Raw genomic sequence first — 57,671 nt, 5'->3', positions numbered from 1 at the left:
AAGTAGGTGGACCAGGAGCAATGTTATGGATGTGGTTTGCAGCATTCTTTGGTATAGCTACAAAATATGCGGAAGGTTTACTTGCAGTAAAATATAGAGTAATAGACGAAAATGGCGAGATGTGTGGTGGACCTATGTATTATATACAAAATGGTTTAGGTCTAAAATGGCTTGCAAAATTATTTGCTTTCTTTGGTGTAGGGGTGGCATTTTTTGGAATGGGCACTTTTAGTCAGGTAAATTCAATAGCAGCAGCGGCATCTAACTTTAATATTCCAAAGGTAGCTACAGCAATAGTTATAACTTTACTTGTTGCACTTGTTACTTTAGGTGGAATTAAGAGAATATCAAAGGTTGCAGAAAAGGTAGTACCTTTCATGGCAGTAGCATATGTTATTGGTGCTGTTACAGTACTCATTTGTAATTTTTCTGCAATACCAGCAGCAGTTGCATTAATTATAAAAAGTGCGTTTAATCCAGAAGCTGTAGGTGGAGCACTTGCTGGAACTGCAATAACTGTCGCAATAAGAAATGGTGTGGCAAGAGGAGTGTTTTCAAATGAATCTGGGCTTGGTAGTGCACCAATAGCAGCTGCAGCAGCAAAAACTAATTCAGCAGCTAAACAAGGTTTAATTTCTATGACAGGTACTTTTTTTGATACAATAATTATATGTACTATGACAGGTCTTGTAATAGTTCTTACAAGTGGTACTACAGGTGTATTTGAAGTTGGAGCAGCAATAGAAGGTGCAGGACTTACATCGGCAGCATTTGAAGCAGGACTTCCAATGGCTATAGTGGGTAAATATATAGTTAATATAGGTTTAGTATTTTTTGCATTTACAACAATACTTGGATGGAATTATTATGGTGAAAAGTGTATGCAATATTTATTTGGAACAAAATCTATAATGCCATATAAACTTATATATATAGTACTTGTAGCAATAGGACCTTTCTTATCGTTAGATTTAATATTTACAATAGCAGATATAGTAAATGGGTGTATGGTATTCCCTAACTTAGTAGGTCTTATAGGACTTAGAAAAGTTGTTATAAAGGAAACAGAAGAGTATTTTTCACAGTTAGAAAGTGGAATAAATAATATTGAAGGAGCTATTATAGATTAAAATTATAAAAGATAATATATTTAAATATAGAATATAGTAGTTAAAATTATACGGTAAATAAAAAGTCATTAAGATGTTACTCTTAATGACTTTTAGTATGCAATGCGATATTTTTTTTCATCATCTTTAACAGATAATTCGTTTAAATCCATATTATCAATTCTTGAAAAGTTATTTCCCTTTTTTATTGCACTAATAAAATTAATAAGATTTTCTTTTAATCCCTGAACTTCTATTTGAACTTTTCCGTTATATAAATTTTTGTGCCAACCAGTTAAATTATATTTCATAGCCATCATTTGTGTAAAGTATCTGAATCCAACTCCTTGGACTCTGCCATCAACAATAATCGAATATCTAACCATATTATTATGAACTCCTAAAACAATAAAGTATGAAATTTAGTGTGAATTATATGATTTATAATGTATAAATTTATTATATCATAATGACTACAAATTATTAAGACGATAAAAATTGAATTAAATTTATAAATATATTAAATTATTAAGCATATGATTAAAGAAAGTAAAATAAAAGTTCAAATGATATATACAATTAATCAAATGGAATATAGAAATTACACTTTGAATAGTATATATAAGTATTTATAATTATCAAAAAATTTAGTATAATATCTCATGTAATGGGAATAATACTTAAATATGAAATAATTACATGAAAGTAGGGTGAAAATATGATCGAAAAGAGTATGGCATTAATAAAGCCAGATGGAGTAGAAAGAAATTTAATAGGAAATATCATAAGTGTTTATGAGGATAACGGGCTAAAAGTTAAGGCTCTAAAGCTTATGACTGCAACAAGAGATCTAGCCGAAAAGCATTATTCTCAACACAAAGGAAAAGACTTTTATGAAGAACTTATAACATATATAACAAGAAGTCCTTTATGCGCTATTATTCTTGAAGGAGAAGATGCTATTAAGAGAGTAAGAGCTATCAATGGAGCTACAAGTCCTGATGATGCGGCACCAGGAACTATAAGAAATAAATATGCAAGAAGTAAAACTGAAAATTGTGTGCATGCTTCAGATGACCCTGAAAGTGCAGCAAGAGAAATTGAACTTTGGTTTCCAGAATTTAAATAATAAATAAAGAAAAAAGATAGGCAGATTAATATCTGACCTATCTTTTTTTATCTTGAAGTTTTTACTTTCATCCATGCATCATCATAGAGTCTTAAATCTTTATTAAGATCGACAAAAACTTCACATTTATCAAGAATGCTTTGTGGTGGATAGAATGATTCATCGTTTTTAACTTCATCATCTAACATTTCATAAGCTGCTTCATTTGGAGTAGAGTATTCAATATATTCAACATTTTGAAGCGCATTTTCAGGATCGCATAAAAAGTTTATAAGTTTTTCAGCATTTTCTTTGTGCTTTGCACCTTTAGGAATTGCCATAGCATCAAACCATTTATTTGTACCTTCTTTAGGTAAGACAAATTTTAATTTTGGATTTTCGCTCATTATATATGCTGCATCTCCAGACCATACAGGAGCTATTGCGGCTTCTTCTGTTATCATTTTATCTTTAACTTCATCAACATAGTAAAGAGGATCCATAGTTCTTTTTTGTTCAATCAGAGCTTGTGTTGCAGCTTCTATTTCATTTGGATCTGTAGAATTCATAGAATACCCTAATTTTTTAAGCGCTATACCAAGACTGTCTCTCATAGAATCAAACATTATAACTTGTTTATTGGCATAATTTGTATTCCAAAGTATATCCCAGCTATCAACAGGGTCTGTGACAATATCAGGATTATAAATTATTCCTATTGTTCCCCACATATATGGAACAGAGTATTCATTATCAGGGTCATATTCTAGATTTTTAAATTCTTCACTTATATATTTATAATTTGGAATATTATTAAAATCTAATTTTTCAAGCATATCTTCTTTTATCATTTTTTGAATCATGTAATCTGATGGCACTACCAAGTCATAGGTTCCAGGCGTACTTTTTACTTTTTGATACATGATTTCATTTGTGTCATAAGTAGAGTAATCTACTTTTATTCCAGTTTCTTCAGTAAATTTAGTTAATAAATCTTCGTCTATGTAATCTCCACAATTGTAGAAATAAACTACATCGTCACTAGTTGAAGTTTCTGACTTACCACATCCTGAAAAAAGGCTTAGTGTAAGTAATGATGATAAAGCAAGTGCTCCAAGTGTTTTGAATTTTTTCAATTTATTCACCTCTAGTTTTAAATTAAGCACAGAATGTGAAACATAAATAATCACTTTCTGTGCACAAAATTATTCATCTGCTAATTTTTGCTTTTTATTTACTATTAATAATAATGCAAGTACTGTTATAAACATTAAAGTTGAAAGGGCATTAATTTCAGGTTTAATACCACGTCTTGCCATTGAATATATTTCAATTGAAAGATTTGTTACACCAGGACCTGTAGTAAAGAAGCTGATTACAAAATCATCAATAGACATTGTAAATGCCATTAGGAAACCAGCAAATATACCAGGTTTAATTTGTGGCATTACAACTTTCCAAAATGTATATAGTGGAGTAGCACCTAAATCAGCAGCGGCATCTAATGTATTTTCAGGAAGCTGCCTTATTTTAGGGAGTACTGAAAGTATTACATACGGTATATCGAATGTAATATGAGCTAAAAGCATTGTTGTAAACCCAAAATTAAAGTTTAAAAAGATAAATAAACTCATAAGTGCAATACCAGTAACTATATCAGGATTTAATACAGGTAAATAATTAATATTTAAAATTAAAGCCTTCATTTTGCCGTTCATTTGCGATATTGCAAGAGCACTTATTGTACCTATTATAGTAGCTACTACAGAAGCTAATACTGCAATAAGTACAGTATAGTATAAAGCAGAAATAAGTCTATCATTACTAAATAATTCTTTATACCATTTTAATGAAAATCCAGTCCAATGTCCCATAGTCTTTGATTCATTAAATGAAAAAATTATAAGTATAAATATAGGAATATATAAAAATAAGAAGATTATGAACAAGTAGCATCTTTTTATTAAATTTTCAATTTTATTTACCATAACTGTCCACCGCCTTCAGTTTTAGATGTTCCATCAAATTTAGATGATATTGCCATGAAGATTAATATTATAATCATCATGAATATTGAAATTGCAGAACCGAAGTTCCAATCTCCCATAGTTGTATATTGTTGCTCAATAAGATTTCCTAAAAGCATGTATTGTCCGCCACCAAGAAGTCTTGAAATTACGAATGTTGATACAGCTGGCATAAATACCATTGTTATACCGGAAAATATTCCAGGTATACTAAGTGGTAATATTACTTTTTTAAAGATTTGAAATCTATTTGCTCCTAAATCTGCAGCAGCATTAACTAAATTAATGTCCATTTTAATTAATGTAGTATATAAAGGTAATACCATAAATGGTAGGAAATTATATACCATACCTAAAAGAACTGCAAAATCATTATATAAAAACCATATTGGTTGAATTCCGAATTTGCCAAGGAAAGTATTTACAAGGCCTGTTTTTCCTAGTATTGGAACCCAAGCGTAAGTTCTAAGAAGAAAATTCATCCACATTGGAAGAATAAAAAGCATAATTAAAAAGTTTCTTTTACTAGGTTTCATCTTAGAAATTATATATGCAATTGGATATCCTATTATTAAGCATGCAACAGTTGAAATAAGTGCAAGCCATACTGACCTTAGAAAAATGCTTATATATTGTGAAGCCATTAATCTTTGATAATTTTCTAATGAAAATACATATCCTGAATCAGTTTTAACTGTAAAACTAAAAAACAAAACTATTAATAAGGGAATTACTATGAAAATTGCGCTCCATGCAAAGTATGGATATGCAGCTATTGATGTTTTTTTCTTATTGTTCATTGTTATCACTCTTTTTCATTATATGAATATCTTCTGGATATATATTTAATCCAACATGGCTGTTTACATTAGCTGATTTAGTACTATGAATAATAAATTCAGTACACTCAGTTTTTACAGTTATTTCATAATGAACTCCTTTAAATATAATAGAAGTAACAATACCTTCTATCATTCCCTTATCACTGCTTACAATTGTTACATCTTCAGGTCTTATTACGATATCAACAGGTTCATTTTCTTTAAAGCCTTTATCAACACATTCAAAATCTCTATTACAGAAATTAACTTTAAAATCTTTTATCATTGTACCGCTTATAATATTGCTTTCTCCTATGAAATCAGCAACAAAAGCATTAGCTGGTTCATTGTATATATCTTGAGGTGTTCCCATTTGTTGAATTACACCTTTGTTCATAACTACAATAGTATCAGACATAGTAAGAGCCTCTTCTTGATCATGAGTTACAAATACGAATGTAATACCAACTTCTTTTTGAATTTTTTTAAGTTCTATCTGCATTTCTTTTCTAAGTTTTAAGTCAAGAGCAGCAAGTGGCTCATCAAGAAGTAATATTTCAGGTTTATTTACTAAAGCTCTTGCAATAGCGACTCTTTGTTGTTGACCACCACTAAGAGAATCAACTGATCTATTACCAAAGCCACTTAATGCGACAAGTTTTAGCATTTCTTCAACTTTACTTTTTATTTCGTCTTTAGGTAATTTTTTTAATTTTAAACCGAATGCCACATTGTCAAAAATATTCATGTGAGGAAACAGGGCGTATTTTTGGAATACTGTATTAACCTGTCTTTTATATGGTGGTAATGATGAAATATCTTCATTTTTAGACATTAACTTTCCTGAATCAGCATTTTCAAATCCTGCAATTATTTTTAATGTTGTGGTTTTTCCACATCCACTTGGTCCTAATAGTGTTAAAAATTCATTTTTCTTAATGTTTAAAGATAAATTATCTAATACTATATTATCACCATAAGCTTTAGTAATATTTTTTAGTTCAATAATGTTTTCACTCATAAAAAACACCTCTTTCTACTGTTTAAAATGATGGGGGAGTACTGATCCAAATTACTTTTGCTGGTGTTTTTCCGGCGTTAGCAATATAATGGTTTACTTTAGCTTTATAATAAAAGCTTTCCCCTTTTTTTACTTTATATTTCTTTTTTCCTAAGTGAAGAATTATACTTCCAGATAGAACATAGCCAAATTCTTCACCCTCATGAGGTTCTTCCTCAATATACTGTCCGCCAGGTTGAAGTGTAATCATGATGGGTTCCATTTCATTCTTTTGAGCATTAGGAATAAGCCACATTAAAGAATATTTTAACTCGTCATCATCTTTTTCAAACATGTCATCTTTAGTATATGTTACTTTTTCTTCTTTTGAATCACTGAAGAAATCAGGAAGGTTAGTCCCCAATATTTCAAGGATGTCAATTAGAGTAGCAATGGATGGAGAAGTCAAGTCATTTTCTACTTGAGAAATAAATCCTTTTGATAATTCACATCTATTGGCAAGCTCCTCTTGAGTTAATTGTTTTTCCATTCGGAGTACTCGAATTTTTTCCCCTATTTGCATAATTTCACCTACTAATCAATTTATAATAATCACTTTTACTAAACCATAAGTTTAAGATTACTAAACAAACAAGGATAATTATATATATTTTGTATAGAAAAATCAATATATTTTTTCAATTAAAGAGTACAATATGATAATTATGCTAAAATAATATGATTTTTGCGAGGAATATATTTACAAATAAGTTATAATTATAATTTTATAAATAATTAAAGAAGATATGATATAATAAATAAGGGGAATAAAAAATATAAGGAGCTAGTTTATGAGTGTAAAAAATATTGACTTTAAAGTGACTACATTACTGATTGTATTGTTAGTTGTATCAGGTATATCAGCATATAAATTTTTAGGGCCTGGAGTTGATGATGTTCGAAAATCTAAAGAATTCATTGAAAAATTATATTCAATTAATGCAGTGAATACGGATATTGATTTATCAGATATAAAGTATGAGAAAGTTAAGTCGGCAAATAATAAAACTGAACTTACTTATTCGACAGTAGTAACTCAATATTATGGAATAGATTTAGACAAAGAAAACGATGTAATAGGATTTGCAAAGAAAGATTCTCAGCCTAATATAACAAGGGTTGGAATAGAAGAAGCTCAAGCTATGGCTGAAAAATATCTTCAAAATATTTATGGTGGGGACATAACATTAAAAAGTGTTAAGAATGAGGAAGACCTTCCGTATTATTCATTTGTATTTACCAAAGAGAAGTATGGGTATTCTTTTTATTTTGATGAAATAAAGGTAAATATAAATAAGGAAAGTGGATATATGGATGGATATTCTAATATGGCTATAAGAACAACAGAAAAAGAACCACTAATAAATATAAATGAAGATGAAGCTAAACAAAAAGCATTAGAAACATTTGAGTCATATAATGGAGATGGGATAGTATCTGATAATATTCAACTTGTTTATTGTGCAAATAAGATTGAAAAAGCATCGGATAATGTTCAGGAACTATGCTATATGATTACAGTAGAAGGAAATGATTCTGATGGAAAGAAAATTTCTTGGAAGATATTTGTGAATGCTGACAATGGTACTGTATTTAATATATTAAAAAATGGATTTGAAAAAGAGGTTAAGACAAATTAGGAATTAAATTGTGTGATTGCGTTTAGTATGGGTTTACATAAATGGAGTAATTTTTTGTTGAATTTAAAAGTGGTTATAAAAAGGTGCAGCATTTTGCTGCACCTTTTTATATAAGTTTTATTAGAGAAATTAATCCCATTCAGTTACATTTTCTAAACCTGGTATAGAAGAAGCCTTAAATACTGGATCCTTTATTCCAGCTTTCTTTTGGGCTTTATAATCGTCTAATGCTTTGAATGCAAATTTACCTAAAAGAGCTATTGCAATTAGATTTGTGATTGCCATTAAGGCCATAAAGATATCTGCTAAATTCCAAACGATATCCATGCTTACTGTTGCTCCAAATAAAACCATTAAAGCAACACATACTCTATATAAAGTTAAATAAATTTTCTTATTAGTTAAAAATTCTATATTTGCTTCTCCATAATAATAATTTCCTACTATAGAACTAAAAGCAAATAGTAGTACACATAATGCAATAAATATACTTCCGAAACTTCCAATCTGAGAACTTAAAGCGTTTTGTGTTAATTGAATTCCAGTTAAACCACTTGATAAGTCTATATCTGATAATAAGATTATAAAAGCAGTACAGCTACATATTATTATAGTATCTGTAAATACACCTAAAGTTTGAATTAATCCTTGTTTAACAGGATGTGATACATTTGCAGTTGCAGCTGCATTAGGAGCACTTCCCATACCTGCTTCATTAGAAAATAATCCTCTTTTTATTCCTATAAGAAGGGCACCACCAATTCCACCTCCTATAGCTTGTTTAACACCAAAAGCATTTTCAACTATAGTAAGAATTAAGCCTGGAACATGATTTATGTTTTTGAATACTACGAATAAAGAAATTAATATGTATAAAGTAGCCATAATAGGTACTATAATTTCTGAAACTTTAGCAATTCTATGTATTCCACCGAAAATAATAAATATAGTTATTATTGTAAGTACAGCACCAACTAAAAATTGATTTATACCAAAAGCTTCATTTAATGCTAGAGAAATTGTATTTGATTGTACAGAGTTAAATACTAATCCAAAGCATATTGTTATTAGGATAGAGAATATTACACCCATCCACTTCATATTTAAAGCCTTGTCCATATAATATGCAGGTCCTCCAACATAAGCACCATTTCCATCCGATTGCTTGTAAATTTGAGCTAATGTTGATTCGACGAAGCTTGAAGCAGCACCTATTAATGCCATAAGCCACATCCAGAATATAGCTCCAGGCCCACCTATTGAAATTGCAATTGCAATACCAGCAAGATTACCTGTCCCTACTCTTGAAGCAGTACTTATACAGAATGCTTGGAATGATGAAACAGAGCCTTTTTCTTTTTTGCCAGTTGCTCCATTACCTAATAGTCTGAACATTTCTTTTATAAATCTAAATTGAACAAAACCAGTTTTATAAGAAAAGTATATTCCAAGAATTATTAATGGTGCAATTAATACGTAAGTCCATAAGAAATCATTGAATTTTGTGATTGAACTATTTAAAAATTCCATTAAATTACTCAGTGTTGTCATAACCAATCCTCCTAAAATCTAAGTGAAGCAAAATCTTTTGCCGAAAATTGAATTAATTATATTTTATAATACAAATGTAAAATATGCAAGATTTTAAAAAAAAATATTCATAATTTTGATTGTAGATTTAAATATAAGAGTTATATATCGGCTAAAAATCTTAAAGGAATTATAAGGTGGCTTTAAAAATGCAGGAATAATTGCAGTGTTTATTCAAAAAAGAAGTTTTTGTATTCAGGGTAAAATAAATAAGACGAAGATTACTTCTGTTTAAGAAGCAATTCTTCGTCTTATATCTTAATTTCTATAAGGTGTTATACCTGTATTATTATGATTGTTAGTATCTGGAGCAGGTATAGTACCAGCAATATTGTTTCTATTAGCAGGTGGAGTAGGTGCAGGAGAAGTATTATTAGTAGTGTTAGAATTATTATTATCTGTTCCTCCTACAGAATGACCACTGTTGCTATTATTGTCAGAATTGTTATCTTCTGTATTATTAGAAGAATTAGTATTATGTTGCGAATGATTATATGATGTATTATTAGAAGAATCATATCCAGAAGGTAATACTACATTATAGTCTGCTGTTACAGGATTTGGATGCTCTTTTTCTATAAATACTTGCTTTCTAGTTAAGAAACTAGGAGTATTTCGTGTTGCAAGTTTATGGTTAAATATATTTACATTAGCCCATACATGAGTATTGCATCCTTCTGTAGGTTGAGTACCTTCAGCAAACATCTCTTCAATAACACGGCTTCCTCTTGAATCACTATAACATCCAGGAGTAGGAAGATCACCAGAATCCTGACATACATTAACTTTAACAATTCCACTAGGTTCTTCAATTTCTTTAACTGCTAATTTTTCATGAGCTTTTTTCATGATTATTCCCCAAAGTTTAGCACATCCGCTTGAACCGCCGGATAGTTTTGTTGGAGTATCATAACCAATCCATACAGAACCTGAAAGATAAGGAGTTAATCCAGCAAACCATAAATCTGTAGAATCAGTTGTAGTACCAGTTTTACCTGCTACGGGCATTTCTCCCCATTTAGCAGCACCAGCATTATATGAAATAGGTCCTTTTAACATATCGTACATGATATATGCTGTTTCCTCTGAAAATACGTCAGTTTCCTTTGGATTTGAATTATCTAAAAGTGTTTTTCCAGTTGCATCTACAACTTTTGTATAAAGCATAGGCTTTCTATAAACACCATCGTTACCAAATGTTCCAAAAGCTCCAGCTAAAATATATGTGTTTCCACCATCTCTATCACTTGGATCATTATTAAACTGACCAAGAGCTAAAGAAGCAATGGATGATTTAGAATGAGAATTATATTTTAAGCCAAGCTTTTCACCATATGATACTCCAGTTTCTAATCCAAGTGCATCTTCTATTTGAACAGAAACAGTATTTTTTGAGTATTTTAATGCTTCTCTTGCAGTAAGAAGTCCAGCATATTCATCTGGAGAGTTCTTTGGATTGTAAGTCTTACCATTATCCAATTTGTTATCAACTAATGGTGCATCATCAAATGCAGTAGCTGCTGTTATAACCCCTTCTTCTAATGCAGGGCCATATACAGTAAGTGGTTTTGTTGTAGACCCAATTGGTCGTAAGTCATTGTATGCTCTATTTGTTGACTGAGGCTGTTGATTACCTCTTCCCCCAACCATAGCTAGAACTTTACCATCTCTATAATCTACAATTGTAGCAGAAGCTTGAAGTAAAGGAACACCATCATTATCATAAGTTTCTTTATTGCTTATACTTAAATTCTTGTAGTTATTTAATGTTTCTTGAGTATAATCTTGAAGTTCTCTATCCATAGTAGTATAGATTTTTAAACCACCATTTACCATTAATTTTGAAACTTCATCATCAGAATAGTGATATTTTTCTTTTAAATCTTCTTTTACTTGTGATACAGCTGGGTATACAAACCATTCATAATTCAATTTATAATCCTGTTTGCTTGGTTTAAATACTAAGCCTCCATTTTTTACATCATTAACTGCCTTTGTGTACTCAGCTTCAGTAATATATTGTTCTTCATACATTTTACCAAGTACAGTAAGAGTTCTATTTATATATGGAGTAGGATCTTTTACGTTATTTGTATTATAAGCGCTATAGTAGCTTGGCGCCTGAGTTATACCCGCTAAATATGCACATTCTATTAAAGATAAATCAGATGTACTTTTGCTAAAATATAAAAGGGAAGCAGCTTCAACACCGTAAACATTACCACCCAATGGTATTGTGTTTAAGTAAGCTGTTAAAATTTGATCCTTGGTTAATCGCTTTTCTAAATTTATAGCGAGATACATCTCTTTTACTTTTCTTTCTATAGATACGTCATTTGTTAAGATAGTGTTTTTTAGTAGCTGTTGAGTTAATGTAGATGCACCATGTAGCCCTTTTTTTCCTGTTAAAATTTTCTTTGCATCTAGCAAAGCGGCACCAACTACTCTTTGAACATCAACACCTTTGTGCGAATAAAAACGTTCATCTTCAATTGATACAAATGCATTTTTTAATGTTGCCGGCATCTTACTAGAGTCGATAACATATCTTACTTCATCAGTATGCAGATTATCCATAAATGCTCCATCTTTATCATAGAGACTAGATGGTTGATTAAGTGATAATACAGCATTTACATCAAGTGGAGGTGTAGTTTTTATTATAGCAAAGACATATCCTGCAGCAACTACGAAAATTGCTAGAAAACAAAATAGTAATCCATAGCATATACCCTTAAAAACTTTCTTGCCCTGTTTAGGTTTTGGTTTCTTTTTAACACTATTGCGAGGAACACTATTTGTTTTCCTTCCATTATTAACTGCCATCTTATCCTCCTAACTATAAGGTTTTTGTGTTTTGATAATATTTTATATTATTATAGCATAATTATAGTATGAGTAAATGAATAACTCAATATAAAGGTGTTGTAAATGGAATATTATACAAAGCGTAAAAGCCATAAATATCTGATTTTTATATTAGTTATTATAGTAATATTTTTTATATTTAATATTATCTTAATATTTTTTGATAGGAAGGTTATGCCGGCTGTTATCAAAATTGCAGAAATAATGGCAAATTCACAGACACTTAATATAATTAATGAAGAAAGTATTAAGATTTTAAATGATGACTTTAAATATGATGAAATGGTCAAAATAGAAAAGGATAGTGAAGGAAATATAATTTTGATTCAGGCTGATACATCAAAACTGAATAATATTGCTGCAGAATTATCTACGAATTGTAATAATGCATTTAAAGATATGGATAATGCAACTATAAAAGTTCCGCTTGGGTGGATGAGTGACAGAAGTATATTTTACAATCTAGGCCCAAGTATAAAAGTCAATATTCAACCAGTAGGAAATATAGCAACAAGCTATGAATCAAAATTTGAAAGTGCAGGAATAAATCAAACAAGGCATAAGGTATACTTAAATATTTCTGCAAAAGTAAGGCTTAAGCTTCCTATGAATAATGATGATATAGATGTAACAACTCAAATTCCAGTATCTGATACAATAATTGTTGGAAAAATACCAAACACTACTATTGGATTTGGAGAAAAGTGAGAAATAATTACTATAATAAGGAAACTCGATTTACATTCGTTCACTGAGTAAGCGATTCACACCAAATTAAAATTTGGGTTCTCTGCTTAGGAAACTCGATTCACATTCGTTCACTGAGTACTCACAGAGTAAGTTCGGCTATCTAAATGTGAAATTTAGAGTCTTACTTAAGCGATTCACACCAAATTAAAATTTGGTGTGTCACGTAATTTGACTTATTTATAATTATTACAAGCAAAAAGCTGATTTTAGAATATTGAAAAATACACATCTAAAATCAGCACTTTTTATATTTTATATTTGGTGAAATTAGTTTTCCCAGTTAAATACGTAAGGAACGTTTCTGTAGAAATCACCGTAATTTAATCCGTAGCCTACTACAAATATATCTTCAATTTCAAAACAGCAGTAGTCTGGTTTTATTTCAACCTTTCTTCTTGATGGTTTGTCAAGAAGAACGCAAGTCTTTATTGATGCAGGTTTTAATTTTTGAATATGATTAACAACAAAATCCATAGTTATTCCTGTATCAACAATATCGTCAACAATAAGAACGTCCCATCCTTCAATATTATCTGGAATATCATTTACTACTTTAACAGTTCCTGAAGATGTTTCGCTATGACCGTAACTTGAAGTAGTCATGAATCCAACTTTAACATTTAAATCTATAGCTCTAACTAAATCTGCAGCATATACAAAGCTTCCTCTTAATAATGATAAAACATAAAGGTTTTTTCCTTTATAATCTTCAGCTATAGTTTTTCCTAATTCTTGTATTCTTGAATCAATTTGTTCTTTAGAGAAAAGAATATTACGTTTCTTATCTTCCATATTGTAAAAACTCCTTTTAATTTATTTTAGTATTATTATTTGTTTATTATTAGGTGGTTAAACCACTTAAATTCTGGCTTTTAAATACAAAATTCGTGATTGTATCCAATAAATTGTGCTTCAATTATGTTGTAATTAATGAATTAATAGTATAAAATTATATGAAAGTTGTCAAGATAGCTTATATGAGGTGATTTAATGATACATGGAAATGTCGAAGGGATAAAAAAGTCGATAATTGAAGAATTAGAGGAAATTTATTCAATTAAAACTTTAAAAGATGAAATCTGTAGTATGGAAATTTTAGATATTATTTCGAGAATATCTAGTCTTATAGAAAGAGAAATAAGTGTTGGAATAAACAGAAAGGGAAGTGTTACTTCAGTTGCAATTGGAGATTCTACTTCTGTTGAAGTGCCAGTAATTAATATTGAAGAAAAGAGACTAGCAGGAGTAAGGGTTATTCACACTCATCCAAACGGCTACTGTAACCTTTCAGCATTAGATCTTACTGCATTACTAAAATTAAAACTTGATTCTATAGTATCTGTTGCAGTAATAGACGGAAAAATAATTGATTTTTCTCTAGGAATGCTTACATTATATAATAATAAATTAGAAACTGATGAAAAGAGTAATCTTTCAGTTGAAGAAATAATGTCTATAGACATATTAGATAAAATAAGATTCATTGAAAATTTAATAAAGACTAATGATGTTATTGAAGATTTAGAGGAAAAAGCTATATTAGTAGGTTCTGACACAAAAGAAAGTTTAGAAGAGCTAAAGGAACTTACAGAAGCATGTAATATACCAGTATTAAAAACTGTGTTCCAAAGCAGAAACAAAATAGATGCTGCTTTTTATATAGGAAGAGGAAAAGTTTTAGAAATAGCAAATATGAGACAGGTTGAAAGGGCAAATGTAATTATCTTTGATGATGAACTTTCAGGGTCTCAGGTTAGGAATCTTGAAGCAGCAATAGGTGCAAAAGTAATAGATAGAACAACATTAATTCTTGAAATATTTGCAACAAGAGCAAAAACTAAAGAAGCTAAAATACAAGTAGAACTTGCTCAGTTAAAGTATAGATTGAGCAGACTTCAAGGTCTTGGAACTGTACTTTCTAGGACAGGTGGTGGTATAGGAACAAGAGGTCCAGGAGAAAAGAAGCTTGAAACAGATAGAAGACATATAATGGAGACTATCTATGATTTAAGAAATGAACTTAAAAAGATAAAGAAAACAAGAGAAGTTCAAAGAGAAAAGAGAAGCAAGGAAAATATCCCTAAAGTATCATTAGTAGGATATACTAATGCAGGAAAATCAACACTTAGAAATGCTTTATGTGATTTAGCAGCTAAAAAGGAAAATAAGACTAAAGAAAAAGTTTTTGAAGCAGATATGCTTTTTGCAACATTAGATACTACAACAAGAGCAATAACATTAAAAAATAAAGGGCTAATAACATTAACTGATACAGTTGGATTTGTAAGAAAACTTCCACATGATTTAGTAGAAGCATTTAAATCTACACTAGAAGAAGTTATTTTTTCAGATTTATTGTGTCATGTTATAGATGCATCAAGTGATACTGCAGTAGAACAATACATTGCAGTAAATGAAGTTTTAACAGAACTTGGAGCAATTGATAAAGAAACTATAATAGTGTTAAATAAAATCGATAAGGCTTATGAAGAACAGATTCTAAAAATAAGAGAAGCATTAGATGACAGCCATAGTATAATAGAAGTTTCTGCAAAAGAAGGAACAAATCTTGATGAATTCTTAGAATTAATAGAAGAGAAACTTCCTTATAATTATAAAAAGGTTGAGTATTTAATTCCTTATGAAAAGGGTGATGTTCAATCATTCCTTCATAGAAATGGAAGAGTATTTGAAGAAGAATACAGAGATAATGGAACTTATATGGTAGTTGAAGTTGATGATGAAGCTTACAATAAAACTGTTCAATATATAATAAGTGAAAAATAGATAGGCATACATGACAGGCATCAATTATAAATTGTTGCTTGTCTGTTTTAATGGGGTGAAATTAAAAAAGTGTTAAAGACAATATTAAATTATCAAAAAGCATCAGAGAAGTTACTGAATACACTAAAAAGAAATAAGAAGGTTTTTGCTATTTTTGTATTTGGAAGTATAGTGAATGGGGATATCTGGGAAGGTTCTGATATAGATGCCTTTGTAGTTTATGAAGATGAGTTTGATGAAGTAAGACATATTTATTCAGAAATATTAGATATTCCAGTACATTTGAAAGTTCTAAGTAAAGAAAAATTTTTAGAATCATATGAGACAAATAGTAAAAAAGGATTAATTAGAGATATGCTTATATCATCAAAGCTTATATATTCAAAAGATGAGGAAATTGAAAGAGTTTTTGATGAAGCTAAGTATAGTATGAATAATTATATAGAATTATGGAATCTTCAATACTTAGGCAATTTAATAAAAAGTATAAAAGTAACTAAGAAATATCTTTACAATGATAGAATTTTTACAGCTTATGAAGTATTAATACGGGCATTAGACAATTTTGCGAAATTTTATTTGAATTTAAATTCATATATTGTAAGTAAGGATGCTGTGAAAATGGCTATGAATTTAAATAATGATTTTAATAATGTAGTAGAATCATTATTTCAAAATGGATGTCATTATGAAGAAATTAAAAATACAGTAGATTACATAGAAAAATATATAGACGAAAATATAAGCGTTGGAGCTAAATTACTTCTTAATTATTTAAATGAAAAGAACACTTTTTTAAGTTCACATGAAATTAAAAACGGTGAAATATTTAATGAATTTAATATAAAAATAGAAGATATATTAAAAGAGTTATATAGTCATCAACTTATTAAAAAAGATATAAGAAAAATAGACCTACCTCTAAAGGAAAATATTATAAGTGAAAATGTATATAGTAGATAGGAGTTGTTTATTATTAGTCTTTATGAAAATTTTAAATTTATAGAAGAAACTCCAAAATACATACAGGTTGCTGAATACATTAAGAAATTAATTGATAAAAGAGAGATTAAAGATGGAGATAAGCTTCCATCCATAAGATCACTTGCAAAAGATTTAGGGGTAAATAATGTAACTATAGTAAGTGCTTATAATAAACTTAAAAGAGAAGGATATGCATATCAGAAAATAGGTAGTGGAAGTTATGCTAAAAGAAAAGATGTATCACTTACATTCAGAAAAGAATATAGTATGAGTTTGAAAAGTATAAAAAATGAATCGCTAGATAAAATAATTGATTTTACTGGAGAAACTAATGGAGAAATACTCTTTCCCATAGATGATTTAAAGGACATAATTAATTCAGTATTAGAAAGAGATGGGGCAAAAGCTCTTATTTCAGATAATAGAAATGGATATGCTAAACTTATTACAACAATAAATGATGTGTTTTGGCGTAATAAAATAAATGAAGAAGATATAATTATTGTTTCAGGTGCTCAGCAGGGAATAGATATAACAGCTAAGGGTATACTTGGTGTCAATGATAATGTTATAGTAGAGAAGCCTACGTATGTAGGGGCATTATCAGTTTTTAAATGGAGAAAAGTAAATTTATTTGAAGTACCTATAGAACATGATGGAGTAGATTTAGATAAATTTGAAAAAATACTTCAAAAAAATGATATAAGATGTTTTTATACTATGAGTTATTTTCAATATCCTACAGGAGTGAGCTACAGTATAGAAAAGAAAAAAAGGATATTAGAATTAGCAGAAATTTATGATTTTTATATAATAGAAGATGATTATTTGTCGGAACTTATTTATGAGAATTCAATGGAATATATTCCTTTTAAGTGGCTAGATACAAATGATAGAGTTATTTATATAAAAAGTTTTTCGAAGATATTCCTTCCAGGAATAAGACTTGGATATATGATAGCACCAGAATGCTATAGGGAAAGTATTCAAAGTTCAAAGCATAATACAGATATAACTACATCTAGTCTTATGCAAAGATCTCTTCAAATGTATATTCAAGAGGGAAAGTGGAGAGAGAATATAAAAGTACTTAATGATGAATACAGAAAAAGATATACACTTATGAAAGAAATTCTAGATAATGACTTTAAAGATATTGCTTCATATATGGATCCAAAGGGTGGACTTAATTTTTATGTGATATTAAATGATAAGAATATAAATACTAAAAATTTATTTAGGGCACTTAAGAAAAAAGGAGTATATATAACTCCAGGAGCAATGCTTTTTACAAAAGAGAGTAACGGACAAGATGCATTCAGGCTTGCATTTTATCAAACTAATGATGATAAAATAATAAGAGGAATGAAAATCTTAAAAGAAGAAATATTAAAACAGTCAGTAGTTAGTGAATTGAAATAAGACTAAAATTAATATAATAATGTGGTATAGTTTTAACTATCAACTGAATAAGGGGAGTGTGTTAATGTCATACATTACAATAAGAAATAGAGGCGAGGACAGATTCGAAGAAAAGAAGTCGGAATTTATAGGCTATGCTAAAAGAGTTGAAAATGAAGAGGAAGCAAAAGAATTTGTAAATGAAATTAAGAGTATGCATAAGCAGGCAAGACATAACTGCTGGGCATATGTAATTGGAGAAAAGATGAATATTCAAAGATATTCAGATGATGGAGAGCCACAAGGTACTGCGGGAATTCCGATATTAGAAGTAATGAAGAAAAGTAATATAACAGATTGTGCTGTTGTTGTTACAAGATATTTTGGAGGAATTCTTTTAGGTGCAGGAGGACTTACAAGAGCTTATACAAAGGGGGCAAGTATTGCTCTTAAAGCAGGAGGTATTGTAGAAAAGGTTCAAGGACTTAAACTTAGCTTTGAAATAGATTATGATTTGTTTGGGAAAATACAATATCTTTGTGGACAAAATATGTGGCATATAGAAGACACTGAATATACAGATAAGGTAATTATTCATATATTATGTGAAGAATCTCAGGCTGATACTATTGAAGGAGAAATAGTTGAAGCCACAAGTGGAAAAGTTATTGTTAGAAGAAGCGAAGAGGGAATATATTTTAAGGAAGAACATAGACTGTATAGTTCAGTTTAAATATAATATAAAAAATGAAAAATCAGATAATGGGCATTAATAATAGGTTTCATTGTGATTTAAAACAAAATGTGGTATAATTTTTGTTGAATTTTTGTATCTATGATATTTAAAGATAAAATTAATAATTATATATAAATTACTTCTGTTAAATTAGTTAGATTTATATAGTAATAAGTAAGGAGGAAAACAAATGTCAGGACACTCAAAGTGGCATAATATTCAAGCAAAAAAAGGTAAAGCTGATGCAAAAAGAGGAAAAATCTTTACTAAAATAGGTAAAGAAATGGCTATAGCTATAAAAGAAGGTGGACCAAACCCTGAAAATAATTCAAAACTTAGAGATGTTATAGCAAAAGCAAAGGCTGCAAACATGCCTAATGATAATATAACTAGAGCTATTAAAAAAGCTGAAGGAGATATGAATTCAGTAAACTACGATTCAATAGTATATGAAGGATATGGCCCAAGTGGAGTTGCTGTAATTGTTGAAACACTTACAGATAATAAAAATAGATCAGCAGGTAATGTAAGAAGTGCGTTCACTAAAGGTGGCGGAAACATGGGTACTCAAGGATGCGTAAGCTTCATGTTCCAAGAAAAAGGTGAACTTGTTATAGAAAAAGAAGGTCATGATGAAGACGAAATGATGATGATGGCTTTAGATGCAGGTGCTGAAGACTTCAACAGTGATGAAGAAGAAGTATTTGTAGTAACTACAGCTCCAGAAGATTTTGGAACAGTAAGAGAAGCTTTAGAAGCAAACGGAATAGAATTCTTAGAAGCAGCAGTTAAAATGATTCCAGATACATACACTGCAATAAATGAAGAAGACGCTAAGAAGTTCCAAAAGATGTTAGACTTACTTGACGATGATGATGATGTTCAAGAAGTTTACCACAACGCTGAATTCCCAGAAGGATGGGAAGAATAATCTCATTAGACTGGATAAATCAGTGGATTATAGATCTTAAGGAAATTTGTGAAGAGATAATATTAATAAAGATATACATGCAATTCAGTTGATTTCGATATATGTATATTAAATTTTTAAGAAGTATTTTTTGTATTTTATATAGAAGATACTTCTTATTTTTTATTCTATTTAATTAGTGCATTATTAATATAAAGTTTCTTGTAATTATAGAGTAAATAAAATTGTAATAATTTAATTGAATTTAATCTCTATATGCTAAAAATATACAAATTATAAGTAAAAATATAACATAAATATAATAAAATTAAATATATGGATAAATAAAAATATAGTGATTTTTCTACTTTAATCGATTATTTTTTGATAAAAGATGAGAAAAAATGGATTTTCTACATAGATATTAAATTGAAATGGAATGAAGTGAAAAATAAATAGAATGTATTCTCAAAAAACAAAATTAAACTAGAATTCTGGAGTTAAATTAATAAGGGGAAAGTATATTTTTTCGACAAAAAATGACCAATGGGTTTATTTACTTTTTGATATAATGAACAAATAAAGAGAGCATTATAAAAATTTAACTACATATCAGGGAGGAAACTATGAATAAAACAATTAGGGGATATGTTCAAGAATCAATTGATATACTTAAAGAAGTTATTGTTAATAATGAACTTATAAACGGAGAATATATAAGTTATATTGGAGCTGATGAAACAGGTAAGATAATAATTATAAGAGATATATTAAACCAAGAAATACAATATAGTTTAAGTGAAGTGAGTTATGTATTTTTAGATTATTTAGACTGTATTGGCTGTAGAAATAGAAACATATATGAAACTATTATAAATGCTAAAGATAAAGAGCATTATGAAAAATATAAAAATTCATTCATAAAATCATTAGCAAGATTAAGAGAAATTGAACAAGCTGTATAAATTTTTAATAATAATTCTTGATTGTACTTTAGGGTATGATTGAGAGTTTTTTTATGATTTTAATGATTAAAATTGTATTAAGTATATCTTATGTAAATATGCTTAATTTTCTATAGTATAATTTCTAAGAATATTTTAGTATCACTTATATAAACAATAATTGTGGAATTATATTAATGGGTATCATTAGGTAGTATAGTTGCAATAATTATTATTGTATTAAAGCCTAAAAATCTGAATGAGAAGCGAATTTTGTAAAATATAATTAAAAATAATAATATTTGATATATGAATTTTGTTATTTATATTGATGTGTGTAAAATTTTACAGACACTTTTTATTTTTGGATAAAGATAAAAAGTGTCTTTTTTATCAGTTATGTAAATAATTATTCTTATTAAAAATAATTATTTTCAAATTTTTTACTTAAATTGAAAAAAATCAATAAAATGATGAAAATAATTAAAAAAATATAAAGTTAATATAATAAAAAAATAGAAAAGTATTGAAAAACTCAAAAAAAGTTATTAAAATGGTATTAAAGATAAAAAATGATAATTTATTGAAAAATAAATTTTAATTATATTGAAAGGAACTATAAAGTGGATTATTTGTTTATTGTAATAATAGGGGTCATCATAGGAAGTTTTTTAAATGTTTGTATATTTAGAATACCTGAAGAACAATCTATTTGTTTTCCATCATCACATTGTACAAGCTGTCAACACAAGTTAGGTATTTTAGATTTAGTACCAGTATTGAGTTATATATTTTTAAAAGGCAAGTGTAGATATTGTAAAGAAAAAATATCTATAAGATATCCCTTAATTGAATTATTAAATGCAGCATTTTATTTGATTATTTATTATAAATATGGATTTAGTATTCTTACTTTAAAATATTTTATTCTTGCGTCTTTATTAATTGTGATTTCTATGATTGATTTTGATACACAGGATGTATATACTTCAACAACAATATTTGGAGCAGCAGTAGGAATAGTATTTTTAGTAATACATCAGTTTATCCTTAAAGAAGAAGCTTTAAGTTTTATTTTTGGAGGAATAGCTGGAGCATTAATAATAGGAATAATAGTGTTTGTTACAAGAGGAATGGGTGAAGGAGATATTGAAATAGCTGGAGTTTGTGGCCTGTTTTTAGGGCTTAAAGGGATTTTACTAGCGCTATTTTTAGGAATAATTATAGGAGGAATTGTAGCAATAATAATTCTTTTATTAAAAATAAAAAGTGCTAAAGATAGAATAGCATTTGGACCATTTATAGCTATAGGAACTATGATATCAATGCTTTATGGAAACGAAATAGTAAATGCGTATTTGAGTGTCTTTTATTGATGCTAAATCTAAAAAACATAGAAATAAGAGGAGGTTAAGCTGATTATGGCAATTGAAAAAAGAAGATTGGGAAATATTCTTGTTAATGCAGGAAAGATAACAAGCTTTCAACTGCAAGAAGCATTAAAAACTCAAAAATCATTTGGAAAAAATTAGGTGAAATTCTTGTAGATAGCAATATTATAACTGAAGATGAAATAATTGAAGCTATAGAACAGCAAACAGGAATTAAACGAGTTGATTTAAATACCATAGATTTTAATAGAAAAGCCATCAGTTTAATTCCAGAAAATCTATGCAAGAAGTATACACTTATACCATTCAATTTTGAGAATAATAAAATTCAAGTTACTTTAGAAGACCCATTAAATATATTTGCAATTGATGATTTAGCAATATCTACAGGATTTGAAATTGAATCGTTTATTTCTAGGAAAGATGACATTAAAAAGTATATAGGGATTTATTATAGTACTCAGCAGGTAGATAATGCGGCAATACAGTTATCTAAGGAAAGTACAAAGGCACTAAAGAATTCTAAAGAAGCTTTTGAATTAACTAGTGATGTAAATAGTGCTCCAGTTGTAAAAATGGTTGATTATTTATTTAAAAATTCAGTTGAACTTAAAGCATCTGATATACATATAGAACCATTTGAAGATGAAATAAGAATAAGATATAGAATTGATGGAAAACTTAGAACTATTAATAAATTAGGAATAGAAAGTCTTGCTCCATTAGTTACAAGAATAAAAATAATGGCAGGTCTAAATATTGCAGAAAAAAGAATACCACAAGATGGAAAGATAATGATAAAGATTAACGATAAGGAAATTGACCTTAGAATATCTGTCCTTCCAGTGGCTTTTGGAGAAAAGATTGTTATAAGAATCTTAAACAAGGGAAGTGGAGTAATTAGAAAAGAAGACCTTGGTATGGATAAGGAAAACATAGATAAAATAAATAGAATAATTTCAAATCCACATGGGATAATTCTTGTTACAGGACCTACGGGAAGTGGTAAGTCTACAACTTTATATTCTGTATTAAGTGAGTTAAATTCTAGTGAATTAAATATTATTACAGTTGAAGATCCAGTTGAATTTACAATGAATGGAGTAAACCAGGTAAATGTAAATGAAAAAGCAGGACTAACATTTGCAAGTGGTCTTAGAAGTATATTAAGACAAGACCCTGATATAATAATGATTGGGGAAATAAGAGATGAGGAAACAGCAGAAATAGCAATAAGAGCAGCCATAACAGGACATTTAGTTTTAAGTACTCTTCATACAAATGATGCACCTTCATCAATAGCAAGACTTATAGATATGGGAGTAAAACCTTATCTTGTATCTACATCAGTTGTAGGAGTAATTGCACAAAGACTTGTTAGAAAAATATGTGATCACTGTAAAACACCATATGAAGCAAGTGATTATGAAAAAAAGGTTTTATTTTTTACTCTTTGGTAAATATAGTTGTTTGTTTTGTGAATTTATACTAATATTTTTTGTGGAATTCTTAATTGTTATATTGTGACTAATTTAAGAAATTTTCCTTGATATCAAAGTTGATAGTCTTATGTATATTATAAAATCAATTACTGCAAAATTCGACAAAAGTACTTCTCTAAAAAATATATAATTACTATAATACTAAAAAAACATCCATTTATCTATTATATTTATAAATAAATGGATGTTTTTTGTTTATGTTCGAACTTTATCGACATTATTTATTTTAAAATAAAAATATAATTAAAAAAGTACTTTAAAAAAACTACAAAAAAGAATAAAATAATGTTATTATTTTATATAATATATAAAGTGTTAAGTTTAATGTTGATTAATTACTGTTATTGCATTTCGTAGTAATAAATAACTGATAAAAATATAAATTAAGTTAATTATTTTGAAAGGAAATATAAAGTGGATTATTTATTTGTTGTAATAATAGGTTTAGTAATAGGAAGTTTTTTAAATGTATGTATATTTAGAATTCCTGAAGGACAATCTATATGCTATCCGCCATCACATTGTGGAAGCTGTGAACATCAATTAGGAGTTCTGGATTTAGTACCTGTATTAAGCTACATATTTTTACGAGGCAGATGTAGATATTGTAAAGAAAAAATTTCTATAAGATATCCATTAATTGAGTTACTAAATGGTTTGCTTTATTTAATTATTTATTTTAAATATGGATTTAATATTCTTACTTTAAAATACTTTGTTCTAACATCTTTATTAATTGTGATTTCTATGATTGATTTGGATACACAAGATGTATATACTTCAACAGCAATATTTGGAGCTGTAGCTGGAATAATATTTGTAGTAATACAACAGTTTGTTTTTAAACAAGGAAGTTTAGAGTATATCATTGGAGGAATAGTTGGAGCTGTAATAATAGGAATAGTTGTATTTATTACTAGGGGGATGGGCGAAGGTGATATTGAGATAGCTGGAGTATGTGGCCTATTTTTGGGATGGAAAGGAATTTTGATTGCATTGTTTTTAGGAATAGTTATAGGCGGAATTGTAGGAATAATTATTCTTTTATTAAAAATAAGAAATGCTAAAGATAGAATGGCATTTGGACCATTTATAGCTATAGGAACTATTATATCAATGCTTTATGGAAGTGAAATATTAAATGCATATTTAAATTTTTTATATTGACATAAAATCTAAAAATATAAAAAGAGGGAGAGGCTAAGCTGATTATGGCAATTGAGAAAAGAAGACTAGGAAATATTCTTGTAAATGCAGGAAAGATAACAAGTTTTCAATTACAAGAAGCATTAAAAATTCAAAAATCATTAGGTAAAAAATTAGGTGAGATTCTTGTAGATAGTAACATTATAACTGAAGATGACATAATTGAAGCTATTGAACAGCAAACTGGAATTAAGAAAGTTGATTTAAATCTTATACAGTTTAATAGAAAAGCCATTAGTTTAATCCCAGAAAATTTATGTAAAAAATATACCCTCATACCATTTGGATTTGAAAACAATAAAATAAAAGTTGCTCTTGCAGACCCTTTAAATATATTTGCAATTGATGATGTAGCTATTTCTACTGGATTTGAAATAGAATCATTTATATCAAGAAAAGAAGATATTAAAAAGTATATAGGTATATATTATAGTAGCCAGCATGTAGATAATGCAGTAATTCAGCTATCTAAGGAAAGTACAAAGACGTTAAAGAGCTCGAAAGAAGCTTTTGAATTAACTAGTGATGTAAATAGTGCTCCTGTTGTAAAGATGGTTGATTATTTATTTAAGAATTCAGTTGAACTTAAAGCATCGGACATACATATAGAACCATTTGAAAATGAAATAATAATAAGATATAGAATTGATGGAAAGCTTAGAACGGTAAATAAATTAGGTATTGAAAGCTTAGGAGCATTAGTTACTAGAATAAAAATTATGGCTGGTTTAAATATAGCTGAAAAGAGAATACCTCAAGATGGGAAAATAATGATTAAGGTAAATGATAAAGAAATTGATCTTAGAGTTTCTATATTACCAGTAGTGTACGGTGAAAAGATAGTTATAAGAATATTAAATAAAGGTAATGGAATATTAACAAAAGAACAGCTAGGGATGAAAGAGAAAGATATAGAAAAAATAGATAAAATAATATCTAATCCTCATGGAATAATTCTTGTTACAGGACCTACAGGAAGTGGTAAGTCTACTACATTATATACATTATTGAGTGAACTTAATTCTGATGAATTAAATATAGTTACAGTAGAAGATCCAGTTGAATATACAATGGATGGAGTAAATCAGGTAAATGTAAATGAAAAGTCAGGCTTAACATTTGCAAGTGGGCTAAGAAGTATATTAAGACAAGACCCTGACATTGTTATGATTGGAGAAATTAGAGATGAAGAGACGGCTGAAATTGCAATAAGAGCAGCAATAACAGGACATTTAGTATTGAGTACTTTACATACTAATGATGTACCTTCAACTATAGTGAGATTGATAGACATGGGGGTTAAACCATATTTAGTTTCAACATCAGTAGTTGGAATAGTGGCTCAGAGGCTTGTTAGAAAAATATGTTCAAATTGTAAAACATCTTATGAAGCAAGTGAACAGGAAAAAAAGATATTAGGTAAAGATTTAGATGAAAAAGTTACTTTATTTAAAGGAGAAGGTTGTGGATATTGTCATGAAACTGGATATACAGGAAGAATAGGAATATATGAAATAATGGAAATGACAAGAGAACATAGAAAACTTATTAATGAAGGTGCAGATTCTGATATGTTAAGAGATATATCAGTGAAAAATGGAATGGTAACTTTAGAAGAGGAATGTAGGGAATTGGTTTTAAAGGGTATTACTACAGTAGAGGAATTGTCGGATATATCAACAATATAAATTTATATTGTGAAAAGAGGGTGTTTTAAATAGCAAGATATAAATATAGAATTATGAATTCAGATGGTGAAAAAATCAATGGAACCTATGAAGCAAATTCAAGAGAAGAAGTAATAGACTATATATCGGGAAATGGATATTATCCACTTTTGGTGGAAGAAGTGGTTGAAAGTAAAAATATAAACTTTAAGTTTGGAAATAAAGTGAGAATTAAGGATATAGCTATTTTTTGTAGACAATTTTATACTATGCTTAATGCTGGAGTGCCAATTTTAACTTGTTTAAGTATTCTATCTGACCAGGTTGTAAATGAAAAGTTAAAGAAAGCTGTTAAGACTGTAAGTGATGATGTTGAAAAAGGTGAGGTATTATCTGATGCAATGAAAAAACAAAAAGGAGTTTTTCCAGACCTCTTAACATCTGTTGTGGCTTCTGGGGAAGCTAGTGGAAACTTAGAAGCTGTTATGCTTAGAATGTCAAAAAATTATGAAAAGGAAAATAAAATAAATAACAAAGTACGAAACGCTATGGTTTATCCTATTATTTTAAGCTTAGTAGCAATTGTATCAGTAATATTTATTTTAGTATATGTAATGCCTACATTTACTCAAGTATTTGAAGGTTCTGGAATGCAGTTACCATGGACAACAACTTTTCTACTTGGATTGAGTACTGAGATAAAGAATAATTGGATTATGTTGTTAATTCTACTTGCTATTATTATTACAGGAATAAGTATATTTTCTAAAACAGATCAGGGAATATTATTTTTTAGTAAGCTAAGAATGAAATTTCCAGTAGTTAAAAGTGTTACAGAAATGCTTATAGTATCAAGATTTACAAGAACATTATCAACACTTATAGCAAGTGGATTAACATTAGTTGATTCTCTAGAAATTGCTGCTGAAGTTTCAGGAAATAAAATAGTAGAGGATGCAATTCTAAATATAAAAGATGAAGTTATGAGAGGGGAAAGCCTTTACTATTCAATGAAACAAAGCAATGTATTTCCACCAATGCTTTATTCAATGGTGAAAATAGGTGAAGATACAGGTTCTCTTGAAGAAATATTAAATAAAACAGCAGATTTTTATGATGAAGAACTAGATTCAACTATACAAAATGCAGTTTCTCTATTAGAGCCTATACTTATAGTAATAATGGGAGTAGTAATAGGATTTTTAATAATATCAATAATGTTACCAATGTTTGATTCTTATAATCAAATTTAAGGATAAATAATGCACAATGTGCGATCCAGAGTGCATCAAAAATATACAATTTTAGGAGGAATTTATAAATGAACAAATTATTCATTAAGAAGAAAAATGAATTAAACCAAAAGAAAAAGAAAGGATTTACGCTTATTGAACTTATTATAGTTATTGCTGTTATCGCAATACTTGCAGCAATGGCAATTCCTAAATTTAGCTCAATAAGAAGAGATGCAAAAGTAAATAATGATGTTGCTGCAGCCAAAAACATAGCAACAGTAACTTCAACATTGATTGCAAATGGAACTATAACTGAAGCTAAAACTTATGATTTAGGGACTGATGATACTGATGGTATTGCAACAACAATTAAAAGTAAACTAGATGGTAAAGCAAAAGATGGTAAAGGAGAAGCAACAGGACAATCTTTTAAGGTAGAAGTAGGTCCAGATGAATCTGTAACTGTTTCATGTGATAATGCGGTATTATATCCTGAGGCTAATGTGAAAGAATATACTAATAAGGCTGAAGGAAAAGGAACTAGTACTACATCTGGTTCATCTAATACTGATACAAATAAATAGTACTATATAAAACTCATATGAAACTGATGGATTATAAATACAAATATTAAAATATGTAAGTTATATACTTACATATTTTAATTATGTAAAAAAATATATAAGCTTAAATAAGAATTTTATTGGAGGCTATATGAAATATAAAGACAATAACAAAAAAAAGAAAAAATCATTTGACATAAAATCATTAATGAATATGGATATTAAAGATTTAAAAGTTAAAATTCCATATAAAAAGATAAGTATGAAAAAAATGCTTCCAGAGAAAAAGAGAAAAGTAGTTGCTTTTGATATTGGAAGTATGGTTATTAAAATAGCTGAAGGTATTTATTATAAGGATGAACTTATCATAGATAAATGTATGGAAATTCCTACTCCAAAGGATACAGTTATTGATGGGGAAATAAAAAAGGATATTGAGTTAGTTAAGAGAATTAAAGAGTTTTTAGATGAAAATCAAATTAGCGCTAAGTATGGAATTTGTACAACAAATTCAACAACTATAATAAATAGAGAAATATTAATTCCTAAAGTTGAAGAAGAGGAATTAGATACAGTAGTAAGATATGAGATACAACAGTATCTTCCTATAAATTTAGATGATTATATATTACAAGTTACAACTTTAAATGAAGAAAAAAGTTCAGAGGGATTGGATAAGTTAAACGTAAGAGTTATAGCATACCCTAATAAAATGGCAAGAGCTTATTATAATTTGCTCAAAAATTTAAATTTAAAGCCATATGCATTAGATGTTAATTATAATGCAATAGAAAAGTTGATTAATTATACAGAAAATAAAATAGAAAACAATGATGATAATTCAGTTGCTTACATAGATATGGGAGCAGAATTTATCAATGTTAATATATATAAAAATAAAAAGCTTGATTTTACCAGAATAATAAAAGCAGGCGGTAATGAAATTAATGATTATCTACAAAAGCTAACTGGGATGGACTATAGTGAGTTAGAAAGAATGAAAAAGAATAATATTGATTTATGTAATGATGAAAATACTGATAATTTTGCAGTAAGAGAAGTTGTGAATGAATGGATAGAAAAAATAGAAAAAATAATTCAGTTTTATAGAAATAAATCTATGGGAAATAGTGTAGATGAAATAATTATTATTGGAGGAAGCTCTAAGTTAAAGGGATTAGATAAATATTTTCAAGATAGACTTAGAATAAAAACAAGAAGAATAAGTGATATTTCTAAAATAGCATTTAAATTAAACAGTAATAGTATGCCAATTGATGATTTTATGAATGTTATAGGAAGTGTTATTAGACTATAGAGAGGAGCTGCGAATATGAAAGATTTAAATTTTTTTGAGCCGTATCAAAGAAATAAAAAGAAAAATATTAATATTAATACGTATGTTTATGCAGTAGCAGCATTAGCAGGATTTATTATAGTTGCCTCTTTTGGATTTAATACTATTAAGTTATTTATTTTAGAAAAGCAAACTCAAAAAATTAATGAAAAATTAAATGTCACAGAAATACAATCACAACTTAAAGAAGCTGATAATATTAATAGTCAGATAAATGTACTAACTAATTATAATAGTGCATTAACTGATATTTCAAAGAGTGTAAGTGAAAGAAATAATGTATCAGATGAGATACTTAATGATTTGAATAATAATGCACCAAGTAGTATAGCATTTAAAAATATAGATATAGATAATAATGTTATAAAAATCAGAGGAACAGCTTCAGATTGGGCGAGCGTAGCACAATATGTACATAATTTAGGTGAGTTGCCAAGAATGCAGGATGTTACTGTAAATTCAATAGATCAATCAGGTGCTGTAGTAGGGCAATACTCCTTTGATATGAAATGTGTGTTGAAGGAGGTAAATTAATTATGAAATTAAGCAATAGAGAAAAGATAATGCTATGTATTTTAGGAATTATAGTATTAGGAATAGGCTATTACAATTTCATATATAAGTCATTAAGTGAAAAAGTCACAACAGCTGAAAATAGAAAAAATGAAATTGAAAATAAGTATAATGCTGCAATGGCAACTATACAAAATATTGACGATAAAAAAAGTAATCTTAAAATATTAAAATCACAAATTTTAAACTGCTCAGAAGGTTTTTATCCAACTATAAGTGAAGAACATATAATCTTAGAATTAAATCAATTATTAACTGAAAGCGGACTTAGTGGGGGAATAAAATTTGACCCAATAGTTACTCAGTCTGTTGAAAAAGTAGAAAAAGAAAGTGTTGATATTCCTGAAAGTTCAATGCAAAAGTTTGTTGACCAATATTCTGAGTTGGCCCCTAATTCAGGAATACCAAGTGGTGCTAAAACATCAGAACAGGATGGTAAGACAATAAGTAATAATTCAGATACTTCAACTAGTTTACAAAGTAATTCTAGTAACAATTCAAAAAGCAATCAAGAAAGAAATGGAACTTCAAATGATAAAAATAGTAACTCTATTGAATACTTAAAATGTTCAATAACATTTAAGGGAACATATGAAAGTTTAAATACATTTTTAAAAAGTATTAGAGAAAATAAGAAAAAGATAATTGTGAATTCATTAAGTACATCTCAAGATTCAACAAATGGAATAAACGGAACACTAAAGCTTGAAATTTATTCTGTACCTAAAATTGATGATGAACTTGAACAATATTTAAAATGGAATTTAGATGGAAATAATAATGGGACGGCAACATTTAGTTCAAATTCTATAAATGATATTCAAGATAGTGAATATGAAAAAGTAGATTTTGTTTTATCTTCTAAGCCAATGAGTTCTGATTTTCCAAGTGTGATAATGGGAAAGGCTAAGGATAGTACAAGAACTACCTATGTATATGCAGATAGTAACAAACCTGAAGATGTTGAATTGATTTTAACTAAAGAAGGAAATAAGTATTACTATAAGTATAAAACTTCAAAGGGAACATATCCTAAAGACTTTAATGGAAATGGTGTTGAATTTATACCTGAATTAGGCACAAGCATAAATGTGGATGTATTCAGTGAAAGTAGAACTGATTCAGATGATGAAGCAGGTGTAAAACTTAAAATAACTAATAATACTGATATGTTAGTAAATGTAAATATAAGTGGTGATGATAGTACTAATCCAAGAATTATAGTAGATGGCGATAGTAGCAATATAAGTGTCAACTCAAAGTAGGTGTAATCATGAAAAAGAAATCTACAAAAAAATCAGGATTTACTTTGCTAGAAACTATAATAAGTATGACAGTAACTATGATTTTGCTAGTTGGCGTATTTAGTGGATATATGATGATTATTAGAAGTACTAAGGATGGAGAAACTAAGCAAAAGGCTAATCTTATTGGAAAAGAACTTGTAGAAAAAATCAAAGCTTCTTCAGATGACCTTATAATCAAGGATGGAAAAATATATTTGGCTGATAATATACCAATAGATCAAGTATCGAAACAAGGAACTATAAAAATAAAAAAAGATGGTAGTATTACTACTAGTAACGAAGATTGTGAATATGAAGTTGTTGTAAATTTATCAGAAAAAACTACTGAGAGTAATAATAATATAAATATATCATCCTATGAAAATTCTGAAGAAAATTCATTTGTTATAGGGGACAATACTATATATTTAAAAAATGATTATCCATTGAATGAAAAGAATAATTTTAATATTACTAGTAATTTAAAAATAAATATCGATAAATATGGAAATGGTACTCTAGGCTTTGAGGGCAAGGAAACTAAATATACTGATAGTATGAATATGGTTTTAGATGTGAAGTATTGTAAATCAAATTTAAATATTGATATTATAAATAATTCAAATAATACATTGAATTTATGTATTTTAAACAGTACATACATGAGTAATGGTGAAAGAAATGTTGATATTAATAATGAAAAAGGCTCGGTTAATGAATATTATAGGGTTGATTCACAAGCTAAAAGGGGAGCTTTATACAACATTATTATCGATATTTACAGAAAAGGCAATAGGAATGAAAAGCTATTTAAATCTGCTTTTGTAAAGAATATAGAAATTCATTAGATATAGAAAGGGGGTAAGCAATCTTGATAAAAAGAAAAAAGCAAGGATCAAGTCTTATATTTGTTGTTGTTATTTTTACATTTGTATTAATTGTATCAACTGGGATGCTATCTATGGTAGCAACAAATTATACTGCAAGAGTAACAGAAAATAAGAGAGTTGAAAATTTATATTCTTCTGAAAGTGGATTAGATATAGCATACAATATAGTGGCGAAAACTATAGAAAATGCTAATCAATATGGATATAACAAAGTTGAAAATTTAAAAACAGCAAAGAACCTTTCATATGATGAATTCAGTAAACTTAATAATAATATAGATGATGAAAAGGACAAAAAATCTCTATATGCATTATATGCTGATATAGATTTTTTAGAGTTAAATAAAGATAAAAATTCTTCCAAAATTGAAGCTGATAAAAAGAGAATTGATCAATTGGTGAATTATGTTTTCAAAAAGAATTTCAGAAAATATATTACAGAACACTTAGAAAATAATATACAGGGATCGGATAATAAAAATGAGAGTGATTTAGGATTAAAAGGAATGTATTATTTATCTAATTTAAAAGATAAGCAAGTTGTTGACTATGGAGGAGCTTTAATTACAGTTGAAGAAAGTATATCAGAAAATAATAAATTAAAATGGGTTTTAGGTCAAGAGAATAATGTTGATACGAAGTTAGTGACAAGATATGGCCTTGATGATGAAGGAAAAATAGTAAAAGAAGAACAGTATAATTTAGATTTTACATATTATGATAAAGAAGATGCAGAATTCAATTTGAAATCTCAATTTAAATCAAACAATGAAAATATGTCTATATCTAGAGTTGGAATTAATAAAAGAACAATACAGGTAAGTTATGATATAAGAGTACCTAATTATGATGAAGTTGCATTTAAAAATACTATGGTAGAAGGATCAATAAAAGATATTCCAGGAATAACAATTGGTCAAAATATGGACATAGAGGATTCTGATTTAAATATTAATGGTGATATTTTTGTTCAAGGTGCTGATATATCAGATTTAGCAAGAGAAAATAGAACATATAAAAAATATGATTCTGGAATTAAATTAAATAGCAGTAAATCATCAAAGAGTAATGTTAATTTTAATGGTGATATTTATACAAGAGAAACATTTAATATTAAAAATAATATGAATATTAATGTTAAAGGTGATTTGTACGCGAAAAATTTATATGTAGGTAATTCTGAAAATGGAAATGAAACAACTAATTCTGACTTTTATTTAAATAATAATAAGCTTGTTTTAGATAATGATTTGGCTATAAAGGCTAATAAAACTAATATTACAATTAAAGATTTTTATGGAATTAGTGATAAAACAGAAAACAATTCTGAGAAGGTGAGAAAATCAAGTTCTATAATAATTAATAACTATAATCAGAGTCCAGAAGATATGTGTAAGGTAAATATAAAAGATACTGCATATATTGCAGGAGTTGCACATATTGATACAGATAACGATTATGAGACTGGTGAATCTGTTGCTGTTAAAGGAAATTATAATGCTTATTCTGTTCCAATAGATAAAAGTGAGGATTATTCTTATGATGATACATTTAATAATGACCAATCCCTTCAGTTAATGAATGGTGATGTAAATCAAAAATCTAGACATTTCTATGAGTATTGGAAAGATAAATTATCTGGAGATAATAAAGTAGACTGTGGCGGGGTTGTTTTTGATAATATTGAAAATGTTCATAGTATTGGTGCAATAGTATCTGATAATGGAAATAAAGTTTACAATGCAAACTATACTATAGATGATTTTAAGGATGAACTAAATAAGCAACGAAGAGAATATGCCAGTAAGGTTTATAAAATGGGTGCAGAAGCTGATTTAGGCGATTATGAGGGGACAGAAGTAAAAGCAGTTAAGGTAAGTGATTATATTAAATTCAATAAGATAAGTGAAGAGTATCATAGTAAGAATGCTATCTTTTCAAAGGATAAGTCTATTGTACTTAAAGGAAGCGGTAATACAGGGAAATTATATGATTCAAATAATTATATATTAGTTGATTTAACTTCTAATCCAGATTTGCAGACTGTAATAGTGTGTAATAAAGATGTGATAATTGATGGAAGTGTGAATTTAATAGGAGATATTATTACTAATGGAAATATTGTAGTAAAGGGAAATGGAAAAGTTAATATATACTATGATAAAAATGTTACGAACAAAATTCAAAATAGCAATAAGCAAATATTTAAAGAGGTATTTGGAAGTGAATATGCTGGAGATGAATTAGAGAATTATAATTTAGTTAGTAATATAGATTCAAATTCAACTGATTTTATAAAAACTAAGTCATGGAAGATACTTAAATAATAGGAGTGTTTCAGCTATGAGAAAAAAGAATAAGGGTTTTACATTGCTAGAGTTAATAATAGTGCTAGCTATAACAGGAATAATTATGAGTATAGTTATATCAGTATTTATGAATGGAAATAAAGTGTTTTCTGATTCAAGTACTAAAACGACTCTGCAAATGGATGCTAAAGATATTCAAGAAAAGATAAGTGATATATGTATGCAGGCAAGTAGCATTGATTATATAAGTGGAAATACTGAAAATGGTGAAATTAAAGAATTAGTTCTTAAGTTAGATGATACTGATGAAAATATCAGTAAGGCTAAAATTCAAATAAACAATAATGAACTAAATATTAATGGGTTTAAGATACCAAGTAAAGTAAGTAACATGAAAATTAATAAGGAAATAGTTGATGAAGCATATAAAAAAAATGGTGATTTATCTAAGTTTAGGTCCATAAATTTTGATATTGAATTAGAGGGAAAAAAGAAATTTGGTAATAAAATATTATATCCTGTAAAGTTTACCGTAGCATTTAGAAATAAAAAATAAGATATATATTTAATTATTAAATATATGCGGAAAGGAGGGGAATTTATTGAGCTGCAGAATTAGATGGATACATAAAAAGAATATTTTTAAGTTTTTAAGTATTGTATTAGTAGCAGCTATAATTATAGGATTTCAAGTAGGGATGAATTTGAAAACTAAAGCAGCAGAACGTACTGAGCCAAGTTTTTCTATATCAGATCTCAAGTATACTCCTGAAAATCCTATAGTAGGAGAGGATATTACTGTTACAGGGAAAATAATTCCAAATGACTTTGTTACAAGTGTTCCTGAAAATGATATTGTTCTAGTTCTAGATGTATCTGGTAGTATGGAACGTGATTATCCTTATGTAAATCATCATATTGAGGTTAAGACGGTATATCGTTCTTTTTTATTTTATGATTATGAATATTATTGTTATGATTGTGGAAAATATGTTGATAAGAATCATAGAAATGAATATGTAGAAAATGGGAAACTGAAAGAACTGAAAAAAGCGGCAAATAATTTTATAGATAAAATGAAAAGTGTTCCCAATGTAAAAATAGGTATTGTTGCTTATTCAGATTATGCATGGGTTAACCCAAATGGATTTTGGGGATATAGTAGAACGAGAAGTCTTGATGTTAGTTCTTATCATGATGTACCAGATTATAACTTACAGGGGGATTTTCTACTTGATAGTACTGATAGAAGATTATCGCAAATGGTTAATGGACTAAGTGCATTAGGTGGAACTAATACTGGTGAAGGTATGAGAAAAGGTCTAAAATTACTTGAAACAGGTAATAAATCTGCAAAAAAAACAATGGTTTTAATGTCTGATGGTCTTCCTACTTTTTATTCAGTTAAAGATAGAGGATATGATTATTATACTCAAGAAAATTTCTCTTATCCTGATTATAGAGGTACAGGAAATAGCGATGAAGATGAAAAATGTCTAAATTATGCAACTACTATAGGAGATAAAATTAAACAAAATTCATTTAATGCATTTACAATAGGTTATGGTTTAGATGATGATGGTAATAAAAAACTGAAAAAAATTCATGAATCTATGGTGGGAGAAGAATTCAGTGAAAATAGTAAAAGTTATGAAGAAAATGGATTTTTTGCTACAAGTACAGGTGCCATTGATAGTGTTTTTAACATAATAGGAAATAAAATATTAGATGAATATTCTGTTGATGATGGTTTCTTTCATGATGAAATGGTTGATGGTTTTGAACTTGCAATAGGAAGTGAAAAAGTATCTATACCGAGTATGAAGTATAAGAAAGTTGGAGAAGTAAAAAATGGTAAAGTAACTTATCATTGTGAACCATATGAATTTTCTATTGTAATTAAAGGTGGAAAATCTGGTGAATTTGAAAATATATTTGATAGAGCATATATTTCATTTTCATGGCAAGATAAAACTATTAGAACATCAATGTTGGATATGGGAATTAGTATTGATGATAACAAACTTCCTAATATAAGAGCAGAGCTTATAAGTGAACAAAAGGTACGGCTTGACCCTAATGCAAGTTCATCAGTAACATATAAAATAAATGCAGAAAGTTTTCAATATGAAGATACTGCAAATCAGTCTTTCAAAAAGGATGTTATTATTTTAGTTGATACTTCTAGTGGAATGGATTCACAAAAATTAAATCAGTTTAAAAATGGAGTGTTTAATAAATTGTTGTCTGACAACACATTAAGAGCAACAACAAAGTATTGTGTAATAACTTACAATTCTACAGCAACAATTAAAAATCCTGATAATGAGCAGAATTACCAGAATTATAAAGATGTTGAGGGAGAAACTGAAAATTTAAAACAGAATCCAAATAGAATAAATGACTTGGTAATTAAGAATTTAGCTATATCTGAAATATCAAATAGAAATATAGGTGATGCATTAGAAAAAGCAGCAGATGTTTTTAATGAAGATAAAGATAAAAGTGATAGATATCTTTTATTAGTGTCTTCAGGAAATGTTGAGTATACATCACAAAATATAGAGGATTTTAAGAAAAAGGTTGATAACTTCGAAGTATTGAGTCTTGCCATAGGAAGTAATAATGATAATAGTAATCCAGATACTTTCTTGTATAATGTACATAAAGATTTGTCAGGTGAAGAGAGCGCACAATTAGTTAGTAATAATACAGAAGGAAAGTATTTTGTAAGCTCAGGAAAAGAGAATAATAATGATATTAACAATACTATTATGTCTCAAATTGCTGAAAAAATTAAAAGTAATGGACAAAAACGAAATTATGAATTCAATGTATCATTAAAATTTAATTTAGGAAATGATATTGACCTTATAAGTGGATTAACATCAAGTAATGGAAACTACTACACGGCTAATACTAAGGTTGTGTATAAATATAATAGTATAACCAAAGAATATGAGGCAGAACCAACTAATGATATTGCATTTGAAGTTAAGCCTAATAAAATCGGACAAAAGTGTAAATTTGGTAGTGATAACACAATATCATATAATGGTATTACAGATTTTATAGAAAGAAATATTGGTAAAACACCTGAATTTATTATTGAGTCAGAAAATATACAGCATGGAATATACCAAGGTAGAGAATATAGTGGAAGTTATAATTTAGATGAAAGTAATAATCATACATATTACAAAGGAAGTATGGCCACAATGGGAATAAAAGCAGAAGTTTATGGGACAGAACCATTAACTTTAACAATTGGAAATAATGCTACAATTCAAGATAAAATAAGAATATATAATACAGAAACTGGACAATTGATAAATACCATTAATACATCTTCTGATTCTAGAAGTTATAGTATACCAATTACGGATATTATAAGCGAAGATAAAAAAAATATATTTATTTTATATACAGTAAAAATAAATAATAATGCTTCTGGCAAGCTTACTAATAGAGTAACAACTTATAATGGTACTTATAAGGATGCAGAAATAAATATAGGAGGAGAACTTCCAGATTTATTTTAACTTATAAAAGAAAGACATACACTAGCAATTAAATACTAGTGCATGTCTTTTTTATAATTAAATCATCTAGTTAAAAGCTTTATAAATAGCTGCTATACCTTTTTCGAAGTTATCATTTTCAACACCAACTAAAATGTTCATTTCACTTGAACCTTGGTCGATCATTCTGATATTTACTTCAGCATTTGAAAGAGCTGCAAATATCTTTGCGGCAGTACCTCTTTGTTTGGCCATACCACGTCCAACAGTTGCAATCATAGCCATATTTGGATGCACCTCTATTGTATCAGGATTACATGATCTTTTAATTTCATTAAGAACATTTTGAGTTTTCTTTTTTAATTGTGAATCTTGGATTACAAGGCATACAGTATCAATTCCTGATGGCATGTTCTCAAATGATATATTATTTTGTTCAAGAACTGATAAAAGCTTTCTGCAGAATCCAAGTTCTGAATTCATATTAGCTTTTGTTATTGAAATTACAGTAAAATCTTTCTTACCAGCAATACCTGTTATGATATTTGGGTTAATTGGATTTATTGCATCACTTTCTTGAACTATAAATGTACCTTCATCTTCAGGTTTGTTTGTATTTTTTATATTGATAGGAATACCTATTTCTCTAACTGGGAATATTGCTTCTTCATGTAGAACAGAAGCGCCCATATATGATAATTCTCTAAGTTCAGAATAAGTTATTCTGCTTATTGGCTTTGGATTTTCAACTATTCTTGGATCTGCCATTAAAAATCCAGAAACGTCTGTCCAATTTTCATAAAGATCAGCATTTACGCTTGCAGCAACTAGAGCACCTGTAACGTCTGAGCCACCTCTTGAAAATGTTACTATATTGTCATCTTTATCAGAGCCATAAAATCCAGGAATTACAGCTTTATTTGCTTTTGATAATCTGTCTTTAAGCATTGTATTAGTTAAGTCAGAATCTAATGAACCATCTTCATTAAATTTGATAACATCTTTAGCATCAACAAATTCAAATCCTAAATATTTTGCGAGAATTAATCCGTTTAAATATTCACCACGGCTTGCAGCATAATCTTTAGAGGCCCCATCTTCTAAATCTTTTTTTATAGTTGCAAGGTATTCAGTAATATCAAAATCTAAATTTAAATCACTAATTATTCCTAAATATCTATTCTTAATAAGATTAAATACTTCATCTAAAGAAATACCAACTGAAACGTGTGAATGACAAAGATATAAAAGGTCTGTAATTTTTGAATCTTTAGAGTTTCTTTTTCCAGGTGCAGAAGGTACAACATACTTTCTGTTAGGATTAGATTCAATAATACTTTTTACTTTTTTAAATTGATTAGCATCAGCTAATGAACTTCCTCCAAATTTTGTTATAATTGTATTCATAATTATTGCCCCCTAATATTTTGAAATTATATTTAAAATTGTAACAATTAATATAATAATATTCAAGAAATTTTAATAATAAAAACGGGATATTAATGATATAATGAAGAGTGAGAATGAGGAATTAATAAAAATATAGGGTAATTTGATAAAATTTTTATTATAAAAGATTAATTTATTATATGATGACAAAAGATAAATGTATAAGGGTGAGGGTATAAGTGGAGAAAGAAGTTTTTGATAAAAATATAATACAAGAGGCACAGCAAAAGCTTGCAGAAAAAAGAGCTAAGCAAAATGAACTTGATTCAATTAAAAGTTCAGTAAAGATGATAAGTGATGCAGTAATTTTGTTAAATAGTAAAATGGAATCTTTGAAAAATAGTAATTTAAAAAGTGTAGAAGATGCCGTTGCTAATTTTGAGGAAATTGCAGATTATCACAGCAAAAAAATTGATAATTATGATAATAATTTTAATATTATAAAAAGAAAAATTAATTCATTCAATGATGTTGCTGCAGATATGCTTAATAAAATCAAGAATGTGTGTGAATCTTTAGAAATTAATAATATTCAAGAACTTTCAAAGGAAACAGAAGAATATGCGGACATTATAAAAAACAAAATTAAGGATATAAGCTTAGAATTTGATAGTTTAAATGATGTTCGATTAAAGATTGAACAAATAAACGAAAATATAAGTAGCATAGAAAGTTATAATATTAATGGAAATATAAATGCATTATATGAATCAATAGAAAAAATTAAGAATTTTGCAGATGTATTTGAAGGGAATATATCTTATTTGGATAACAAAGTTAATGATGCCGGGTTAATAGATAAAGCTGAGAAAAAAATTAAATCATTTGATAAAGTTTATGATTCAGTAGACTCTATTTTAGAAAAAACAGAAGCTATAACTGAAAATATTAAATCTGCTGAGAATACTGTAAGTAATATATGTAAATATAATGAAGAACAGAATAATAATATTCAAGAAGTAATTCAAAATAAATTTTCACTTTTAAGTCAAATTATCTTGGAGATTTCAGAGAAAATTCTTAATGAAAAGAATCAAATAGAGATATTTGTAAACCAAAAATATGATTATATAAATGAAAATCTCAATAAGATTAGTTCTGAATATGAAAATAATACTGAAGTATTTAAAAATATCATAGAAAACAATTCTAATGATATAGTTGAAAATATTAAAAATGTTGTAAGTGATAGTAATACTTTTGTAGAAGAGAGCATTAAGAGTATAGTAGATATTTATAATAATACTTTAAGGGAAAGTATAAGTGAAAAGTTAGAGCAGAAATTTAAAGAAAATAAGAATATTACAAATGAATTTAGACAAGAGCTAAAAGTTAGATATAATGCATTGGATGAATTGATAAATACAATCAAGAGTGATTCAAGTACAAGTGATGATGCTATAAAAAATATTATTACTAATAATTATGAAAAAATAATTCAGACTATAAATAATATGAGCGAGTCTCAGGATGAAACTATAAATAAGATTAATGAATTATTAATTGAAAACTTTGGTGATGCATTAGAAAGAATTCATGATGTAGTTTGTAAAAATGAAAAGAAATATTCTTGTATTATTGAAAAGATTGAACAGTTATCTGAATCAATGAGTATATTAGATAAAAATATTAATAAAAGTCTTGAAAATAATTTTAAGGATATATATGATAAATTAAATTATTTAATAGATGAGAATATAAGATTACAAGAACAAGAAGAAAAGAAATATAAAAATTTAAATGAAAAGTTTGAAAGATTTTCATTTGATACAACAAAGAACTTTAAAAAACTTAAAGGTACTGTTGACGAACTATGCATTGAAATCCCTAAGCAAGTAAACTCTAATTTTAAAGAATTATTTTCAGAATTGGACGATAAGTTAAATGATGCATTTAATAATCAGTATAAAAAGATAGAAACAAATATAGAAGGGCTAAGTAATAATATTATAGATAAAGATGAATTTAATAAAAAATTCGAAAAGTTAAATAATATAGATGATAAAATATGTGAGCTTGAACAAAAGATAAATAATTTATTAGAGGAAAATAAAAGTTTAAAGGAAATTATAAATCAAAATAATCAAAGAATAAACCAGCATATGGGTTCTAATATTAATAATAACTCAAAAAGTGCAGGAATAAATAATACAATAAATCTTCTTGAGAAATCAGCTAATAATGGTGATATAAGAGCCTGCTTACAGTTAGGAGATATGTATTATAAAGGATTAAATACTAATCAAGATTTAGAGAAGGCACTAAAGTATTATGAAATTGGAAGTAGAAATGGAAGTACTGAGTGCAATTCTAAAATAATAATGATTTATAGTATTCTAGCAGAGAAAGGACTAGTAAAATATCAAATTCTTGCTGGAAAATCCTACTTGGAAGGTAAAATAATAAAGCAGGATTTAAATAAAGCATTAATATGGTATAAAAAAGCTGCAATTAATGGAAATGTTGAGGCTAAAGCAATGTTAATAAGATTATATACAATGATGGCTAATAATAATAATCCTGATGGTTTATATAATCTTGGCATGTGTTATTATGAAGGATTCTGTGTTCAAAAGGATTTAGTTAAGGCATATGAATACTTAAATAGAGCAGCTAGTTTAGGACATGCTGATGCAATAAAAAAAGTTAACTAATAAAAAGAAAAAAATATTAGCAGTTTTCCAAAATTAAGAAAAAATTTTCGAAAGCTATTGACATGGAAAATTAAGGGGAATATAATTAGTACATAAATTAAATATATAGACAACGAAGTCATAGAAGAGTTTTTTCATATGACTTCGTTTTTTTATTATCAAATAATTTTCTGCAGAATTTATAGGATAGTAATCTGGAATAGTAATTTTAATAAAAAATATTGAAAGTAATTAGGATAGGAGTATATGTGCTATGGCAGTATTTATACATTAAACGAGATTATTTTCTTAAGGGGGATTTTTTATGGATATAAACATGGCTATAGATACCTTTTGGGTGTTGATTGGTGGAATATTAGTATTTTGGATGCAAGCTGGTTTTGCAATGGTTGAAACAGGTTTTACTAGATCTAAGAATGCAGGAAATATTATAATGAAAAATTTAATGGATTTTGCTTTAGGTTCATTAATATATTGGATTTTAGGTTTTGGAATTATGTTTGGTGCAGATAAGGCTGGAATTATTGGGCTTCCATCATTCTTTACTAATGGAGTAGCTGAAAATGCTACAACTTCAATAAACAATTATGCTTTTCTATTTTTCCAGACAGTTTTCTGTGCAACATCAGCAACTATAGTATCTGGTGCTATGGCAGAGAGAACTAAATTTATTTCTTATTGTATATATAGTGCCATAATAAGTGCTGTTATTTATCCAATAGCTGGTCATTGGATTTGGGGTGGCGGCTGGTTAGCTCAACTTGGTTTCCATGATTTCGCTGGATCTACTGCAGTTCACTCAATTGGTGGATGGTGTGCTTTAATTGGTGCTTATATTCTTGGACCTAGAATTGGTAAATACACTAAAGGTGGTAAATCAAATGCTATACCAGGACATAGTTTAACTCTTGGTGCTCTTGGTGTATTCATTCTTTGGATGGGTTGGTTTGGATTTAACCCTGCTTCAAGTTTAAGTATAACTACTCCAGAAGCTTTAGAAATGAGTTCAAGAGTATTTATTACAACTAATCTTGCAGCAGCTGCAGCGGCTGCCGTAACTATGATTTTAACTTGGCTTAAATATGGTAAGCCTGATGTAAGTTTAACTTTAAATGGTGTACTTGCAGGATTAGTAGCCATTACAGCTGGATGTGATATGGTTTCTCCAGCAGGAGCAGCAATAATTGGTGTAGCTTCAGCATTTGCTATGGTTTATGGAATCGAATTTGTTGATAGAGTATTAAAAATTGATGATCCAGTTGGTGCAGTTGGAGTTCACTGTATAAATGGTGTTCTTGGAACAATCTTAACAGGTATATTTGCTATGGATGGAGGATTATTCTATGGTGGAGGATTTAAATTCCTTGGAGTTCAATGCTTAGGTACTTTAGTTGTAGCAATATGGTCTATTGTAACAGCAACTATATTATTTAAAGTAATTAAAGCTACTATAGGTCTTCGTGTTACTAGAGAAGAAGAAATCAGAGGTCTTGATTTAGAAGAACATGGATTAGAGAGTAGCTATGCTGATTTCCAAAGTATAGATATTAATATATAAATCAATTTTCAATGATCAATTGAAGAGGAGATGGACGATTATGGCAGATAATATTTATAAAATAGATATAGTGACAAGAAAAAGTAAATTTGAAGAATTAAAAAATGCTCTTAATGAAATAGGAGTTATGGGTATGACTGTGACACAGGTATTAGGATGCGGTACTCAAAAAGGTGATGTTCAATATTATAGAGGAGTTCCAATGGAATTGAAGCTTTTGCCTAAATTAAAAGTTGAAATAGTAGTATGTGAAGTTCCTGTTAAAAAGGTAGTTGAAGCTGCTCAAAAAGTACTTAGAACTGGTGAAATAGGAGATGGTAAAATATTTGTATATAATGTAACAGATGTAATTAAAATAAGGACTGGTGCTACAGGAAAAGATGCTTTATTAAATGAGTGAAATTAATTATGATAGGAAGTAATCAAAAACTTTTAGGAATATTTATTGAAAATATTTCTAAAAGTTTTTTTATTTTTGTGTAACGAAATTTGTTTTAAAGACTCATAAATAATGAAAATAATTTATGAGAGTGGAGTTGAAAGTTTAATGTAATTGATATTTAGTTAATTTAATAAGATTTATGAGTTTTGTTGATTGTAGGAAAATTGAAAATATTTAGTTTTAAATAAATTTAGTGCTAGAACTTTATTGTGTTAATAAAAAATGTAAAAAATACTTATTTTTTTAAATAATTCTTGATTTTTGAAAAAAATAAATATATAATTAATTTATAAAAATGATTGAGCAATGGCGTTCAATAGATTTGGTACTGACATATCTATTGTGCGCTTTTTTTTATATTAAAGGGGGAATTTTAATGGCAAAGTATACTAAGGAAGATATCTTAAAGCTAGTTGAAGAAAATGGTGTTAGGTTTATAAGGCTTCAATTTACAGATATCTTTGGATCATTAAAAAATGTAGCAATAACTGAAAAGCAATTAGAAAAAGCTCTTAATAATGAAATTATGTTTGACGGTTCTTCAATTGAAGGGTTTGTTAGGATTGAAGAATCAGATATGTACTTAAGACCTATTTTGGACAGCTTTGCGATCTTTCCATGGAGACCACAGCAGGGTAAGGTAGCAAGATTATTATGTGATATTTATAGACCAGATGGCCAACCATTCCAAGGTGATCCAAGATATGCACTTAAGAGAGTTCTTGAGGATGCTGCAAGCCTTGGATATGAAATGAATGTAGGTCCAGAATGTGAATTCTTCTTATTTGAAACAGATGAGCATGGCAATGCTACTACTAAGACTCAGGATAATGCAGGATATTTCGATTTAGCACCAACAGATTCAGGAGAAAATGTAAGAAGAGATATAACTTTGGCATTAGAAGATATGGGATTTGAAATAGAAGCTTCTCACCATGAAGTTGCAGAAGGACAAAATGAAATAGACTTTAAATATGGTCCAGCTCTAGAAACAGCAGATAAAATAATGACATTTAAATTAGTTGTTAAATCTATTGCTCAGAGACATGGATTATATGCTTCATTTATGCCAAAACCAATATTCGGAATAAACGGTTCAGGAATGCACATTAATATGTCATTATTTAAAGATGGAAAGAATGCTTTTGCTGATTCAAGTGATAAAAATGGATTAAGTGAAATAGCATATCAGTTCATAGCTGGTATATTAAAACATATTAAAGGATTAGCTGCTGTAACCAATCCATTAGTAAACTCTTATAAGAGATTAGTTCCTGGATATGAAGCTCCTGTTTATCTAGCATGGTCTTGTAGTAATAGAACAGCATTAATTAGAGTACCAGCATCTAGAGGTGAAGGAACTAGAGTAGAACTTAGATGTCCAGATCCAAGTGCAAATCCATATTTAGTACTTGCAGTATTATTACAGGCAGGATTGGATGGAATTAAAAATAAATTACAAGTAGAAGATGAAACAGTTGATAATATATTTGCTATGACAGATAGGGAAAGAAAAGAAGCTAGAATTGAAAACCTACCAAATAACTTATATGAAGCAGTAAATTTCTTGAAGAATAGTGAAATTGCTAAAACAGCATTAGGAGACCATATTTTTAATAATTACATTGAAGCTAAAGAAGCTGAATGGGATGATTACAGAACAAAGGTACATGACTGGGAAATTGAACATTATTTAAATAGATACTAGAATTGTATCTTTAATCAGTTGTTAAGGTGGGGATTGCAATGGAGCAAAGAGAAAAGATTGTTATAGCTTTAAATAATGTGGATACATCAGAAAAATTAAAAGCTATGTTAAGTCAAGAAGGTTATCAAATTGTGGCATTATGTAGTTCTGGTAATGAACTTATAAGAGCTGTTATTAAATATTCCCCAGACCTTGCATTAGTTGGTTATAAATATAAAGATATGAGCCTTTTAGATGTATATGAGACACTATATGATCAGACTAATTTCCTTGCAATAGTAAATGAGCCATATAGGTATTATATAGAAGAGGATACAGATATTTATTGTATAGGTACAAAGATTTCTAATATTCTACTGACTAATGCTATTGATTTAATTTTTCAAAGTAAAAGGAGAATTGAAAAATTAAAGAAGAAGGTTGAAAAGTTAGAGCATACTTTAGAAGATAGGAAGGCTATTGAAAAAGCAAAAGGAAAGCTTATGACAACTTCAGGAATTACTGAAAATGAAGCTTTTAGATATATGCAGAAGCTGAGTATGGATTCAGGCAAAAGAATGAAAGATATTGCAGATCTTATATTAGAAGAATTAGCTTAAGTTTAGAAAATATTTTGATTAAACAAGTACGATTATTTAGTTTGGGTAAAAAGATAAAAATTTTTCATAAGCAATATAGCAAAGATATATTTTAGAGGGGGAAATTACATGGAAAAGTATATTCCAAATGAACAAGGGCTTTATAGCCCGTACTATGAACATGATGCATGTGGCATAGGAACTATAGTTAATATTGATGGTGAGAAATCTCATGAAATTTTATCAGATTGTCTTACTATATTAGAAAAATTAAAGCACAGAGGCGGAACTGGTGCAGATGAAAATACAGGAGATGGAGCTGGTATATTGTTTAATATACCAGATGAATTCTTCAGAGAAGAATTAAAAAGCAAGTATGTAGAATTACCAGAAGAAGGTGATTATGCAGTTGGTATGTTATTTATGCCTCAGGAAAAAAAGGCAAGGGAAGAATCTATGCGCCTTTTTGAAGATATATGTAAAGAAGAAAGTATGGAGGTTATTTTCTGGAGAGAGGTACCTACAAATCCATCAATTCTTGGTAAAGCATCTTTAGAAGCAATGCCGTATATAATGCAGGTTTTTGTCAAGAGACCAAATGGAACTAAGAAGGGAAAAGATTTTGAGAGAGAACTTTATATTGTGAGAAGAATAATTGAAAAAAGAGCTGGATGGATAGGAAAATTCTTGAATGAAACCTTCTACATAGCATCATTTTCTTCTAAGACAATCGTATATAAAGGAATGCTTTTATCTACACAGCTTAGAGAATTTTATAAGGATCTAGAAGATGAAAGACTAGTTACATCTTTAGCTCTAGTTCATTCAAGATATAGTACTAATACATTCCCAAGCTGGGAAAGAGCTCATCCAAACAGATTTATGATCCATAATGGTGAGATAAATACATTAAGAGGAAATGTTAATAAGGTTTATTCAAGAGAAACTAACGTTAAGTCGAGAGTTCTTGGTAAGGATTTAAACAGAGTACTTCCAATTATAAATAAAGAAGGGTCGGACTCAGCTATTTTCGATAATAACTTAGAATTTTTATATATGAATGGAATGGACTTAAGCAGAGCTGTTATGATGCTTATTCCAGAACCATGGTATAAGAGCAGGACTATGAGTAAAGAAAAAAGGGATTTCTATGAATATAATGCTACTTTAATGGAACCTTGGGATGGTCCTGCTTCTATTGTATTTACTGATGGAGAAAAGGTTGGTGCAGTTTTAGATAGAAATGGTCTTAGACCTTCAAGATATTATATTACTAAAGATAGAAGGTTAATACTTACTTCTGAAGTAGGTGCATTAGATATAGCTCCAGAATTAGTTGAAAAGAAAGATAGATTAATGCCAGGAAGAATGCTTCTTGTAGATACGGCTAAAAAAGAAGTTATAAGTGATGAAGAATTAAAGCATGCTTATGCTACAGAGCATCCATATGGTGAGTGGCTTGAAGAAAATCTTGTTACTTTAGATAAAATGGAAGAAAGCAAAAAGTATAAGATTGAATATGATAAAGAAACTAGAAAGAGATTAGAAAAGACTTTTGGTTTCACTTATGAGGAAGTTAAAAATACAATAGCTACAATGGCTGAAACTGCCTCTGAACCATTAGGAGCAATGGGCATAGATACTCCTCTTGCTGTATTATCTAGACAAGCTCATCCTCTATTTAACTACTTTAAACAACTATTTGCACAGGTTACAAATCCACCAATAGATGCAATAAGAGAAGAAATAGTTACAGCTACAAATGTGTATATTGGACCAGAAGGAAATATATTAGAAGATAGACCTTCAAACTGTGAAGTTATTAAACTTGATTCACCAATAATTACAAACGAAGAATTAGCTAAAATTAAAGAATATAATAAGGGAAATATAAAAACAAAGGTCATAGATATTGTATTTGATAAGGGTACATCCCTTGAAGATGCATTAGATGAAATGTTTGAAAAAGCTCAAGATGCTTATATAAAGGGATATACAATGTTAGTTTTATCTGATAGAAGTGTGTCTAAGGAAAAAGTTCCAATACCTTCACTACTTGCTGTTTCAGCATTACATCAATATATGGTTAAGAAAGGTACTAGAACTTCTGTAGGATTAATACTTGAAACTGGTGAACCAAGAGAAGTACATCATTTTGCTACATTACTTGGATTTGGTGCATCTGCAATAAATCCATATATGGCCTATGAATGTATTAGAGGTTCAGTTGAAGAAGGGTTAATTGAAGGTGTTGATTATGATAAGGCAGTTGAAAATTATAATCATGCTGTACTTAGTGGAATAACTAAGATACTTTCAAAAATGGGTATTTCAACAATTCAATCTTACCAAGGAGCTCAAATATTTGAAGCTATAGGTATAAGTAAAGAAGTTATAGATAGGTATTTTACTAATACTACAATCAGAATTGGTGGTATTGGTCTTAAAGAAATACAAAAAGAAGCAGAAATAAGACATGAAAATGGCTTTAGGCCTAAAACTTATGCTGCTGACTTTACATTAGATACTCCAGGATATGATAAATTAAGATCAGGTAATAATGGTCAGGAAGAACATTTATATAATCCTATGACTATTCATAAATTACAACAATCAACTAAACAAAATAGCTATGAATTATTTAAAGAATATACAGCTTTAATTGATGATGAACAAGCAGAAGTTACTTTAAGAGGATTACTAGAATTCAACTATACTTCTAAAGAAATTCCATTAGAAGAAGTTGAACCAGTTGAAGAAATTGTTAAGAGATTTAAGACAGGAGCTATGTCTTATGGATCAATTTCAAAAGAAGCTCATGAAGCGTTAGCTATTGCTATGAATAGAATTGGAGGAAAATCTAATACTGGTGAAGGCGGAGAAGACAGAGAAAGATGGATTTTAGATGAAAATGGAGACAGCAGAAGATCTTCAATTAAACAAATAGCTTCAGGTAGATTTGGTGTTACTTCTGAGTATTTAGTTAATGCAGATGAACTTCAAATTAAATTAGCGCAAGGTGCTAAACCAGGTGAAGGTGGACATTTACCAGGAGGAAAGGTTTATCCTTGGATTGCTAAGACTAGGCACTCAACTACAGGTGTAGGTCTTATATCGCCACCACCACATCATGATATTTACTCAATAGAAGATTTAGCACAATTAATTTACGATTTAAAGAATGCTAATACAGGTTCAAGAATTTCAGTTAAATTAGTTTCAGAATGTGGAGTGGGTACAATTGCTGCTGGTGTTGCTAAAGCAGGTGCTGAAGTAATCTTAATTTCAGGTTACGATGGTGGTACAGGTGCTGCACCAAGAAATTCAATTAAGAATGCCGGGCTTCCTTGGGAATTAGGTCTTGCAGAAACTCATCAAACCTTACTTCTTAATGAATTAAGAGAAAGAGTAAGAATAGAAGCTGATGGTAAGCTTATGAGTGGGCGTGATGTTGCTATAGCAGCTCTTCTTGGAGCAGAAGAATTTGGATTTGCTACTGCACCACTTGTAACATTAGGATGCGTAATGATGAGATTATGTAACTTAGATACATGTCCTGTAGGTGTAGCAACGCAAAATGAGGAGCTTAGAAAGAGATTTAAAGGTAAACCAGAATATGTTGTTAACTTTATGTACTTTATAGCTCAAGAATTAAGAGAAATAATGGCTAAGCTTGGATTCAGAAAAGTTGATGATATGATTGGTAGAGTAGATAAACTTAAACAAAAGAAACATGTTCATGGCTGGAAGGCTCAAAATATTGATTTAAGTTCTATACTTTATGTACCAGATAAATATAAAGGAAAAGTTGTTAGATTTAATCCTAAAAAGAAATATGACTTTAAGCTAAATAAAGTTATGGATGAAAAAGTGTTCTTAGATAAATTTAAGAATTCTATAGAAAATGGTGAAAAGGTTAGATATGAAGTAGATATTACTAATACAGATAGAACTCTTGGAACTATTTTAGGATCAGAAATAACTAAAATTAATGGTCATGAAGGATTAGCTGAAGATACTATTACTATTAAATGTAATGGAGCAGCAGGTCAAAGTTTTGCATCATTTATTCCAAATGGATTAACATTCGAAGTTGAAGGAGATGCTAATGACTATTTTGGTAAGGGGTTATCAGGTGGTAAGCTTATAATTTATCCTCCAAAGAAATCTTCATTTAAAGCTGAAGAAAATATATTAATAGGTAATGTTGCTTTATATGGCGCTACTTCAGGTAAGGCATATATAAATGGTATTGCAGGAGAAAGATTCTGTGTAAGAAATTCAGGTGTAACTGCTGTAGTTGAAGGTGTTGGGGCTCACGGATGTGAATATATGACTGGTGGTAAAGTAGTTGTTTTAGGTAAAACAGGTATAAATTTTGCAGCTGGCATGAGTGGTGGAGTTGCTTATCTTTACAGAGAAGATGAAAACTTCAGAACAAACATCAATGAAGAAATGATTCTTTTAGAAGAACTAAGTTTAGATGATGAAATTGAAGTTAAATCATTAATTGAAGAACATGTAAATGCTACAGGATCTCCTAAGGCCAACAAGATATTATTTAATTTTCAAACAGAAAAAGCTAAATTAATAAAGATAATTCCTAGAGATTATAAGAGAGTAGTTGAAACTGTTGAAAAGTATAAAAACCTTGGATGTGATGAAGAGGAAGCATTAATCAAAACATTCAAAGAAGTAAGAGGTAAATAGGAGGCGGAGATAATCATGGGTAAACCAACTGGATTTTTAGAATATGAAAGAAAAGAAGGTAAAAATAGAGACATTCAAAAAAGACTTAAAGATTATGATGAATTCCATACAAGACTTACCCTAGAAGAACAACAGATTCAAGCTGCTAGATGTATGGATTGTGGAGTTCCATTTTGTCAGTCAGGAATTGTAATTTCAGGAATGGTTACAGGTTGTCCTTTGCACAACCTAATTCCTGAATGGAATGACTTAGCTTATAGAGGTAAATGGAAATTAGCATATGAAAGATTAAGCAAAACTAGCCCATTTCCTGAGTTTACAAGCAGAGTATGTCCATCACCTTGTCAAGCTGCATGTACATGCGGAATAAATGGACCAGCAGTTAACATTAAAGAAAATGAAAGAGCAATTATAGATACAGCTTTTGAAAACGGAGATGTTAAAGCTAATGCACCAGCTAATAGAACAGGTAAAACTGTAGCTGTAATAGGTTCTGGACCAGCAGGTCTTGCTGTAGCAGATAAGTTAAATAAATGTGGACATAAGGTTACAGTATTTGAAAGAAATGATAGGCCAGGTGGATTATTAATGTACGGTATTCCTAATATGAAGCTTGATAAAAAAGTTGTACTTAGAAGAATACACCTAATGGCTGAAGAAGGAGTAAAATTTGTTTGTAATGCTGATGTTGGGCATGACTATGAAGCTTCAGAAATTTTAGACGGATTTGATGCAGTAGTACTTGCAACAGGTGCTTCTCAGCCTAGAGATTTAGTAGTGCAAGGAAGAAAAGATGCTAAAGGAATTTATTTTGCTGTAGATTTCTTGAAAGCTAATACAAAGAGCCTTTTGGATTCAAATCATGAAGATGGTGAATATATTTCTGCTAAGGATAAGAATGTAATTATTATTGGAGGAGGAGATACTGGTACAGACTGTGTTGCAACTTCTTTAAGACATGGATGTAAGTCATTAGTTCAATTTGAAATAATGGGTGAACCAGTAAAAGAAAGAGCAGCTAATAATCCGTGGCCAGAGTGGCCTAAGGTTCTTAAGGTTGATTATGGCCAAGAAGAATATATTGAATTATTCGGAAAAGATCCAAGAGAATATTTAACTACAGTAACTAAAGTAAATACTGATAAAGATGGAAATGTTGGAAGCGTTGATACTGTAAAAGTTGAATGGAAAAAAGATAAAAATGGAAGACTTGCACCAATTCCAGTTGAGGGATCTGAAAAGAACTATAAAACTGAATTAATATTACTTGCAATGGGATTTGTAGGATCGCAAAATTATATAAAAGAAGCATTTGGAGTAGAATCTGATACTAGAAGTAATATTAAAGCAGAATATGGCTCATTCAATACTAATATACCAAAGGTATTTTCAACAGGAGATGCTAGAACTGGTCAAAGTTTAGTAGTAAGGGCTATTGCTGATGGAATTGCAGCTGGAGAAGCTATAGATAAATTCTTAAGAGAATAATATAAAGTGTGTGATATATAGCTTATCATTTAAAAATAAAGGATTTAGATTTGTTTAAGTCTAAATTCTTTATTTTTATTTTAGTTAGTTAAATTTTGTAATCATAATATAAGATTTCAATCATTTATTATATTTATAAGTGTAATATTAATAAAATAAAAAAATAAATAATGGAATTTGTGGAATTAGACAAATTATTAGATTAATATTATGGAAAATTTTGCTTTTATATAACATTGTAAATTAAAATTTACTAATGTATAATAAAATAAATTAATGGACATAGAGGTTAAGAAGATGAATAGAGATTTTAAAAGACTTATATATATAATAATAGGTGTCGGTATTTTTGTTATGGTAGCAAAATTATTTATAAAGCTTCTTCCATGGCTTATAGTAGTTGGTGGAATAGTTTATGTGGTTTCAAAGATAAAAAGTTCAAGAGAACAAAAGAAGTTAAAAAATAATACTTATGATAAATCATCATATAAAAATAATATAAATGTAAATGTATATGAAACCAACCCAGAAGACTATACTAATGGTGAAGTTATTGATGTAGATTATGAAGATGTAGATAACAAATAGGTTACTTATTAAAAATAAGAATAGCTTATATGATATTATGGCAGGATTAATTTTTTATAATTAATTCTGCCTTTAATATTAGATAATAGTTAAGATAATTATACATTAAAGGATTAAACTATAATTAATTAAACTTAAAATAGGAGATATAGTATATGAATTTTAGAAAATTAAAGATATTTTATGAAACTGCAACAGAGTTAAATATGACTAAGGTAGCTAAAAAGTTGTATATAAGCCAGCCATCTATAAGTCAGGCTATTCATGAAATTGAAGAAGAACTCGATGTAATATTATTTGATAGAATAGGAAAAAAATTATTTCTTACAGAGGAAGGAAATATATACCTATCATATGCTAGAAGAATATTAAATCTTTATGAGGAAGGTTTAAAAACTATAAGCGATATGAGTAAAAATGAAAAGGGAAGAATAAAAATTGGTGCAAGTACTACAATTGGAATATACATTTTACCTGATATAATAAAAGAATTTCTGCAAAATTACGAAAGTATTGAAGTTTCATTAAGTGTTAATAATTCAGAAGAGATTGAAAAGATGGTACTAGAAAATCAAGTAGACTTTGCATTTATAGAAGGAAGAGCTTTTTCAGATGAAATAATTAAAGAAGATATGTGGGAAGATGAGCTTATATTTATAAGTAGTGCATATCATAAATGGAATAAAAAGAAAGAGTTGCAAAAGCAAGATATTGCTCATGAAAAACTTATAATGAGAGAAATAGGAAGTGGAACAAGAGAAGTAGTAGAAGGTTTTTTAGAAAATAATAATATAGATTATTCTATATTTATGGAGCTTGGAAATACAGAGGCAATTAAGAAAAGTGTTGAAGCAAATCTGGGAGTAAGTTGTTTATCAAAGAGAAGTGTTATTGAAAGAATAGAAAGTGGAAAGCTAAAAGGTTTTAGAATTAAAGGAAAAAGAATAACTAGAATGTTAAGTCTTATATATCATAAAGATAAATTTTTAAGTAACAATATAAAAAAATTTATTGAATATTCGAAGCAGTATTAAATACATTAAAAATTGTATAGAACTTACATAAGAAAGGATGTAAAATTTATTTGATAAATTAATAATATTAACTTTCTATTATATATAATTTAATTAAATATATATAACTATTTGCCTATTGAATATATATATGAAAATGTATTTCACTTATATACAACAAGTGTTTATAATTAATCTTGTACAGAAGATAAAACTTATTTAAACTTTATATAAATTATAAGGTTTTATATATAAAGTAAATTAGAGGTGGTCTTATGAAAAACAAGATTAAAGATATTATACCAGGTCTTATTATCGCAATTATTGTAGGTATTATTGGAAAGATTCTAGGAGCTTTTATTCCAAGCTTTGGAGCTGCCAGTTTTGCTATTATTGCAGGTATAATTTTAGGAAATACAGTTTTTAATAAACCTAAGTATAATAAAGGATTTAATTTCTCAGAAAAAGATTTATTATCATATTCTATAGTTCTTATGGGAGCGACTATAAACTTTATGGAAATCTCATCTTTAGGGTTTAATGGAATATTATTTATAGCACTTCAAATGACCTTTACTATATTGGTTGCATATTTTATAGGTAAAAAATTAGGCTTTTCACAAAAGTATTCATTACTTATGTGTTCAGGAAATGCAGTATGTGGTTCATCAGCTATAGCAGCAACTGCACCAAGTATTATGGCAAGTGATAAAGATAAAGCTATTTCAGTTACAGTAGTAAATTTAACAGGAACAATTTTAATGTTTGTACTTCCAGTTTTAACATCAGTTTTATACGGACATGCAACTCAACAAACATCAGCAATGATGGGAGGAATATTACAATCTGTAGGTCAAGTTATTGCTTCTGCAAAGTTTGTTAATGAAGATGTAGTCACACTTGCAACAGTATATAAAATAATAAGAATAATGTTCTTGGTAGTTGTAGTTATGGCATTTTCAAGAATTAATGTGCAACATGAAGATCATGTTTCAAAAGAAGAAGTTATACAAAGAGAAAAGAAATCTAAAGTGAGTATTCCTTGGTACATAATCGGATTCTTTATATTCTGTGTATTAAATAGCTTTGGTTTTATTCCTACAGTAGTTCAACATACATTTAAAGCTGTAAGTAGCAACTTTGAAATAATTGCTCTTGCTGCAATAGGATTAAAAGTTAAATTTGCAGACTTAGTTAAAGAAGGACCAAAATCAATGGCATATGGAATTTTAGTTGGAACATGTCAGGTGATAATGGCCATAGTATTAATTAAAATATTTGTTTAATATAAATTACATATATAAATAAAGTGAGATATATAAGAGTTTTTTCTTAATTATATCTCACTTTTTATTTGTTACTATATTAATAATTATTTATATATAGTAGATAATTCGATGTTACAAAAATTGATAAAAAGTGGTATTTAATGTATAATTTATAGTGACAATTAATAAGACAAATTAAGATACGCAATATAGGGGGGCAATATTTGTGAAGAAGATAGGAATGAAAACTCCATTAGTTGAACTTGATGGAGATGAAATGACAAGAATAGTATGGGCTGAAATTAAAAAAGAATTAATAGAACCATTTGTTGATTTAAAATCTGAATATTATGATTTAGGATTAAAAAATAGAAATGAAACAAATGATGAAGTGACAGTAGAATCTGCAAAGGCTATTAAGAAGTATGGGGTTGGAGTAAAGTGTGCAACTATTACACCAAATGCAGCAAGAGTTAAAGAATATGATTTAAAAGAAATGTGGAAAAGTCCTAATGGAACTATAAGAGCTATACTTGATGGTACTGTGTTCAGATCGCCAATTATAGTTGATCCAGTTAAACCTTATGTAAGGACTTGGGAAAAGCCTATAACAATAGCAAGACATGCTTATGGAGATATTTATAAAGCATCTGAGATGAAAATAAAGGGAAAGGGAAAATGTGAGCTTGTATTTACTTCAGAATCTGGTGAAGTTCGAAGAGAATTAGTTCATGACTTTAAAGAAGATGGAGTTGTTATGGGGATGCATAACTTAAACAAGTCCATTGAGAGTTTTGCAAGAAGCTGTTTTAATTATGCGTTAGATTTAAAACAAGATTTATGGTTTGGGGCAAAGGATACAATTTCCAAGAAATATGACCATACATTCAAAGATATTTTTGCTGATATTTATGAAAATGAATATAAGGAGAAATTTGAAGAAGCAGGAATTAAATATATTTATATGCTTATAGATTCAGCAGTTGCTAATGTTATAAAATCAAAAGGTGGAATGATATGGGCATGTAAAAATTATGATGGTGATGTGATGAGCGATATGATTGCTGCAGCATTTGGATCAATTGCAATGATGACTTCAGTTTTGGTATCACCAGATGGAAATTATGAATTTGAAGCTGCCCATGGAACAGTTCAAGATCAATACTATGATTATTTAGAAGGAAAAGAAACTTCAACTAATTCAGTTGCTACAATTTTTGCATGGACAGGAGCACTTAGAAAAAGAGGAGAACTTGACGGACTTGATGAGTTAGTTGATTTTGCAAATAAGTTAGAAAAAGCATCATTAAAAACTATTGAAGATGGTGTAATGACTGGAGATTTAGCTGCATTAGCTGTTCATGATAATGTTAAGAAAGTAAATACTTTTGAGTTTATAAAGTCTATAAGAAAAACTTTAGAAGAATTATTATAATTTGTACTAAATAAAAAATAATAAAAATAAAATATATTAATTAATAAATATAGCAGTTAAGATGTTATAAATTTTTTAAAGAAATTAATTACTTATAACATCTTCTTTTAAAATATGAATTGTTTCTTAATAAATATAATAATGAGCATTAATTAAGAGGTATATTTTAAAAAACTTTTTTATGTAAAAAAGTAAAATTTTTGCTTGATTTTTTAAAAAGATTACAGTAAAATATTTATTGTAGATGAACAAATATTACCGAGTAGTTCAATTGGCAGAACAGCAGACTCTGACTCTGCATGTTGTAAGTTCGAGTCTTACCTCGGTAGCCAATAGCTTAGAGATAGCAACGGTTTAAGGATTTTCCTTAAGCCGTTGTTTTGGTGTGCCCAGCATGGGCACGTGCTAATCGGTGAAAGTCCGTTACGGGGGCTGATAGTGCCAACCGCATAGCCAACGGCAAGGGTATCCATCGTGAGGTGGAATCTGAAGGAAGCCTGAGGCAAAACCTTGGTCTGAGGTACACGAATCACATTTGAGGCTTA

43 protein-coding genes, 1 tRNA gene and 1 pseudogene (1 of these 45 running past the window's edge) are annotated in these 57,671 nt (G+C 28.6%); 35 read left to right on the top strand and 10 right to left on the bottom strand.

The features are described from left to right. Positions 1-1,130, top strand: the 3' portion of a protein-coding gene (locus HF850_RS08185) for a sodium:alanine symporter family protein (protein WP_169104964.1). Its footprint begins 310 nt before the window's first position; 1,130 of the gene's 1,440 nt are visible here — the last part of the coding sequence; its start codon lies beyond the left edge, outside the window; it ends in the stop codon at positions 1,128-1,130. 92 nt (positions 1,131-1,222) lie between these two features. On the opposite strand, the gene HF850_RS08180 is transcribed toward HF850_RS08185, so the two are convergent. After that, positions 1,223-1,495 carry an acylphosphatase gene (locus tag HF850_RS08180; RefSeq protein WP_169104963.1) on the bottom strand — a complete coding sequence of 91 codons (273 nt, stop codon included), beginning with the start codon at positions 1,493-1,495 and terminating at the stop codon, positions 1,223-1,225. Positions 1,496-1,827: 332 nt separating this feature from the next. On the opposite strand from HF850_RS08180, the gene ndk reads away from it, so the two are divergent. Further along, positions 1,828-2,238: a nucleoside-diphosphate kinase gene (gene ndk / locus HF850_RS08175; RefSeq protein WP_169104962.1), complete on the top strand. Its 411-nt coding sequence runs from the start codon at positions 1,828-1,830 to the stop codon at positions 2,236-2,238. Positions 2,239-2,285: 47 nt separating this feature from the next. Here the strand turns inward: ndk and HF850_RS08170 are convergent, their stop codons facing one another. From HF850_RS08170 to HF850_RS08150, 5 genes are all read right to left on the bottom strand, one after another. Continuing rightward, a complete protein-coding gene (locus tag HF850_RS08170) occupies positions 2,286-3,353 on the bottom strand; it encodes a spermidine/putrescine ABC transporter substrate-binding protein (RefSeq protein WP_169104961.1) in 1,068 nt (355 codons plus the stop codon). A 69-nt stretch (positions 3,354-3,422) separates the two neighbouring features. Beyond that, entirely contained in the window at positions 3,423-4,205 is a 783-nt protein-coding gene (locus HF850_RS08165; RefSeq protein WP_169104960.1) for an ABC transporter permease, read from the bottom strand. Further along, positions 4,199-5,044 carry an ABC transporter permease gene (locus HF850_RS08160; protein ID WP_169104959.1) on the bottom strand — a complete coding sequence of 282 codons (846 nt, stop codon included), beginning with the start codon at positions 5,042-5,044 and terminating at the stop codon, positions 4,199-4,201. Before HF850_RS08160 ends, HF850_RS08165 begins: the two co-directional genes overlap by 7 nt. Continuing rightward, positions 5,034-6,086: a spermidine/putrescine ABC transporter ATP-binding protein gene (gene potA, locus HF850_RS08155; protein WP_169104958.1), complete on the bottom strand. Its 1,053-nt coding sequence runs from the start codon at positions 6,084-6,086 to the stop codon at positions 5,034-5,036. Before potA ends, HF850_RS08160 begins: the two co-directional genes overlap by 11 nt. 22 nt (positions 6,087-6,108) lie before the next feature. Further along, entirely contained in the window at positions 6,109-6,648 is a 540-nt protein-coding gene (locus HF850_RS08150) for an XRE family transcriptional regulator (protein WP_169104957.1), read from the bottom strand. Positions 6,649-6,916: 268 nt separating this feature from the next. On the opposite strand from HF850_RS08150, the gene HF850_RS08145 reads away from it, so the two are divergent. Beyond that, positions 6,917-7,765, top strand: a complete 849-nt coding sequence (locus tag HF850_RS08145; protein ID WP_169104956.1) for a YcdB/YcdC domain-containing protein — start codon at positions 6,917-6,919, stop codon at positions 7,763-7,765. Positions 7,766-7,894: 129 nt separating this feature from the next. On the opposite strand, the gene HF850_RS08140 is transcribed toward HF850_RS08145, so the two are convergent. Both HF850_RS08140 and HF850_RS08135 read right to left on the bottom strand, forming a co-directional pair. Further along, positions 7,895-9,295, bottom strand: a complete 1,401-nt coding sequence (locus HF850_RS08140; protein WP_169104967.1) for an alanine/glycine:cation symporter family protein — start codon at positions 9,293-9,295, stop codon at positions 7,895-7,897. A gap of 318 nt (positions 9,296-9,613) precedes the next feature. Continuing rightward, on the bottom strand, positions 9,614-12,181 hold the full coding sequence (locus tag HF850_RS08135) for a PBP1A family penicillin-binding protein (RefSeq protein WP_169104955.1): 2,568 nt from the start codon (positions 12,179-12,181) through the stop codon (positions 9,614-9,616). Positions 12,182-12,286: 105 nt separating this feature from the next. Between HF850_RS08135 and yunB the strand changes: the two genes are divergently transcribed. Continuing rightward, positions 12,287-12,931, top strand: a complete 645-nt coding sequence (gene yunB, locus HF850_RS08130; RefSeq protein WP_169104954.1) for a sporulation protein YunB — start codon at positions 12,287-12,289, stop codon at positions 12,929-12,931. Between the two features lie 309 nt (positions 12,932-13,240). Here yunB and hpt read toward each other — a convergent pair whose 3' ends face one another. After that, a complete protein-coding gene (gene hpt / locus HF850_RS08125) occupies positions 13,241-13,765 on the bottom strand; it encodes a hypoxanthine phosphoribosyltransferase (RefSeq protein ID WP_169104953.1) in 525 nt (174 codons plus the stop codon). Between the two features lie 198 nt (positions 13,766-13,963). On the opposite strand from hpt, the gene hflX reads away from it, so the two are divergent. From hflX to HF850_RS08030, 19 genes and pseudogenes are all read left to right on the top strand, one after another. After that, the gene (gene hflX, locus HF850_RS08120) at positions 13,964-15,760 is read left to right on the top strand and encodes a GTPase HflX (RefSeq protein WP_169104952.1); all 1,797 of its coding nucleotides are present in this window, start codon (positions 13,964-13,966) and stop codon (positions 15,758-15,760) included. A gap of 69 nt (positions 15,761-15,829) precedes the next feature. Continuing rightward, on the top strand, positions 15,830-16,723 hold the full coding sequence (locus tag HF850_RS08115) for a nucleotidyltransferase domain-containing protein (RefSeq protein ID WP_169104951.1): 894 nt from the start codon (positions 15,830-15,832) through the stop codon (positions 16,721-16,723). 12 nt (positions 16,724-16,735) lie between these two features. After that, positions 16,736-18,166 (top strand): PLP-dependent aminotransferase family protein, encoded by a 1,431-nt coding sequence (locus HF850_RS08110; RefSeq protein ID WP_169104966.1) that lies wholly within the window; start codon positions 16,736-16,738, stop codon positions 18,164-18,166. 64 nt (positions 18,167-18,230) lie between these two features. Then, positions 18,231-18,878: a YigZ family protein gene (locus tag HF850_RS08105; RefSeq protein ID WP_169104950.1), complete on the top strand. Its 648-nt coding sequence runs from the start codon at positions 18,231-18,233 to the stop codon at positions 18,876-18,878. 193 nt (positions 18,879-19,071) lie between these two features. Then, complete coding sequence (locus tag HF850_RS08100; RefSeq protein ID WP_169104949.1) at positions 19,072-19,812, top strand: YebC/PmpR family DNA-binding transcriptional regulator; 741 nt, start codon at positions 19,072-19,074, stop codon at positions 19,810-19,812. Positions 19,813-20,417: 605 nt separating this feature from the next. Continuing rightward, a complete protein-coding gene (locus HF850_RS08095) occupies positions 20,418-20,756 on the top strand; it encodes a hypothetical protein (RefSeq protein ID WP_169104948.1) in 339 nt (112 codons plus the stop codon). Positions 20,757-21,358: 602 nt separating this feature from the next. Next, the gene (locus HF850_RS08090) at positions 21,359-22,111 is read left to right on the top strand and encodes an A24 family peptidase (protein WP_169104947.1); all 753 of its coding nucleotides are present in this window, start codon (positions 21,359-21,361) and stop codon (positions 22,109-22,111) included. A gap of 45 nt (positions 22,112-22,156) precedes the next feature. Continuing rightward, positions 22,157-23,568: pseudogene (locus HF850_RS08085) on the top strand (ATPase, T2SS/T4P/T4SS family); the annotation flags it as partial. A gap of 474 nt (positions 23,569-24,042) precedes the next feature. Then, on the top strand, positions 24,043-24,795 hold the full coding sequence (locus tag HF850_RS08080) for an A24 family peptidase (RefSeq protein ID WP_169104946.1): 753 nt from the start codon (positions 24,043-24,045) through the stop codon (positions 24,793-24,795). A gap of 44 nt (positions 24,796-24,839) precedes the next feature. Next, on the top strand, positions 24,840-26,522 hold the full coding sequence (locus HF850_RS08075) for a GspE/PulE family protein (RefSeq protein WP_169104945.1): 1,683 nt from the start codon (positions 24,840-24,842) through the stop codon (positions 26,520-26,522). 29 nt (positions 26,523-26,551) lie between these two features. Continuing rightward, positions 26,552-27,754 (top strand): type II secretion system F family protein, encoded by a 1,203-nt coding sequence (locus HF850_RS08070; protein ID WP_169104965.1) that lies wholly within the window; start codon positions 26,552-26,554, stop codon positions 27,752-27,754. A 68-nt stretch (positions 27,755-27,822) separates the two neighbouring features. Continuing rightward, a complete protein-coding gene (locus HF850_RS16030) occupies positions 27,823-28,320 on the top strand; it encodes a prepilin-type N-terminal cleavage/methylation domain-containing protein (RefSeq protein WP_169104944.1) in 498 nt (165 codons plus the stop codon). A 130-nt stretch (positions 28,321-28,450) separates the two neighbouring features. Then, the gene (pilM, locus tag HF850_RS08060; protein WP_169104943.1) at positions 28,451-29,617 is read left to right on the top strand and encodes a type IV pilus assembly protein PilM; all 1,167 of its coding nucleotides are present in this window, start codon (positions 28,451-28,453) and stop codon (positions 29,615-29,617) included. A gap of 15 nt (positions 29,618-29,632) precedes the next feature. After that, complete coding sequence (locus HF850_RS08055; protein WP_169104942.1) at positions 29,633-30,190, top strand: PilN domain-containing protein; 558 nt, start codon at positions 29,633-29,635, stop codon at positions 30,188-30,190. Positions 30,191-30,192: 2 nt separating this feature from the next. Next, entirely contained in the window at positions 30,193-31,494 is a 1,302-nt protein-coding gene (locus tag HF850_RS08050; protein WP_169104941.1) for a pilus assembly protein PilO, read from the top strand. A gap of 8 nt (positions 31,495-31,502) precedes the next feature. Beyond that, positions 31,503-32,363 (top strand): prepilin-type N-terminal cleavage/methylation domain-containing protein, encoded by an 861-nt coding sequence (locus tag HF850_RS08045; protein ID WP_169104940.1) that lies wholly within the window; start codon positions 31,503-31,505, stop codon positions 32,361-32,363. 23 nt (positions 32,364-32,386) lie between these two features. Beyond that, positions 32,387-34,732 carry a hypothetical protein gene (locus HF850_RS08040; protein ID WP_169104939.1) on the top strand — a complete coding sequence of 782 codons (2,346 nt, stop codon included), beginning with the start codon at positions 32,387-32,389 and terminating at the stop codon, positions 34,730-34,732. 16 nt (positions 34,733-34,748) lie between these two features. Beyond that, the gene (locus HF850_RS08035; protein WP_169104938.1) at positions 34,749-35,270 is read left to right on the top strand and encodes a prepilin-type N-terminal cleavage/methylation domain-containing protein; all 522 of its coding nucleotides are present in this window, start codon (positions 34,749-34,751) and stop codon (positions 35,268-35,270) included. A 46-nt stretch (positions 35,271-35,316) separates the two neighbouring features. Continuing rightward, a complete protein-coding gene (locus tag HF850_RS08030; protein WP_169104937.1) occupies positions 35,317-38,256 on the top strand; it encodes a VWA domain-containing protein in 2,940 nt (979 codons plus the stop codon). A gap of 66 nt (positions 38,257-38,322) precedes the next feature. Here the strand turns inward: HF850_RS08030 and HF850_RS08025 are convergent, their stop codons facing one another. Next, on the bottom strand, positions 38,323-39,642 hold the full coding sequence (locus HF850_RS08025; RefSeq protein ID WP_169104936.1) for an aspartate kinase: 1,320 nt from the start codon (positions 39,640-39,642) through the stop codon (positions 38,323-38,325). A 221-nt stretch (positions 39,643-39,863) separates the two neighbouring features. Between HF850_RS08025 and HF850_RS16135 the strand changes: the two genes are divergently transcribed. The 12 genes from HF850_RS16135 (at position 39,864) to HF850_RS07965 (ending at position 57,458) form a co-directional block, all read left to right on the top strand. After that, a complete protein-coding gene (locus tag HF850_RS16135) occupies positions 39,864-42,338 on the top strand; it encodes a tetratricopeptide repeat protein (protein WP_169104935.1) in 2,475 nt (824 codons plus the stop codon). A gap of 304 nt (positions 42,339-42,642) precedes the next feature. Then, positions 42,643-43,896: an ammonium transporter gene (locus HF850_RS08015; protein ID WP_169104934.1), complete on the top strand. Its 1,254-nt coding sequence runs from the start codon at positions 42,643-42,645 to the stop codon at positions 43,894-43,896. 40 nt (positions 43,897-43,936) lie between these two features. Beyond that, a complete protein-coding gene (locus tag HF850_RS08010) occupies positions 43,937-44,296 on the top strand; it encodes a P-II family nitrogen regulator (protein WP_169104933.1) in 360 nt (119 codons plus the stop codon). Between the two features lie 418 nt (positions 44,297-44,714). After that, entirely contained in the window at positions 44,715-46,046 is a 1,332-nt protein-coding gene (gene glnA / locus HF850_RS08005) for a type I glutamate--ammonia ligase (RefSeq protein ID WP_169104932.1), read from the top strand. A 38-nt stretch (positions 46,047-46,084) separates the two neighbouring features. Beyond that, the gene (locus HF850_RS08000; protein WP_169104931.1) at positions 46,085-46,645 is read left to right on the top strand and encodes an ANTAR domain-containing protein; all 561 of its coding nucleotides are present in this window, start codon (positions 46,085-46,087) and stop codon (positions 46,643-46,645) included. A gap of 108 nt (positions 46,646-46,753) precedes the next feature. After that, positions 46,754-51,334 carry a glutamate synthase large subunit gene (gene gltB, locus HF850_RS07995; protein WP_169104930.1) on the top strand — a complete coding sequence of 1,527 codons (4,581 nt, stop codon included), beginning with the start codon at positions 46,754-46,756 and terminating at the stop codon, positions 51,332-51,334. Between the two features lie 15 nt (positions 51,335-51,349). Further along, on the top strand, positions 51,350-52,822 hold the full coding sequence (locus HF850_RS07990; protein ID WP_169104929.1) for a glutamate synthase subunit beta: 1,473 nt from the start codon (positions 51,350-51,352) through the stop codon (positions 52,820-52,822). A gap of 297 nt (positions 52,823-53,119) precedes the next feature. Next, entirely contained in the window at positions 53,120-53,410 is a 291-nt protein-coding gene (locus HF850_RS07985; protein ID WP_169104928.1) for a hypothetical protein, read from the top strand. A gap of 155 nt (positions 53,411-53,565) precedes the next feature. Then, on the top strand, positions 53,566-54,444 hold the full coding sequence (locus tag HF850_RS07980) for a LysR family transcriptional regulator (protein WP_169104927.1): 879 nt from the start codon (positions 53,566-53,568) through the stop codon (positions 54,442-54,444). Positions 54,445-54,698: 254 nt separating this feature from the next. Then, positions 54,699-55,709, top strand: a complete 1,011-nt coding sequence (locus HF850_RS07975) for a putative sulfate exporter family transporter (RefSeq protein ID WP_169104926.1) — start codon at positions 54,699-54,701, stop codon at positions 55,707-55,709. Positions 55,710-55,917: 208 nt separating this feature from the next. Continuing rightward, positions 55,918-57,126, top strand: a complete 1,209-nt coding sequence (locus tag HF850_RS07970) for an NADP-dependent isocitrate dehydrogenase (protein WP_169104925.1) — start codon at positions 55,918-55,920, stop codon at positions 57,124-57,126. Positions 57,127-57,382: 256 nt separating this feature from the next. Next, positions 57,383-57,458: transfer RNA gene (locus tag HF850_RS07965), tRNA-Gln, on the top strand. Positions 57,459-57,671 lie beyond the last annotated feature (213 nt).

Origin of the sequence: Clostridium sp. SM-530-WT-3G (assembly GCF_012843905.1) — a bacterium.
Lineage (GTDB): Bacteria > Bacillota > Clostridia > Clostridiales > Clostridiaceae > Clostridium.
Note: the sequence above shows the minus strand (reverse complement) of the source record. Positions and strands in the feature narration are given on the sequence as shown.

Bases quoted from the DNA above. Each gene is read 5' to 3' on its own strand.
- HF850_RS08000 (WP_169104931.1), top strand. From the start codon at position 46,085: ATGGAGCAAAGAGAAAAGATTGTTATAGCTTTAAATAATGTGGATACA.
- potA (WP_169104958.1), bottom strand. From the start codon at position 6,086: ATGAGTGAAAACATTATTGAACTAAAAAATATTACTAAAGCTTATGGT.
- HF850_RS16030 (WP_169104944.1), top strand. From the start codon at position 27,823: ATGAACAAATTATTCATTAAGAAGAAAAATGAATTAAACCAAAAGAAA.
- ndk (WP_169104962.1), top strand. From the start codon at position 1,828: ATGATCGAAAAGAGTATGGCATTAATAAAGCCAGATGGAGTAGAAAGA.
- glnA (WP_169104932.1), top strand. From the start codon at position 44,715: ATGGCAAAGTATACTAAGGAAGATATCTTAAAGCTAGTTGAAGAAAAT.
- HF850_RS08035 (WP_169104938.1), top strand. From the start codon at position 34,749: ATGAGAAAAAAGAATAAGGGTTTTACATTGCTAGAGTTAATAATAGTG.
- pilM (WP_169104943.1), top strand. From the start codon at position 28,451: ATGAAATATAAAGACAATAACAAAAAAAAGAAAAAATCATTTGACATA.
- HF850_RS08100 (WP_169104949.1), top strand. From the start codon at position 19,072: ATGTCAGGACACTCAAAGTGGCATAATATTCAAGCAAAAAAAGGTAAA.
- HF850_RS08045 (WP_169104940.1), top strand. From the start codon at position 31,503: ATGAAAAAGAAATCTACAAAAAAATCAGGATTTACTTTGCTAGAAACT.
- hpt (WP_169104953.1), bottom strand. From the start codon at position 13,765: ATGGAAGATAAGAAACGTAATATTCTTTTCTCTAAAGAACAAATTGAT.
- HF850_RS08025 (WP_169104936.1), bottom strand. From the start codon at position 39,642: ATGAATACAATTATAACAAAATTTGGAGGAAGTTCATTAGCTGATGCT.
- HF850_RS07980 (WP_169104927.1), top strand. From the start codon at position 53,566: ATGAATTTTAGAAAATTAAAGATATTTTATGAAACTGCAACAGAGTTA.
- HF850_RS08015 (WP_169104934.1), top strand. From the start codon at position 42,643: ATGGATATAAACATGGCTATAGATACCTTTTGGGTGTTGATTGGTGGA.
- HF850_RS08140 (WP_169104967.1), bottom strand. From the start codon at position 9,295: ATGGAATTTTTAAATAGTTCAATCACAAAATTCAATGATTTCTTATGG.
- HF850_RS07985 (WP_169104928.1), top strand. From the start codon at position 53,120: ATGAATAGAGATTTTAAAAGACTTATATATATAATAATAGGTGTCGGT.
- HF850_RS08055 (WP_169104942.1), top strand. From the start codon at position 29,633: ATGAAAGATTTAAATTTTTTTGAGCCGTATCAAAGAAATAAAAAGAAA.
- HF850_RS08180 (WP_169104963.1), bottom strand. From the start codon at position 1,495: ATGGTTAGATATTCGATTATTGTTGATGGCAGAGTCCAAGGAGTTGGA.
- yunB (WP_169104954.1), top strand. From the start codon at position 12,287: ATGGAATATTATACAAAGCGTAAAAGCCATAAATATCTGATTTTTATA.
- HF850_RS08075 (WP_169104945.1), top strand. From the start codon at position 24,840: ATGGCAATTGAGAAAAGAAGACTAGGAAATATTCTTGTAAATGCAGGA.
- hflX (WP_169104952.1), top strand. From the start codon at position 13,964: ATGATACATGGAAATGTCGAAGGGATAAAAAAGTCGATAATTGAAGAA.
- HF850_RS07990 (WP_169104929.1), top strand. From the start codon at position 51,350: ATGGGTAAACCAACTGGATTTTTAGAATATGAAAGAAAAGAAGGTAAA.
- HF850_RS08160 (WP_169104959.1), bottom strand. From the start codon at position 5,044: ATGAACAATAAGAAAAAAACATCAATAGCTGCATATCCATACTTTGCA.
- HF850_RS08050 (WP_169104941.1), top strand. From the start codon at position 30,193: ATGAAATTAAGCAATAGAGAAAAGATAATGCTATGTATTTTAGGAATT.
- HF850_RS08145 (WP_169104956.1), top strand. From the start codon at position 6,917: ATGAGTGTAAAAAATATTGACTTTAAAGTGACTACATTACTGATTGTA.
- HF850_RS08165 (WP_169104960.1), bottom strand. From the start codon at position 4,205: ATGGTAAATAAAATTGAAAATTTAATAAAAAGATGCTACTTGTTCATA.
- HF850_RS08105 (WP_169104950.1), top strand. From the start codon at position 18,231: ATGTCATACATTACAATAAGAAATAGAGGCGAGGACAGATTCGAAGAA.
- gltB (WP_169104930.1), top strand. From the start codon at position 46,754: ATGGAAAAGTATATTCCAAATGAACAAGGGCTTTATAGCCCGTACTAT.
- HF850_RS08150 (WP_169104957.1), bottom strand. From the start codon at position 6,648: ATGCAAATAGGGGAAAAAATTCGAGTACTCCGAATGGAAAAACAATTA.
- HF850_RS07975 (WP_169104926.1), top strand. From the start codon at position 54,699: ATGAAAAACAAGATTAAAGATATTATACCAGGTCTTATTATCGCAATT.
- HF850_RS08135 (WP_169104955.1), bottom strand. From the start codon at position 12,181: ATGGCAGTTAATAATGGAAGGAAAACAAATAGTGTTCCTCGCAATAGT.
- HF850_RS08010 (WP_169104933.1), top strand. From the start codon at position 43,937: ATGGCAGATAATATTTATAAAATAGATATAGTGACAAGAAAAAGTAAA.
- HF850_RS08095 (WP_169104948.1), top strand. From the start codon at position 20,418: ATGAATAAAACAATTAGGGGATATGTTCAAGAATCAATTGATATACTT.